This window comes from Nitrosomonas marina (genome assembly GCF_900110145.1).
Classification (GTDB): domain Bacteria; phylum Pseudomonadota; class Gammaproteobacteria; order Burkholderiales; family Nitrosomonadaceae; genus Nitrosomonas; species Nitrosomonas marina.
In genome coordinates this window covers 115343-173013 of record NZ_FOCP01000002.1, presented here as the reverse complement: position 1 = coordinate 173013, position 57671 = coordinate 115343, and the positions used below count along the sequence as shown (strand labels likewise).

The 57671-nt window shown below is 46.3% G+C and carries 56 protein-coding genes (1 of these 56 cut by a window edge); 38 read left to right on the top strand and 18 right to left on the bottom strand.

Annotation, left to right across the window (positions count from 1 at the left end; genetic code table 11):
* Window positions 1-85 precede the first annotated feature (85 nt).
* Entirely contained in the window at window positions 86-2686 is a 2601-nt protein-coding gene (leuS, locus tag BMX44_RS02180) for a leucine--tRNA ligase (RefSeq protein ID WP_090627513.1), read from the bottom strand.
* A gap of 570 nt (window positions 2687-3256) precedes the next feature.
* On the opposite strand from leuS, the gene BMX44_RS02170 reads away from it, so the two are divergent.
* The gene (locus BMX44_RS02170; RefSeq protein WP_090627510.1) at window positions 3257-4177 is read left to right on the top strand and encodes a hypothetical protein; all 921 of its coding nucleotides are present in this window, start codon (window positions 3257-3259) and stop codon (window positions 4175-4177) included.
* A 78-nt stretch (window positions 4178-4255) separates the two neighbouring features.
* Here BMX44_RS02170 and BMX44_RS02165 read toward each other — a convergent pair whose 3' ends face one another.
* Together BMX44_RS02165 and BMX44_RS02160 are read right to left on the bottom strand one after the other, a co-directional pair.
* A complete protein-coding gene (locus tag BMX44_RS02165) occupies window positions 4256-5482 on the bottom strand; it encodes a DUF5666 domain-containing protein (RefSeq protein WP_090627507.1) in 1227 nt (408 codons plus the stop codon).
* A complete protein-coding gene (locus BMX44_RS02160) occupies window positions 5482-6390 on the bottom strand; it encodes a DUF6502 family protein (RefSeq protein WP_218143906.1) in 909 nt (302 codons plus the stop codon). The genes BMX44_RS02165 and BMX44_RS02160 overlap by 1 nt, the downstream gene beginning before the upstream one ends.
* A 506-nt stretch (window positions 6391-6896) precedes the next feature.
* On the opposite strand from BMX44_RS02160, the gene BMX44_RS02155 reads away from it, so the two are divergent.
* From BMX44_RS02155 to BMX44_RS02140, 4 genes are all read left to right on the top strand, one after another.
* Window positions 6897-7859 (top strand): ornithine cyclodeaminase family protein, encoded by a 963-nt coding sequence (locus BMX44_RS02155; RefSeq protein WP_090627506.1) that lies wholly within the window; start codon window positions 6897-6899, stop codon window positions 7857-7859.
* Window positions 7860-8086: 227 nt separating this feature from the next.
* A complete protein-coding gene (locus BMX44_RS02150) occupies window positions 8087-9214 on the top strand; it encodes a Re/Si-specific NAD(P)(+) transhydrogenase subunit alpha (RefSeq protein ID WP_090627504.1) in 1128 nt (375 codons plus the stop codon).
* Window positions 9215-9259: 45 nt separating this feature from the next.
* A complete protein-coding gene (locus BMX44_RS02145) occupies window positions 9260-9568 on the top strand; it encodes an NAD(P) transhydrogenase subunit alpha part 2 (protein ID WP_090627502.1) in 309 nt (102 codons plus the stop codon).
* Window positions 9569-10948: an NAD(P)(+) transhydrogenase (Re/Si-specific) subunit beta gene (locus tag BMX44_RS02140; RefSeq protein ID WP_090627501.1), complete on the top strand. Its 1380-nt coding sequence runs from the start codon at window positions 9569-9571 to the stop codon at window positions 10946-10948. It begins immediately after the preceding gene.
* Between the two features lie 85 nt (window positions 10949-11033).
* Here the strand turns inward: BMX44_RS02140 and BMX44_RS02135 are convergent, their stop codons facing one another.
* Together BMX44_RS02135 and BMX44_RS02130 are read right to left on the bottom strand one after the other, a co-directional pair.
* Entirely contained in the window at window positions 11034-12551 is a 1518-nt protein-coding gene (locus tag BMX44_RS02135) for a sensor domain-containing phosphodiesterase (protein ID WP_090627499.1), read from the bottom strand.
* A gap of 53 nt (window positions 12552-12604) precedes the next feature.
* A complete protein-coding gene (locus tag BMX44_RS02130) occupies window positions 12605-13654 on the bottom strand; it encodes a phosphoglycerate mutase (protein ID WP_090627497.1) in 1050 nt (349 codons plus the stop codon).
* 133 nt (window positions 13655-13787) lie between these two features.
* On the opposite strand from BMX44_RS02130, the gene BMX44_RS02125 reads away from it, so the two are divergent.
* Window positions 13788-14267, top strand: a complete 480-nt coding sequence (locus BMX44_RS02125; protein ID WP_090627495.1) for a retropepsin-like aspartic protease family protein — start codon at window positions 13788-13790, stop codon at window positions 14265-14267.
* A 161-nt stretch (window positions 14268-14428) separates the two neighbouring features.
* Window positions 14429-15679 carry an NADP-dependent isocitrate dehydrogenase gene (gene icd, locus BMX44_RS02120; RefSeq protein WP_090627494.1) on the top strand — a complete coding sequence of 417 codons (1251 nt, stop codon included), beginning with the start codon at window positions 14429-14431 and terminating at the stop codon, window positions 15677-15679.
* Between the two features lie 183 nt (window positions 15680-15862).
* Here icd and BMX44_RS02115 read toward each other — a convergent pair whose 3' ends face one another.
* Entirely contained in the window at window positions 15863-16066 is a 204-nt protein-coding gene (locus tag BMX44_RS02115; protein WP_090330630.1) for a cold-shock protein, read from the bottom strand.
* 302 nt (window positions 16067-16368) lie between these two features.
* Between BMX44_RS02115 and clpS the strand changes: the two genes are divergently transcribed.
* The 8 genes from clpS to BMX44_RS16410 all read left to right on the top strand — a co-directional run bounded on the left by clpS (window position 16369) and on the right by BMX44_RS16410 (window position 23998).
* Entirely contained in the window at window positions 16369-16677 is a 309-nt protein-coding gene (gene clpS / locus BMX44_RS02110; protein WP_090627492.1) for an ATP-dependent Clp protease adapter ClpS, read from the top strand.
* A 1-nt stretch (window position 16678) separates the two neighbouring features.
* Window positions 16679-18949, top strand: coding sequence for an ATP-dependent Clp protease ATP-binding subunit ClpA (gene clpA / locus BMX44_RS02105; RefSeq protein WP_090627490.1), 2271 nt, complete (start codon window positions 16679-16681; stop codon window positions 18947-18949).
* 229 nt (window positions 18950-19178) lie between these two features.
* Window positions 19179-20138 (top strand): TRAP transporter substrate-binding protein, encoded by a 960-nt coding sequence (locus tag BMX44_RS02100; RefSeq protein WP_090627688.1) that lies wholly within the window; start codon window positions 19179-19181, stop codon window positions 20136-20138.
* A 165-nt stretch (window positions 20139-20303) separates the two neighbouring features.
* Entirely contained in the window at window positions 20304-21554 is a 1251-nt protein-coding gene (glyA, locus tag BMX44_RS02095; protein ID WP_090627488.1) for a serine hydroxymethyltransferase, read from the top strand.
* A gap of 69 nt (window positions 21555-21623) precedes the next feature.
* On the top strand, window positions 21624-22151 hold the full coding sequence (nrdR, locus tag BMX44_RS02090) for a transcriptional regulator NrdR (protein ID WP_245738790.1): 528 nt from the start codon (window positions 21624-21626) through the stop codon (window positions 22149-22151).
* Window positions 22152-22194: 43 nt separating this feature from the next.
* Window positions 22195-23283, top strand: coding sequence for a bifunctional diaminohydroxyphosphoribosylaminopyrimidine deaminase/5-amino-6-(5-phosphoribosylamino)uracil reductase RibD (gene ribD, locus BMX44_RS02085; RefSeq protein ID WP_090627487.1), 1089 nt, complete (start codon window positions 22195-22197; stop codon window positions 23281-23283).
* 46 nt (window positions 23284-23329) lie between these two features.
* Window positions 23330-23482, top strand: coding sequence for a hypothetical protein (locus BMX44_RS16700; RefSeq protein ID WP_177167635.1), 153 nt, complete (start codon window positions 23330-23332; stop codon window positions 23480-23482).
* A gap of 330 nt (window positions 23483-23812) precedes the next feature.
* A complete protein-coding gene (locus tag BMX44_RS16410) occupies window positions 23813-23998 on the top strand; it encodes a hypothetical protein (RefSeq protein ID WP_143056867.1) in 186 nt (61 codons plus the stop codon).
* Between the two features lie 139 nt (window positions 23999-24137).
* On the opposite strand, the gene BMX44_RS02075 is transcribed toward BMX44_RS16410, so the two are convergent.
* Window positions 24138-26069, bottom strand: a complete 1932-nt coding sequence (locus BMX44_RS02075) for an XrtA/PEP-CTERM system amidotransferase (RefSeq protein ID WP_090627483.1) — start codon at window positions 26067-26069, stop codon at window positions 24138-24140.
* A gap of 750 nt (window positions 26070-26819) precedes the next feature.
* Between BMX44_RS02075 and bfr the strand changes: the two genes are divergently transcribed.
* Window positions 26820-27287 carry a bacterioferritin gene (gene bfr / locus BMX44_RS02070; protein WP_090627481.1) on the top strand — a complete coding sequence of 156 codons (468 nt, stop codon included), beginning with the start codon at window positions 26820-26822 and terminating at the stop codon, window positions 27285-27287.
* An 87-nt stretch (window positions 27288-27374) separates the two neighbouring features.
* On the opposite strand, the gene BMX44_RS02065 is transcribed toward bfr, so the two are convergent.
* The 6 genes from BMX44_RS02065 to BMX44_RS02040 all read right to left on the bottom strand — a co-directional run bounded on the left by BMX44_RS02065 (window position 27375) and on the right by BMX44_RS02040 (window position 34142).
* The gene (locus BMX44_RS02065) at window positions 27375-28976 is read right to left on the bottom strand and encodes an ABC transporter permease (protein WP_245738798.1); all 1602 of its coding nucleotides are present in this window, start codon (window positions 28974-28976) and stop codon (window positions 27375-27377) included.
* Window positions 28977-29019: 43 nt separating this feature from the next.
* Entirely contained in the window at window positions 29020-30048 is a 1029-nt protein-coding gene (locus BMX44_RS02060) for an extracellular solute-binding protein (protein ID WP_090627479.1), read from the bottom strand.
* Window positions 30049-30126: 78 nt separating this feature from the next.
* A complete protein-coding gene (gene trmB / locus BMX44_RS02055; protein ID WP_090627477.1) occupies window positions 30127-30837 on the bottom strand; it encodes a tRNA (guanosine(46)-N7)-methyltransferase TrmB in 711 nt (236 codons plus the stop codon).
* Between the two features lie 23 nt (window positions 30838-30860).
* Window positions 30861-31655, bottom strand: coding sequence for a thiazole synthase (locus BMX44_RS02050; RefSeq protein ID WP_090627476.1), 795 nt, complete (start codon window positions 31653-31655; stop codon window positions 30861-30863).
* A gap of 137 nt (window positions 31656-31792) precedes the next feature.
* Window positions 31793-31996, bottom strand: a complete 204-nt coding sequence (thiS, locus tag BMX44_RS02045) for a sulfur carrier protein ThiS (RefSeq protein ID WP_090627474.1) — start codon at window positions 31994-31996, stop codon at window positions 31793-31795.
* Window positions 31997-32156: 160 nt separating this feature from the next.
* Complete coding sequence (locus tag BMX44_RS02040; protein WP_090627472.1) at window positions 32157-34142, bottom strand: GumC family protein; 1986 nt, start codon at window positions 34140-34142, stop codon at window positions 32157-32159.
* 341 nt (window positions 34143-34483) lie between these two features.
* Between BMX44_RS02040 and sdhC the strand changes: the two genes are divergently transcribed.
* The 4 genes from sdhC (at window position 34484) to BMX44_RS02020 (ending at window position 37752) form a co-directional block, all read left to right on the top strand.
* Window positions 34484-34876, top strand: coding sequence for a succinate dehydrogenase, cytochrome b556 subunit (gene sdhC, locus BMX44_RS02035; RefSeq protein ID WP_090627470.1), 393 nt, complete (start codon window positions 34484-34486; stop codon window positions 34874-34876).
* The gene (gene sdhD, locus BMX44_RS02030) at window positions 34870-35223 is read left to right on the top strand and encodes a succinate dehydrogenase, hydrophobic membrane anchor protein (RefSeq protein WP_090627469.1); all 354 of its coding nucleotides are present in this window, start codon (window positions 34870-34872) and stop codon (window positions 35221-35223) included. Before sdhC ends, sdhD begins: the two co-directional genes overlap by 7 nt.
* A 1-nt stretch (window position 35224) precedes the next feature.
* On the top strand, window positions 35225-36988 hold the full coding sequence (gene sdhA, locus BMX44_RS02025) for a succinate dehydrogenase flavoprotein subunit (RefSeq protein ID WP_090627467.1): 1764 nt from the start codon (window positions 35225-35227) through the stop codon (window positions 36986-36988).
* Window positions 36989-37068: 80 nt separating this feature from the next.
* Window positions 37069-37752, top strand: a complete 684-nt coding sequence (locus tag BMX44_RS02020; protein WP_143056866.1) for a TIGR04211 family SH3 domain-containing protein — start codon at window positions 37069-37071, stop codon at window positions 37750-37752.
* A gap of 27 nt (window positions 37753-37779) precedes the next feature.
* Here the strand turns inward: BMX44_RS02020 and BMX44_RS02015 are convergent, their stop codons facing one another.
* Window positions 37780-38625, bottom strand: a complete 846-nt coding sequence (locus tag BMX44_RS02015) for a thermonuclease family protein (RefSeq protein WP_090627464.1) — start codon at window positions 38623-38625, stop codon at window positions 37780-37782.
* Window positions 38626-39039: 414 nt separating this feature from the next.
* Between BMX44_RS02015 and BMX44_RS02010 the strand changes: the two genes are divergently transcribed.
* The 8 genes from BMX44_RS02010 to BMX44_RS01975 all read left to right on the top strand — a co-directional run bounded on the left by BMX44_RS02010 (window position 39040) and on the right by BMX44_RS01975 (window position 45433).
* Complete coding sequence (locus BMX44_RS02010; RefSeq protein ID WP_090627463.1) at window positions 39040-40476, top strand: alanine/glycine:cation symporter family protein; 1437 nt, start codon at window positions 39040-39042, stop codon at window positions 40474-40476.
* A 110-nt stretch (window positions 40477-40586) separates the two neighbouring features.
* Window positions 40587-41399, top strand: a complete 813-nt coding sequence (locus tag BMX44_RS02005) for an ABC transporter ATP-binding protein (RefSeq protein WP_090627684.1) — start codon at window positions 40587-40589, stop codon at window positions 41397-41399.
* Window positions 41392-42186, top strand: a complete 795-nt coding sequence (gene mlaE, locus BMX44_RS02000) for a lipid asymmetry maintenance ABC transporter permease subunit MlaE (RefSeq protein WP_090627461.1) — start codon at window positions 41392-41394, stop codon at window positions 42184-42186. Before BMX44_RS02005 ends, mlaE begins: the two co-directional genes overlap by 8 nt.
* Window positions 42187-42190: 4 nt before the next feature.
* Window positions 42191-42658 carry an outer membrane lipid asymmetry maintenance protein MlaD gene (mlaD, locus tag BMX44_RS01995; RefSeq protein WP_090627459.1) on the top strand — a complete coding sequence of 156 codons (468 nt, stop codon included), beginning with the start codon at window positions 42191-42193 and terminating at the stop codon, window positions 42656-42658.
* A 75-nt stretch (window positions 42659-42733) separates the two neighbouring features.
* Complete coding sequence (locus BMX44_RS01990) at window positions 42734-43345, top strand: MlaC/ttg2D family ABC transporter substrate-binding protein (protein ID WP_090627458.1); 612 nt, start codon at window positions 42734-42736, stop codon at window positions 43343-43345.
* 43 nt (window positions 43346-43388) lie between these two features.
* Entirely contained in the window at window positions 43389-43694 is a 306-nt protein-coding gene (locus BMX44_RS01985; protein ID WP_143056865.1) for an STAS domain-containing protein, read from the top strand.
* A gap of 69 nt (window positions 43695-43763) precedes the next feature.
* Window positions 43764-44681: an ABC transporter ATP-binding protein gene (locus tag BMX44_RS01980; protein ID WP_090627454.1), complete on the top strand. Its 918-nt coding sequence runs from the start codon at window positions 43764-43766 to the stop codon at window positions 44679-44681.
* Window positions 44678-45433, top strand: a complete 756-nt coding sequence (locus tag BMX44_RS01975) for an ABC transporter permease (protein ID WP_090627452.1) — start codon at window positions 44678-44680, stop codon at window positions 45431-45433. The genes BMX44_RS01980 and BMX44_RS01975 overlap by 4 nt, the downstream gene beginning before the upstream one ends.
* 73 nt (window positions 45434-45506) lie before the next feature.
* On the opposite strand, the gene BMX44_RS01970 is transcribed toward BMX44_RS01975, so the two are convergent.
* Window positions 45507-46982, bottom strand: coding sequence for an FMN-binding glutamate synthase family protein (locus tag BMX44_RS01970; RefSeq protein WP_090627450.1), 1476 nt, complete (start codon window positions 46980-46982; stop codon window positions 45507-45509).
* Window positions 46983-47135: 153 nt separating this feature from the next.
* On the opposite strand from BMX44_RS01970, the gene nadC reads away from it, so the two are divergent.
* From nadC to BMX44_RS01955, 3 genes are all read left to right on the top strand, one after another.
* Window positions 47136-47993: a carboxylating nicotinate-nucleotide diphosphorylase gene (nadC, locus tag BMX44_RS01965; protein ID WP_090627448.1), complete on the top strand. Its 858-nt coding sequence runs from the start codon at window positions 47136-47138 to the stop codon at window positions 47991-47993.
* Between the two features lie 159 nt (window positions 47994-48152).
* Entirely contained in the window at window positions 48153-48482 is a 330-nt protein-coding gene (locus BMX44_RS01960; protein ID WP_090627447.1) for a DMT family transporter, read from the top strand.
* A 189-nt stretch (window positions 48483-48671) separates the two neighbouring features.
* Entirely contained in the window at window positions 48672-49382 is a 711-nt protein-coding gene (locus BMX44_RS01955; RefSeq protein WP_090627445.1) for a hypothetical protein, read from the top strand.
* Here BMX44_RS01955 and BMX44_RS01950 read toward each other — a convergent pair.
* Window positions 49379-49951, bottom strand: coding sequence for an NUDIX hydrolase (locus BMX44_RS01950; RefSeq protein WP_090627444.1), 573 nt, complete (start codon window positions 49949-49951; stop codon window positions 49379-49381). The genes BMX44_RS01955 and BMX44_RS01950 overlap by 4 nt on opposite strands.
* 15 nt (window positions 49952-49966) lie before the next feature.
* Window positions 49967-50920, bottom strand: a complete 954-nt coding sequence (locus tag BMX44_RS01945) for a DUF2914 domain-containing protein (protein WP_090627442.1) — start codon at window positions 50918-50920, stop codon at window positions 49967-49969.
* Window positions 50921-51093: 173 nt separating this feature from the next.
* Between BMX44_RS01945 and ligA the strand changes: the two genes are divergently transcribed.
* The 7 genes from ligA (at window position 51094) to BMX44_RS01910 (ending at window position 57424) form a co-directional block, all read left to right on the top strand.
* On the top strand, window positions 51094-53118 hold the full coding sequence (ligA, locus tag BMX44_RS01940) for an NAD-dependent DNA ligase LigA (RefSeq protein ID WP_090627682.1): 2025 nt from the start codon (window positions 51094-51096) through the stop codon (window positions 53116-53118).
* A gap of 14 nt (window positions 53119-53132) precedes the next feature.
* The gene (locus BMX44_RS01935) at window positions 53133-53690 is read left to right on the top strand and encodes a hypoxanthine-guanine phosphoribosyltransferase (protein ID WP_090627440.1); all 558 of its coding nucleotides are present in this window, start codon (window positions 53133-53135) and stop codon (window positions 53688-53690) included.
* A gap of 3 nt (window positions 53691-53693) precedes the next feature.
* Window positions 53694-54440, top strand: coding sequence for an S-methyl-5'-thioinosine phosphorylase (locus BMX44_RS01930; RefSeq protein WP_090627438.1), 747 nt, complete (start codon window positions 53694-53696; stop codon window positions 54438-54440).
* Window positions 54430-54984, top strand: coding sequence for a peptide deformylase (def, locus tag BMX44_RS01925; RefSeq protein WP_090627436.1), 555 nt, complete (start codon window positions 54430-54432; stop codon window positions 54982-54984). Before BMX44_RS01930 ends, def begins: the two co-directional genes overlap by 11 nt.
* A gap of 513 nt (window positions 54985-55497) precedes the next feature.
* Complete coding sequence (locus BMX44_RS01920) at window positions 55498-56211, top strand: energy transducer TonB (protein WP_090627435.1); 714 nt, start codon at window positions 55498-55500, stop codon at window positions 56209-56211.
* Window positions 56212-56216: 5 nt separating this feature from the next.
* A complete protein-coding gene (locus BMX44_RS01915; protein WP_090627433.1) occupies window positions 56217-56999 on the top strand; it encodes a MotA/TolQ/ExbB proton channel family protein in 783 nt (260 codons plus the stop codon).
* Window positions 56999-57424 (top strand): ExbD/TolR family protein, encoded by a 426-nt coding sequence (locus BMX44_RS01910; protein ID WP_090627431.1) that lies wholly within the window; start codon window positions 56999-57001, stop codon window positions 57422-57424. The genes BMX44_RS01915 and BMX44_RS01910 overlap by 1 nt, the downstream gene beginning before the upstream one ends.
* Here BMX44_RS01910 and BMX44_RS01905 read toward each other — a convergent pair whose 3' ends face one another.
* Window positions 57425-57671: the 3' end of a dicarboxylate/amino acid:cation symporter gene (locus BMX44_RS01905; protein WP_090627430.1), read on the bottom strand. 1052 nt of this gene lie beyond the right edge of the window; the window shows 247 of its 1299 coding nt (coding positions 1053-1299); its start codon lies off the right edge, out of view; the stop codon is at window positions 57425-57427.

The window sequence follows — 57671 nt, the reverse complement described above, 5'->3', positions numbered from 1 at the left end:
TTCTGTTCAGTGTGGTTACAATAATTTGCTGCTGTGCTTGTATGTGAATGATAAGTAACGCTATTGTAGTAGATAATACAGTTTGTTAAATAACGATATTTACCAGTCTGCCCGGTACGACGATAATTTTTTTGATGGCAGCGCCTTCAATGAATTTAACGACTTGTTCATTGTCGAGAGCGGTTTTTTCAATGGTTGCCTGATCTGCCTGTTTTGAAACATGGATTTGTCCACGAAGTTTACCGTTAACCTGGACTATCAACTTAATTTCATCCTGAATCATTGCAGCCTGGTCGGCCTGGGGCCAGGGTTGGTCAAGCAGCTCTGTGCCAGGTTTGAGTTCACGCCAGAGAACATGACAGATATGGGGCACAATTGGAGATAACATCAAAACGATGTTTTCCAGTGATTCCTGCATTACGTTACGGGTTGCAGGGTCAGAATCCTGGGTTTTGGCAAGATTGTTCATCAGTTCCATTACGGCGGCGATTGCCGTATTGAAAGTGTGACGTCGTTCCAGATCGTCACTGACTTTAGTAATGGTATGGTGCAGTTGAAAACGCAACGCTTTGAGTTCGGTTGACGCATCAGCGTTCAAGTCCGGATCAACGGGAACAATACCTTGTTTGACATGATTGTATGTCTGTTTCCAGAGACGTTTAAGAAAGCGATATGCACCATCGACACCTGTGTCCGACCATTCAAGTGTTTGTGTTGGCGGGCTTGCAAACATCATAAACAGTCGTGCCGTATCTGCACCATATTCCTCGACCAGCTGTTGAGGATCGACACCATTGTTTTTGGATTTTGACATGGTGCCAATTCCGCCGGATTCAACGGGCTGCTGATCAGCATGCAGATGTGCACCGCTGCGCTTGCCGCTTTCGTCATATTGAATCTCTATTTCGGCGGGATTGAAATAGGATATGCGCCCATTATCATTTTTACGGTAAAAAATCTCGTTGAGAACCATGCCCTGTGTTAGAAGATTGGTAAAGGGTTCATCGATTTTAAGCAAACCCATGTCACGCATGACCTTGCTCCAGAAACGCGAATACAGCAAATGCAAAATCGCATGTTCGATGCCGCCGATATATTGATCGACAGGCAACCAGTAATTCGCGCGCTCATCGGTTATAGTTGAACTCTGATCGGGACAGGTATAACGGGCGTAGTACCAGGAAGAATCGACAAAAGTATCCATGGTATCCGTTTCCCGGCGGGCGGCTTTGCTACACTTGGGGCAGATACATTCATAAAAAGATGATGTTTTGCCGAGTGGATTGCCAGAGCCATCCGGCACCAGATCCCTTGGCAGAACGACCGGCAGTTGATCGTCCGGTACTGGAACGATACCGCAGGATTCACAGTGAATTAATGGAATAGGGCATCCCCAGTAGCGCTGACGTGAGATGCCCCAATCACGCAAACGATATTGTACGCGTTTGTTGCCTAGTCCTTTACCAGTTAATGCGGCAGCAATTGCATCAACAGCGGCCTGGAATTCAAGCCCGGAAAATTCATTTGAGTCGAATGTAATACCCTGACCGACGTAAGCTTCGGTCAACGGTAGTTGTAGATCCTCATTGGTCGGTTTAATAACGGCTTTGATCGGTAAAGCATACTGATTGGCAAATTCAAAGTCACGTTCATCATGTGCGGGAACTGCCATGACAGCACCCTCGCCATATCCCATCAGAACATAGTTTGCGATCCAGATTGGCAGTCGTTTGCCGTTGAGTGGATGGATGACGAACAGGCCGGTGTCCATCCCTTTTTTGTCTTGAGTTGCGAGATCTGCTTCCTTGGTCGCGCCAAGTTTGCATTCCTGAATAAAATTGTGCAGTGCCAGGTTGTCTTTGGCGGCATGTGTTGCAATGGGGTGTTCAGCAGCGATTGCAACGTAAGTAGCGCCCATCAACGTGTCCGCGCGGGTAGTGAATACTTTCAAATCCTGTGGCGTTCCGGATGCCGTATCGGCCGGAAAAGTAATGTCTACACCGTGACTCTTGCCTATCCAGTTCGCCTGCATGGTTTTTACACGTTCCGGCCAACCGGGCAGAGTATCCAGCGCTTCCAGCAGCTCATCGGCATAAGCGGTGATTTTCAGGTAGTACATCGGGATTTCTCGCTTTTCAACCGGCGCGCCTGTACGCCAGCCACAACCATCAATTACTTGTTCATTGGCAAGAACAGTTTGATCTACCGGATCCCAGTTGACTGTGCCTGTGGTCTGGTATGCAAGCCCTTTTTCCAGCATGCGTAAAAACAGCCACTGATTCCAGTGATAGTATCCGGGGTCGCAAGTCGCGAGTTCACGGTCCCAATCGATACCCAGTCCGAGGCTTTTGAGTTGCATGCGCATGTAGTCAATATTGTCGTAAGTCCACTGCGCTGGAGAAACCTTGTTTTGCATTGCAGCGTTTTCTGCCGGCAGTCCGAAAGCGTCCCATCCCATGGGTTGTAAAACATTGTAACCGCGCATGCGATGGTAACGAGATAACACATCCCCGATCGTATAGTTGCGTACATGACCCATATGCAGCTTCCCGGATGGGTAGGGAAACATTGACAGACAGTAATATTTTGGCTTTTCAGTAGTTTCTACAGCTTTGAATGCAGCAGACTTTTCCCAAAACTGCTGGGCATTTTTTTCAACTTCCTGAGGATGATATTTTTCTTGCATGACACGGATATTATTGCTTTTGAGAAAGTTTTCATTATACCGCGAACTGTCCGGGCAAGACTATGTGACGCGTAATAATCGTTTTGGTAGAAGTATGCTCTGATTTTTCGAGATTCAACTTTCCTTCCCGCGAAAATTGATTTTAAAGCAGAGATGATTTTATTCCTTTTTTTTATGACATTATTTACCGGCTTGTTGGCCTGTTGCCTGCGGTCTCAAACCAGCCTGAAACAAGACCTGTTGTATATTCATGTAAGATCAGACACCGGGAATAATGTTCTGAGCAAAAATACCGCCGCATTAAAAGCGGTTCTCGAGTATCTGGCATTTGATTAAACAAGCTTATGGTCTGATACATCCGATTGCATGCCAGCAGGTTTCTCCATTCTCATCAAGTGACACAGTTATGAAGAAGGTTGTGATTCGTCTGCTTTGTTACTGTAGTTAAATATAGCAGTTGATGGGCGGTAATTTTTACATATAATCATGTTATGGGTACCTTGGAAAGGGTTGGCGCCAACAGTTTATAGAAAATAATATATTTTAAAACAATAGGGTTATAGGTGAAATATGAAAACTGATTCAGACGACAGTTTAAAACAAACCCGGTTCGATCTAGTCGATGACAGAGTTGTGACATTATTTAAAACTGTGGGTGAAGCTGTTCATCAGGATTTGATTGAAGATCAGCATTCTTTCGAGATCAGCCGCAACCAGGTCGTGGATAGAAAAATCAAATCGAATGAAGCTGAAACAAAGATTTATATTGATGAATCTGGATACGGACAGCACATGTTATTTTCACAATCCGAGACCGATTCAGACACTTCCGGTGGTAGTGTTGACAGTTTGTCCAGTAATGATAATTTCAATAGTAACAGTGGGCGCAAATCATTTGAATTTGAAATCATCAATGGCGCAATAGTTCGCGTGTTTGAAGTCAAGGACGGACAATTGGGGCGCGTTCCGATTGAGGTAAATGAAATTTATTCACTTGATGACAATAGTATCATTCGCATTGAAAGAAAGTCGTTTGGCATAGAAATTCAGCGTTTTTCAGATAGCGACGAAGATGGGCGTTATCAACGTTTCTCTGAGCAGTGGATGCCTGATTCAGAAAACGTTGGAAATGCCGGACCCATTATAGAGCAACCCTTGGTGTATTATTTTACAGATGATAGCGACCTCATTGCTGTACGAGATGACGATCCGGTAAGCGGAGGTGGGGGTGCCGATTCCTTTGTATTCCGGTTTGAACCCGGTCAACCGAATCATTGGAAAATAGAAGATTTTCATTCAGCTGAAGATGACCGACTGGTTTTCGACACGGGTATAGGTTTGACGTCAAAAGAGCATTTGGCCGGTTTTGTCACTGAGCTGTCTTATGAAGGACAGAATTTCTTTGTAGGTTTTTCGTCCGAAATTACAATCACATTGACCGGTGTGACACCTGCATCAATAAGCTGGGATAATGTTGATGTATTAAGCTAGTGGAGATCCGTTTGGTATATAACCTGTGTATGTTTAAAATGACCTATTGGCTTCACAGTAAATACAAAATCGCTTTTTTTAATCAAAAGTATCGATGCGATTGTGCTGATGGTTTTCATATTTCAATACAGGGCCATGTTCACGAATTCCGTTACCGATTGAGATGTCGTTGATATCCTGAATGACCGGGGAAGGTTTTAATTCCAGCTTGTCCACGATTATCTTGTGTTCGGGCGTCAATTGACCGCTAATCTGTACACGCCGGTTTAATTCAAGTTTCTTTTCGTCGGTTCCGGTAATTTGTGCAGAAGGACTTAAATGCAGTGATTGATTATTCAATTCGAGTGAATGATCAGTAAAAGCCTGAACGTATCCTTCCATTACGATTTGTTGAACATCGCCTAAAATTTGCCGGGTTGGTTCCACATGGACTGTCTGTGCATGAATACTTGTACCGTCCCAAGTGCCGTCGACAGATATCTCCATTCCTTTGGACAAACCATGCGGCCATGATTCAGGGCTAAATTGTACGCGCGTGCCTTCAATGATGATTTCGCCGGGATTGATTTGAGTGATTCGGCCATTAATGATGGAATGTTTCATCGGCTGGATAGGCTGGATATGCGTTGCAATGATTTTTCCACTTGCAAGACGCGATCCGCTAACGCGTACCCATTTTTCACTCAACTGCTCCAGCCTATGGTGCGCCTGCAGCTGTATGGTCTGGTTTAGTACTCTGATTTCTCTGGATGTTGGGTCAATATGGCCTACAGGGCCAACTACTGCATGATATATAGCGATCAGTTGTGCCTTTGTTTTATCGTTTGAATTTTCGGCACGAATCACAACCATTTGACCGGTCTCCAATTTGCTGATGGAAAAAGCCAAACCGTCCATCGTTACTGGTGTATGTTTATTGTAATGAATTTCAATGTCGTTTACACATATACTGGCAAAACCGGTGATAACCCCGATTATGCCTGTACCGCCTATCATGCTGCCTTCAATGATTGTTTTTTCATCGCTGTCACCATAATCACTGATTTCGATACCGGTACCGCCAATACCACTGCCATCAATTCCCGTTCCGCCTATTCCGGATTGCGTCAACTCAATACCTGTGCCACCTAAACCCGATTTTGTTGTAGCGAGTGGATTAGCAGGGCTGCTGTCTGTTTTACAAACATTGGAACCGAATGAGTTGAGCGGATAAGCAAAGGAAAGAGCGATAGCTGAAACAATTAGAAGTCTTAATAGGAAGCCCGTATTCAACGGGAGATGCTGATCGTGCAATGTCATTTTCATTAGAGTGGCGAATGGTTGTTTCGCAGTTTTTCATCTGTGAACGGATCTGTGGGGGTCGTATATTTTTCTGACTCAACAGGTTCGCTGTAAAAATAGACACCCAAAGTAAAACGGTGAGCTTTTTCACTTTTGGATGCGTCTTCCTGCTCCAGTGACATGGCTTTTTTATTGATTGCCAGTAGTGCTTGCATGCCCAGTAGCTCTGACTGTTCCGCTAAAATCCTTATCGATTGATGACTTAAGGCATCATAATGTACGCTGCGCTCCAAGAATGGCTGGTGCTCTCCAATCAGGTTGGAAGCGGCAGCAGCGGAATGGTCATGAAGATTATGACCGAAATAGTATGCTTTTTCATCAAAACCTTTCGCGGGAACGAATGCTTCCACCTTCAGACATACTCGGCGCTGTTCGTCGAAATCGACAACACCCAGGCGAAGCCATTCATCCAGCACCACACGCGAGCGAATATCCTTGCTGATGCTGGCCACAAGTCCTTCAAATGATATTTTGCCGGCATCACGTATAAAGCGCGGCAAAGGTTTAGGATGACCATCTTCATCCAAGTAGGCCGGATCACTAGTCCATTGGCTGACGAGTCGTGCACCCATGGAGACGGTTTCCGGAACAATTTCGTTTTTTGTGTTGGTAGTGGTGCGCAGTCTTTTAATATCCTTGCGGTGTATACCGGTTAACAGACTCAAATGGCTGTCTGTAACAGGCTTGCCATTCATTCGAAAATCCTTATCACCAACTTCCACAAAAATTTTTTTCAATATATCCGTCAGATAAACATAGGTTATTCCTTTGGATAACATGAGTTTGACCAAAGGCCGCAATACTTTGCATAAGGCTGATACTAGTGCTGCGGAAACTGTTGTGACACTCGTATCTTTTTCTGAAGTAGGCATTCGCATTAATTGTTATTTCAACTTCTCTTGTGATTCAGAAAGTTTGATTTTAGTATGCGTGGGAATTTTTTACAAATTATTGGTGTTGTCGTCAATACATGCCCAAATGAATTGACCATTGTCTACGGAAACTACGCGATTTTAAGTATATCTTCGATTCAGCCTCTTTGCTGGAATATCAATCAACAACAAATACTATGCTGTCTGCTGTCAAGATTTGCATCTTTATTAACGGTTTTGATCCGGGCTCTCGGAAGATACTACAGGGAACATATTCGTGTTAGTCTCGCTCAGTATTAAAGTGGGAAAGTGTCAAGTAGCCGTTTGCTGGAGAGTTTTTTATAACTGCACGAGAATATTGATAATTATTTCAGACTGTTTGAGATGTTGATTAACATAGAAGTGCTAGTGTTTAAACTCAGGGTGAGTTTGCTGCCTGAACCTATGCGACCTATGCGCTTTTGTGCGTTGCTCATATAGTATTAAAATGTCGACAAGAGGTAGAAATGGCCCAATTTATTCGTTTTTTGTCACAAAACACTCTCGATCAGCTACCGCTTTCGACGCAGGATATTGTAGCAAGTATTGAACATTTGTTGTTGGGGCGGAATTGCTCGAAGGTGTGGAATGCGCCAAAATCGGTCATAACGCCATCGGACGGCAGATATATGATGGCAACGCTTGCGGCTGCAGACGGCCCACAAATCTTAGCTGTGAAATCTTTGTTACTGAATCCTAAAAATTCCAGTCGGGGCATGCAGAGTATTTACGCGTTGGTGACGCTGCTTGACAGTGATACCGGCATGCCTTTGTCTGTATTAAATGGTGGCTGGGTTACTGCAGTTCGAACAGCCGGGTTAAGTGCAGTAGCGGCGAAACGTCTGGCGAGAGTTGATTCATCGGTAGCAGCCTTTGTTGGTTGCGGCGTTCAGGCACACAGTCATTTAGAAACGTTTGCTGCATTGTTTCCGCTCACCGAAATACGTGCGTATGGCCGCGGTACTGAAAGCCGAGACAGATTCTGTTTACATGCTAAGGAATTGGGATTAAAAGTGATTGCATGTGAAACAGCTCGGGAAGCGGTGTCGAAAGCTGACATCATTGTCACATCGGTTACTATTTCACCGGAGTTGAAGCCTTTTATTGATGCACATTGGTTAAAGACAGGCGCGTTTGTTACCATGACCGATTTGGCGGCCCCCTGGCATGCCGAGAGCATGTCTGCTTTCGATTGTATTGTTATTGATGACCTTGAGCAGGAAGCAAATATGCCGAACCCTCTGGTGAATCCGGCGCTGGTTGCAGGAGATTTGACAGCACTGGTCAATGGAAAAATTACTGGTCGGGTGTGTAGCAAGTCACGGACTGCGTTCGTTTTTCGCGGCCTGGCATTGGGCGATTTGGCAGTTTCAGCTCTGGCGTACCAATGTGCATGCGACAATTCAAAAGGACAGCTGGTTGAAATTTGATATTTGGTTTATTTTCGGAAGTTGTTGTAAATGTGTGTCAATTTTATAATTTAATCCAGTAATCTATTACGTGAAGAGTAAATTCATTTATAATCCCGTGTTCAGTTCCAAAAAAGTAAAGAAAAATTTCCAAATATTGTTCAAAAGTTAAATAAATAAATTCGAAGAAAGTCAAAAAAATTTTGCTAGCATACTGGCAAAAATTAGGGAGATAGGGGAGATCGGCAATGCATATAGGCATACCCGCTGAGATTCGCGGGGGAGAGACGCGTGTAGCAGCTACACCAGAAACCATTAAAAAATATACCGCAGCAGGAGTTCATATCGTGTCTGTTCAAACAGGTGCAGGTGCGGGTGCGAGTATACCTGATTCAGAGTTTGAGGCGGCAGGCGCGAAAATTGTGGCAGATGCTGCAACCTTGTACAGTCAGTCGGACATGGTACTTAAGGTACGTGGTCCAGAAGCAGAAGAACTGGCAATGATGCGCAAAGATGCCGTACTGATTGGTTTGCTGGCGCCGAGTAAATCCGAAAACATAGACATACTCGCCCAGCATGGCATTACAGCATTTGCAATGGAAAAACTGCCGCGAATTACACGTGCACAGAATATGGACGTATTGTCCTCTCAAGCAAATATTGCTGGTTACAAGGCGGTAATTATGGCCGCCAATGTTTATCAGCGTTTTTTTCCGATGCTGATGACAGCTGCTGGAACGGTAAAGGCAGCCCGTGTGTTGATTCTGGGTGCAGGCGTGGCAGGGTTGCAGGCAATTGCCACCGCAAAAAGGCTTGGTGCAGTAGTGGAGGCATTTGATGTAAGGCCGGCAGCGAAAGAACAGGTTGAGAGCCTGGGTGCCAAATTTGTAGAAGTACCACTCAATGAAGAAGAAAAGGCAAATGCTGAAACTGCCGGTGGCTATGCGACTGAAATGTCAGAGGATTACAAACGTCGTCAGAGTGAATTGGTTCATGAAAGAGCTGTTGCCGCTGATATAGTAATTACTACGGCCTTGATTCCAGGTCGACCGGCACCGGTTTTAATAAAAGAAGAAACAGTAAAAGCAATGAAACCAGGTTCGGTCATTGTTGATATGGCTGTCGAAGCAGGTGGTAATTGCGTTTTGTCCGAGTTGGACCAAACCGTTGTCAAACACGACGTACACCTGATAGGCATCGCAAATATACCTGGACTAGTTGCAGCCGATTCAAGCACATTGTATGCGCGGAATCTGATGAACTTTTTGAATCTGATAGTAGATGCTGAAAGCGGTCAGCTTCGCATTGATCGTGATGATGAGATTGTCGCGGGTACCCTAGTTTGCAGTGATGGCAATGTTGTTCAGGCATCTTAATAAAACAGCATAGGCATACAATTAACGATTTTAAAAGGAGTGAATATGATAGGTGATATTGATCCACTTATTATTAATTTAACAATCTTTGTGCTGGCGATATTTGTTGGCTATCATGTGGTATGGAATGTTACGCCAGCCTTGCACACACCGTTGATGTCTGTAACCAATGCAATTTCAAGTATTATCATAGTCGGTGCCATGCTTGCGGCAGGGCCTGCTGATACAGACTGGGGGGTATGGCTTGGTGCGGTTGCCGTGACGCTTGCGGCCGTGAATGTATTTGGCGGGTTTCTGGTCAGCCAGCGTATGCTGGAAATGTTCAAGAAAAAAGATAAAAAAGGAAGCGCATAAATGTCAGCAAATATGGTAGCACTCGCATACCTGGTAGCTTCGGTATTTTTTATACTGGCGCTGAAAGGTTTAAGCTCACCGGAATCTGCGCGTCGTGGAAACGTATTCGGTATGCTCGGCATGCTCATAGCCGTTGCAACGACGATGACACTGACAGAAAACTGGTTGTTAATCATCGGTTGTATCGCTATCGGTGCCGTTATCGGTACTATCATCGCAAAACGTGTGCAAATGACAGCAATGCCTGAGCTGGTTGCATTTATGCATTCACTCGTGGGTCTTGCGGCTGTATTTATTGCAATTGCAGCAGTCAATAACCCTGTTTCTTTTGGCCTTCCGGCAGTATTGCCCGCTGGTAGTAAGTTGGAACTGTTTCTCGGTACATTTATCGGTGCGATGACGTGGTCTGGCTCGGTTATTGCTTTTCTGAAGTTATCTGGCCGCATGAGTGGAACACCTGTCGTTTTTACCGGTCAGCATCTGTTGAATTTGCTGCTGGCGATCGTAATGGTTGGTTTCGGCTTGTGGTTCTTTTTCAGTGACACAACCAACTGGACGGCGTTTATCGCAATGACGGCAATTGCCTTCCTGCTGGGTTTCCTGATTATCATTCCGATTGGTGGCGCCGACATGCCCGTTGTTATATCAATGCTCAATTCATATTCCGGTTGGGCTGCCGCAGGTATCGGTTTTTCTCTCGGAAATCCGATGCTCATTATAGCTGGCTCGCTGGTTGGCAGTTCCGGTGCGATTCTTTCGTACATTATGTGTAAAGCGATGAACCGACCATTTTTGTCGGTAATTTTAGGCGGGTTTGGTAGTGACGGCGGTACTTCGATTGCTGATGATGGAACGCAGAAAACCCACCGCAGCGGTAGTGCGGAAGACGCGGCATTCCTGATGGGGAATGCGGATAGCGTTGTTATTATTCCAGGCTACGGATTGGCTGTCGCGAGAGCGCAGCACGCTGTTAAGGAACTGGCTGAAATATTGCACGAAAAAGGTGTTAATGTGCGTTTTGCCATTCATCCTGTTGCCGGGCGTATGCCAGGTCATATGAATGTGCTTTTGGCGGAAGCGGAAATACCCTATGAGCAGGTTCTTGAAATGGAAGAAATCAACAGCGATTTTTCTAACACAGACGTGGTGTTAGTGCTTGGTGCAAACGACGTGGTAAATCCAGCTGCTAATGTGCCGGGTAGTCCGATTTATGGTATGCCGATTCTGGAAGCGCACAAAGCGCGTACAGTCATGGTAGTTAAGCGGAGTATGGGAGTCGGTTATGCGGGTTTAGATAATGACCTGTTTTATATGGATAAAACAATGATGATATTTGGGGATGCGAAGAAGGTTGTAGAAAATATGGTCAAAGCTATCTGATTTACATACAGTGCTTCGCGTAAATTGATTCAAGCGACAGTAATTCGGTAATTTCTGAATACTGTCGCTTTTGTTTTCCTTAAATTTATTTATTTCGAGTTAAGGGAGTTGTGACAACGCCTTTTTGTTTTACCGTTATCAGGTTATTCAGCGGACTCGGTTTCTCGATCCCCAGTCCTTGAGCATAATGAATGCCAATTTCGCGCAATCTGGATATCGTTTCCTCGTTCTCAACCAGTTCAGCGATCGTTCTTATGTTGAATTGATGCGCGATTTGTTTGATGTTTTGTACCTGTATCAGGTCATCATGTTCGTAAATCATATTGCATACAATGATGCCATCAATTTTCAGGAAGTCTATTTTAATTTTCTTCAATAAATCCACAGATTGAGTGTCTTGACTAAACCCGCATAGGGTAATCAGGCAACCTAGTTCGCGAATTTTCTCCGTAAAAAACATGGCGTCAATCAAATTTGCCTGTGCGTCTGTTTCCTCGATTTCAAAACACAATAAATTCGCCGGTATTTTCGATTTTTGTATTTTGTCTTGTATAAATTCGATAAACGTTTTGTCGCATAGCGTATCTCTGGCAACATTCAGGCTGAATATTGATTTAAATTCTTTTGCATTTGTTGCTAACCATTTGACGACATGATTTGCAACCCATCGATCTAGCTGGGGCATCAGTTTCAGCTGATCAACAAGTGGTAAAAAAGAGCCCGGCGGCATCAGATTATTCTCCTCTTCAGCCATGCGAATCAGGATTTCATATTGCGTTGGAGGCAGGGAGGCTGAATCGAGAGGAATGATTTTCTGACAGTAAAGATAAAACTCTCCACTTTTTATTGCTTGTATAATACGTTCCGCTGAAATTTCGGCTCGTTTGGGATTCTTGTTTGTCTGCTGTTCAGCCTTTTTGTTGCTGATTTCTGTCACTGATGTATCGGTCTGATCATTCTTTTTGACAGATATGCGTTTTTTATCCTGAGCACATGGCGTGTGGAGGGTATAAAAACCAATCGTATTGCCTTTGCTATCCTTATGGGGAATGTACTGTTCTGTAAAAATATACGGAAACCCTTTTATAGATTTTAAAACGCGTTCTTCGTGGATTGTCTTGCCGGACAGAATAGCATCGAAATGTCTCTTGATAGAGGATGAGAAATCATCATCAGCAAATTCCTTAAGTAATCTGCCATCGATTTGATCGGCTTTTAATCCGAACCATTTGCGAAAAATTCGATTATGGTATTTGCAGCGTTGGTCAATATTAAAGTAGGCGAGCAGTACAGGAATATTTTCATCAATAATTTGTGATTTTATCTTTGCCTCTGCAGTTGACTTTTCTGCCCATAGCCGATGTTTGATTTCATTGGCCAGTCTTTCTTTGTTGGCTGATAACTGAAAAGAGCAGTTATGAATTTCCTTTTCCGCATGAATGTATTGGACAAGCATGATTAAAATAGCGGAAAACAGTAAAACCCATAAGACTGCAAACCAGATTATTCCGATATCATCGAAATACAGATCTGTGATGACCAGCAGCGTCGCCATAAATAAAGCGATACCGGCTGATGCAAATGATTTGAATGTATTTAGCATAGAGTTTAGTAGTTAACGTGTTATATACAAATGCGGTGTAACCGATCACATCATCATGATTGTTTAACGGCATAAAACGACAATGGTTTTATAGTTTTCCAGAATTTCCATAGATTGTTGTGAGTGACCACGAATTCAAAGGAAGTGTTTTCATTTGTCGTTGAAATCGTTAGTGTATTGATCTGAGTATTTTTGAGTGCTGTATATAACGGCGTGAACCAGACTTTCTCCAGTTTTTTTAAGTTTTCTCGCCAGGCCAGGGCATTGTTGTATTTGTCTTGATATAACAAGGAATCCAGAATGACAATTTGTTGGTTTTCTGATTTATTTTGTTGCAGCCAGTGTGGAACATTGTCGGGTAATCGCGCAAAAGGCGTATCACAGAAATCAGCCAGGGCTTGTGAGAATTGGTCATTACTCCATACACCTGAATAAGGTGAACAAACAGACTGCGGCACGTGACCTCCACCCCAAAACCAGATGCTGTTAATTGCAATTTGGTTGCGTGCTGTACGTTCCTGATTTAAGGGGTGATCATGTAACAGCATTTGTATTTCATTAAATATCCTGTGCCATTTAACACTGTCTTTTCCTGTTGGTAAAAGGTTGTTTATATTGCGACAGGTAACTTCGTCCAGTGTGCGTGTCTGCATTTCAGGCATATCTGCTAGCCGGACGTACCACCGGTGCGGGTGCAGCGGTATCAGAGAAAATGTTTCATCATTCAGATTCTCATTGATAAAGGATGTGTACTGTTTGGCCTCTTCATGAGAAAGCTCGAAAATATGACTGTTGGCCAGCATAATATGATTTTGTTCGATACGTAAATGAACCGGATCGGCACGTAACCAATAATTATTATCAATAGTATCGGCCTGGTTCGGATAATCGGTTTTTAGAGTGATGGGTGCAACAGGCCAGTCAAGTTGTTTTTGTACATTGAATGATTGACAAAGCCATGCACAAAAGTCCGACTCTTGTGCTTGAACAATGCTGCTTTTTGATAAAAGCTTTTCAAGTGAGGGAAGTTGAAGATCTTGATAGATTTCGGGAGTGGTCATGTCAGACCAGAACAGCGATGGAATATAAAGGTGTAAATTCATAATATATTCAAAAAGAAAATGAAAGGATTGTCGCTACAGTAATGTTTTATAATTGTATAGGATGAGAGGTTTATACGACCATCAAACATTTTATGAGTGTTTTGAAATAATTCAAAAGTAATGATCTTTATATATGGTGAAAGGATTTATCAGTGTACTGATAATTTGGATAATTATTTTTTCGGCGGCTTATCTGTACTTTGATACAAGACTCGAACCCAGAGTTTCAGCGGCTAGAGAATATCTGGAAAATGGATCGGTTATTATTCCCAGATCATGGGATGGCCATTACTATGTGCAGGGCTCCGTTAATGGGTTCCCGGTTAAATTCATGATTGATACCGGTGCAAGCGTTGTTTCTGTCGGTAAACAGTTTGCCCGGTCGGCTAACCTGCCAGCAGGTAGACCTGCCAGTTTTGCGACGGCTGGTGGTGTGGTGCAGGGAGAAATGGTGTTTAATCAGACTATTGAAGCTGGTGGTATAGTAATGAGTGGTCTGGAGGTTTCTGTTGGGTTGCACGGTGACGTGGCTTTGCTTGGGCAAAATTTTTTGCGCAATATAGATGTCATTCAGTCTAACGACACTATGATATTGAGGTTCAGGACTCGGTGAATGCTGGATATTGGGCGTATAAAAAGATCTAAAAGAAAAAAAGCAAAGCAGCGAACACAGGATAATGTTAACGATTGTAAATAAAATTGTTAGAGTCAACTGTTATTTTGTTTGTGCCAGTTAGTTGACTATTATTAATAAATGGCTATTTTGGAGATAGGATGTATCAACATATCAAAACGCCTGAGAATGGCGATAAAATTCAAGTAAATAGTGATCTGACACTGAGTGTTCCCGATAATCCCATTATCCCTTTCATTGAAGGTGATGGAATTGGAGTGGATATCACACCTGTGATGCAGAAGGTAGTCGAAGCAGCCGTTGCAAAAGCGTACAGTGATCGGCGCAAAATAGCCTGGATGGAAATTTACGCTGGAGAAAAATCAACGCGGATATATGGTCAGGATGCCTGGTTACCTGACGAAACACTGGCTGCTGCTAAAGAATTTGTGGTCTCAATCAAGGGTCCGTTAACTACACCGGTCGGAGGTGGTATCCGTTCAATAAATGTTGCATTGCGGCAGGAATTGGATTTGTATATCTGTTTAAGGCCCGTCAGGTATTTTAAGGGCGTTCCTAGTCCGCTTAAAAATCCCGAAAAGACGGATATGATAATTTTCAGGGAGAACTCGGAAGATATTTATGCAGGCGTCGAGTGGGAGGCCGAATCCGCAGAAGCCAGGAAAGTCATCAATTTTCTGATCCAGGAAATGGGAGTTCAAAAGATACGTTTTCCGAACACATCAGGTATTGGTATTAAGCCGGTCTCAAGAGAGGGCACGGAACGGATTGTAAGAAAGGCTATTCAATATGCTATAGATAATCAAAAAAAATCGGTGACTCTGGTGCATAAGGGCAATATTATGAAGTTCACCGAAGGAGCATTTAAAAACTGGGGTTACGCGCTTGCCAGCAGGGAATTCGGTGCGGAGTTATTGGATGGCGGGCCCTGGATGAAATTGCCACAGGACAAAGGCGGTATTATTATAAAAGATGTGATTGCTGATGCTTTTTTACAGCAGATTTTGTTACGTCCTGAAGAGTATGATGTCGTAACGACTATGAATCTGAACGGTGATTATATTTCCGATGCGCTGGCGGCTCAGGTCGGCGGTATTGGAATTGCACCCGGCGCCAATTTAAGTGATTCCATTGCTATTTTTGAAGCGACACATGGTACAGCTCCGAAATATGCAGGCAAGGATCAGGTTAATCCCGGTTCCATTATTTTATCAGCAGAAATGATGTTAAGACATTTGGGCTGGACGGAAGCGGCTGAATTGATCATTCGAGGTATGGAAAGTACAATCCAGGACAAAATTGTGACCTATGATTTTGCAAGGTTGTTGCCTGGTGCGAACAAAGTATCCTGTTCACAATTTGGTGATGCGTTGATAGAACGTTTGCGCTAAAACAGAATGGTGAGTGAGGAGGTGAATGGAATGGATAATAAAAAGAATTAATGCATCAAAAAACCCCTTGCTGGATGAATCAGTCAAGGGGTAATCATGCTACATTAATTTTGTATTTTGATTGTGTTTATTGTCTGGTCAGTGATGCTGTGCCAGAAACTTATACAAAAGAACAGTTATAGTTTATGTGGATTGAATGTTTGCAGCCTGCTTTCCTTTTGGTCCCTGAGTAACGTCAAAACTTACTTTCTGACCTTCCTTTAGGGTTTTGAAACCAGACATGTTTATGGCTGAAAAGTGGGCGAACAAATCTTCACTGCCATCGTCGGGTGTAATAAAACCAAAACCTTTAGAGTCATTAAACCATTTTACTGTACCTGTTGCCATTTCTACTTCCTATAATACGTTTAAGAAACCGGGCCGGAAACCCTAATACTATTTGAATTTCAAGGCCGCAAACGGCTATTTCTGGGTACCGCAGTGAACTTGAAGCCAAACACCACATAGAGTTTTACGCAAAACGAATGCTAAAGTCAAGCGGTTAAACAATTTTTATAATTTAATGCAGGATTAATGGTCTTTGCCACTTGAAAAAAGTGTCGTAATCGTCAACCATTATGTGAGTCAGATTTTGTTACGGTTTTTTTACTGTTTCACGATTACTGATTAAAATTGTTAGGAAGTTTGTCATGACGGAAAAAGATTTGGAAACCGTTATAAATACCAAGGAAGAGAATGAAATTAAAATTCCTCCGATGTATAAGATTTTGTTGTTGAATGATGACTTTACACCCATGGATTTTGTAGTTGAGGTATTAAGATTGTTTTTTTCGATGGATCGAGAGCAGGCAACACAAGTTATGTTAAAGGTTCATACAGAAGGTGCTGCTGTATGTGGAGTCTATCCAAGTGACATTGCCAGCACTAAGGTTAACCAGGTTATTGAATTTGCACGCAGTAATCAACATCCGCTGAGATGTGTGATGGAGGAAAATTAAGATGATTGCTCCGGATTTGGAAGTGAGCTTACATATGGCTTTTGTCGAATCGAGGCAGAAGCGACATGAATTTATTACAGTGGAGCATTTGTTGCTGGCGATGCTGGACAACGCCAGTGCAGCAGAAGTTTTAAATGCCTGTTTGATTGATCTTGAAGATTTACGTGCGATCCTGTTAGACCACATTGCGCGGCATACTCCAATAATCAGCAGTGATTCTGAGGTGGATACTCAGCCGACTCTGGGCTTCCAGCGAGTCATACAGCGAGCTATTCTGCATGTCCAGTCGTCAGGCAAAAAGGAAGTAACGGGCGCGAATGTTCTTGTCGCAATTTTTGGCGAAAAAGATTCACATGCGGTTTATTACCTGCAACAGCGGGGGGTTACCCGGCTTGATGTGGTAAATTATATCTCTCACAATATACGTAAAACACCACAGGAAAGTGAAAACAAGTCGACAGGTGAAAATGAACAGGAGCAGGTGCAGCAGGAACAGGGGCCGGCCAGCAATAACATGCTGGAAAACTATACGGTGAATCTGAATGTGCTGGCTTTGACCAATAAAATCGATCCTTTGATAGGCCGCGATCAGGAAATTGAACGTGTCATACAGACATTGTGTCGCAGGCGCAAAAATAACCCGTTACTGGTTGGTGAAGCAGGTGTCGGCAAAACAGCTATTGCGGAAGGATTGGCCAAACGGATTGTTGACGGTGATGTTCCTGAACTCCTGGTCAATCATCAAATTTATGCATTGGATATGGGTTCATTACTTGCAGGTACAAAATATCGTGGTGATTTCGAACAACGATTAAAGGCTGTGCTGAAACAGTTAACCGACAATAACGATACGATCCTTTTTGTCGATGAAATACACACTCTGATAGGTGCCGGCGCTGCATCCGGCGGGGTTCTGGATGCATCAAATCTGTTGAAGCCTGTTCTAAGTTCCGGACAGTTGCGCTGCATCGGAGCGACGACATATACTGAATTTCGCGGTATCTTTGAGAAAGACCATGCATTGTCGCGTCGTTTTCAGCCAATTGATGTCAATGAGCCAAGTGTCAATGAAACCGTTGCCATTTTGCGCGGCCTGAAATCCAGATACGAATTGCACCATGATGTTAAATATACCAACAGTGCACTAAGCCTGGCGGCTGAGTTGTCGGAACGCTATATTAATGATAGGCATCTGCCGGACAAGGCAATTGATGTGATTGATGAGGCAGGCGCTGTTCAGCGGATTATGCCAAAATCGAAAAAAAGAAAAATTATCGGAAAGACCGAGATTGAAAACGTTGTTGCCAAGATTGCACGAATTCCGCCTCAAAACATTTCCGCTAGTGACCGTAACCGTTTGAAAACACTGGAACGTGATATGAAAGCGGTAGTGTTCGGTCAGGATAAGGCGATCAACTCTTTGTGTGCTGCAATCAAGATGTCCAGAAGCGGTTTGGGCAATCCGCGCAAGCCTGTTGGCTCGTTCCTGTTTTCAGGTCCGACCGGCGTCGGCAAAACAGAAGTTGCGCGGCAGCTCGCCTATACACTCGGTATTCAATTGCACCGTTTTGATATGTCAGAATACATGGAACGACATGCTGTATCCCGTCTGATTGGTGCACCTCCCGGTTATGTGGGCTTTGATCAAGGTGGCCTTTTGACCGAGACAGTTGTCAAGCATCCTTATTCTGTTTTGTTACTCGATGAAATTGAAAAGGCGCATTCGGATATATTTAATATTCTGTTACAGGTTCTGGATTATGGTACCTTGACCGACAACAATGGCCGCAAGGCGGATTTCCGCAATGTCATCATAATCATGACAACAAATGCAGGCGCTGAATCACTCACCAAATCGACGATCGGCTTCACCAAGCCGAAGCAGGCCGGTGATGAAATGGCCGAAATCAAACGTTTGTTCACCCCGGAATTCAGAAATCGCATCGACGCTATCATTTCATTCTCGGCACTGAATGAAGATGTGATACTGCAGGTTACCGATAAATTCCTGATGCAACTCGAAGAACAGTTGCAGGAGAAAAAAGTGGAAGCAACATTTACTGAACGCTTGCGACGATTCCTTGCGAAAAATGGCTTTGATCCACTGATGGGCGCACGACCAATGGAGCGTCTTATTCAGGACACTATACGCAGGGCGCTGGCCGATGAACTTTTGTTCGGGCGACTGGTAAATGGGGGTAAAGTAACCGTGGATATCGAACGTGACGATAAAGTACAACTGATTTTCGAAGAAGAAATTGTAGAAGCATAAATTTTTTCACGAATTACGAGTATGCAAAATATCTGACTCCACGTTGGAACGGACATGGATTTCCACCATTGGATCTGTTAATGTGAATCCGGTAAATCATCATTTAATTATTCAAAAATCTGTTGTCATATGGCAGGTTTTGCTTTTCGGCGTTTTCATTGTGCTGTGTTTAGGAACAGGTCCGCAATCTGCCCATGCACAATCAGGAACTTATCAATGGCGTTTGGCCATGTCGTGGCCGGAAGGAACGCCAATGCTGCATCATGCGGCAGCACGCTTTGCCAGAAATGTTGAAGCCATGTCCGGTGGCCGTTTCAGCATCACTGTAGATGCGCCTGGCAGACATAAGGCTCCCCTTGAAGTTCTGGGTATGGTACGTTCAGGTGCGTATGAAATGGGGCACAGCGCATCGTATTATTACAAAGGAAAAGATCCGGCAACGACATTTTTTACCACTACACCATTTGGCATGACGCCAACGGAAATGAATGCCTGGTATTACTATGGTGGTGGACTGGAATTACTGGAAAAAGTGTATGCGCGGCATAATGTCGTTGCGTTTCCGGCTGGTAATACACATATCCAGATGGGCGGCTGGTTCAGAAAAGAAATTAAATCAGTACAGGATTTGAAAGGGTTAAAAATCCGTATGCCGGGTCATGCCGGTGAAGTTGTCGGCAGGGTTGGTATGAAACCGGTCAGCGTACCTCCTGGTGAGCTCTATACCGCATTGGAGCGAGGTACTATTGATGCAGTCGAGTGGGTAGGGCCGGCCAACGACATCAAAATGGGTTTTCATAAAATTGCGCCTTTTTATTATACGGGCTGGCATGAGCCGGGAGCGGAGCTGCATGTGTTTGTCAACAAACAGAAATTCGATGCATTACCGGATGATTTAAAGGTGATTATTGCAGTTGCAGCGAAGGAAGTATCGATCGATATACTTTCGGAATCGTTTTATCGTAATGTGTTGGCCTGGGAGGAAATGAAGCAACACAGCGACATCGTGATTCGAACGCTGCCGGATGATGTGCTGGAATTGTTCAAGCAGGCAAATGATGATTTGCTTGATGAAGTCGCAAGAAAATCGCAGCTGGCTAAAGAAATCATTACCAGTCAACGTGAGTTTCTCAACAAAGCAAAAAACTGGACCACGATAACCGATGCCGATTATTTGCGTCTAAGATAAACATTTCTGTCATCTTGATTACAGCTTCTCAATCGTTTAAATCGTCAGAATAATCGCTAATGCAGACACTGCTGCGGCCTGAAATCTTATATTCTGCGTGCGACATTAATAATGGTAATATATGCGGTTTAACGGTTTTTATAATTTAAAAGGTCTGATAACACCATGTTTTCGCAGAATCATACGATAGCACACACTGATCCAGAATTATGGCAAGCCATGCAAGGCGAGGTGCAGCGGCAGGAAGAATACATTGAATTAATTGCATCAGAAAATTATGCCAGCCCCGCGGTTATGCAGGCGCAGGGGTCGGTGCTGACAAACAAGTATGCTGAAGGTTATCCTGGCAAGCGTTATTACGGCGGTTGTAATTATGTAGATGTTGTTGAACAACTGGCGATAGACCGGGTTAAAGCATTGTTCGGCGCTGAGTATGTCAACGTTCAACCGCATTCCGGTTCCCAGGCAAATGCGGCGGTATACCTGTGTGCGCTTAAACCGGGCGATACACTGCTGGGCATGTCACTTGCGCATGGTGGTCATCTGACGCATGGTGCGACGGTCAACATGAGCGGAAAAATTTTCCATTCCGTCTCCTATGGCTTGCACTCCGAGACCGAGGAACTCGATTACGATCAGGTCGAAAAACTGGCACAAGAACATAAACCCAAAATGATTGTGGCCGGCGCATCCTCGTACGCGCGAGTTATCGACTGGAAACGCTTTCGTAAAATAGCGGATTCCATTGATGCCTATCTGTTTGTGGATATGGCTCATTACGCCGGTCTGGTAGCCGCCGGTTTTTATCCGAATCCGGTTGGTATTGCCGATTTTGTGACCAGCACGACGCATAAAACGCTACGCGGTCCTCGTGGCGGAATTATCATGGCAAAACCCGAGCACGAGAAAGCACTGAACTCTGCGATTTTCCCACAAACGCAAGGTGGACCGCTGATGCATGTAATTGCAGCCAAGGCAATTGCTTTTAAAGAAGCGGCGAGTAAAGAGTTCAAGAAATATCAGGAACAGGTTATTGAAAATGCACGCGTCATGGCGAAAGTATTGAAGCAGCGTGGATTGCGCATTGTATCCGGTAAAACTGATTGTCATATGTTTCTTGTTGATTTGCAGGCGATTCAGCTCACCGGTAAGGAAGCGGAAGCGGCGCTCGAACATGCGCATATCACCGTTAATAAAAATGCAATTCCCAATGATCCGCAAAAACCCTTTGTCACCAGCGGTATCCGTATTGGCACACCTGCAATGACCACTCGTGGATTCAGGGAAATCGAATCGGAGCAACTTGCAAACATGATTGCCGACGTGCTCGAAGCACCTAACGATTCGGCGGTCATCACACGCGTTGCCAAAGAAGCAAAAGCGCTGTGTGAAAAATTTCCGGTATATGGAGAATAATGGGGTGCTGTCTGACTGAATATCGTTGATAATTTTCGATTGTTCACCCGGTAGCTCGCATAATCGGTTATGAAATGTCCTTTCTGTAATGCTGAAGATACCAGTGTTATCGATTCGCGGGTGAGTGAGGAAGGCAGCCGTATTCGTCGCAGACGGCGCTGCCCTGCTTGTGATAAACGTTTTACCACGTATGAAACAGTCGAGCTACGTTTGCCTCAGGTTGTCAAACACGATGGTACTCGGGCAGAATTTGATCGCAACAAGCTGCTGACAGGGTTCAAGCGCGCCCTGCACAAACGTCCGGTACCCACCAGCTATGTCGATGCGGCAATTGATCGCATCGTGCACAAATACCTGAGCCAGGGCGATCGTGAAGTGTCTTCCCGAAGCATTGGTGAAAGCGTCATGCAGGAACTGTACAAGCTCGACAAAGTGGCTTATATCCGGTTTGCGTCGGTATATAAAAGCTTTCAGGATGTTGACGATTTCCGCGATGCGATCCGCGAGGTCAACAAGGTCAGTACAATCAAAACAGACAAGTGCGCCAAAAATGCCGGACAGGATCAACAGACTTCTTCATCATCTGAAGATGAATAGCGAAAAACAATAATTCGAAGTACAGCCGAGCCAAAAATACGCCATGTTTTCTTCCGAAGATTATAAGCATATGGCGCATGCTTTACAGCTTGCGGAAAAGGGGTTGGATACGACAACGCCGAATCCGCGCGTCGGATGCGTAATCACCCGTAACAATCAGGTTGTCGGCAGCGGCTGGCATGAACAGGCCGGCGCGGCACATGCGGAAATCAACGCCCTGGCAATGGCCGGAGAAAAAGCACGCGGCGCAACTGTTTATGTGACACTTGAGCCTTGTTGTCATCAAGGTCGAACACCGCCATGCGTCGAAGCGTTAATCCGTGCCGCAGTCGCCCGTGTCGTGATAGCCATGGAAGACCCCAATCCGCTGATGTCGGGTAGCGGCATTGGAACATTGAAGCAGGTTGGCATTGCGGTTCAATCAGGTTTGTTGCAGGAGCAGGCACGGGCGCTGAATCCCGGTTTTGTGAAACGCATGCTGCATGGCAAGCCGTGGGTACGGCTGAAAACCGCTGTCAGTCTTGACGGTAAAACCGCGCTGAACAACGGGCAGAGTCAGTGGATAAGCTGTGAGGCGGCACGTATCGACGGTCACCGCTGGCGAGCGCGTTCCTGCGCCATTCTGACCGGCATCGGCACCATACTTGCTGACGATCCGCAACTGACCGTGCGACACATTCCTGCATCGCGTCAACCCAAAAAAATCATTGTCGATAGCCGTCTCGACATACCGTCGGATGCGAGCGTACTGCAGGGTGAAGATGTTTTTATATTTACTGCATCGACTGAAGAAACCAGTAAGACAAACATTCTAGAAAAAATGGGCACTACCCAGGTCATCGTTTTCGAAGGATCGGGTACCCGGGTTAATCTGGACCGGATGATGACAACGCTGGCAAAACTGGGTATGAACGAGATTCTGGTCGAGGCCGGCAGCAGACTCAGCGGCGCTTTGATACAGAATGGCCTCGTCGATGAACTGATTATCTATATGGCGCCCAGTATACTCGGCAGCAATGCAAAAGGCATGTTTCAACTGCCGGAACTGGCCAGCCTGCAGCATAAAACTGCGTTAAACATTGAAGACGTGCGCATCATTGGAAGCGATATCAGGATAATAGCGCGACTGTAATGTACTTTCATGTGGCGGCTTCTGGCTTTTAAGCATGGACCGGGTCATGCATAATACAGCCTGGCAAAATGAAAAGGGCTGTCACGAGCTGGAAGCAGCAATTAATCGATGTCGTATTTTTCAGCGGTCTGGGATCGTGCTGGCCAAATCGTTGCTGCTGCACTGTCAACGCCTCTCTGGATCAGCCAATAATCTGTAGCTTTGAACAACGCTTGCGGCTATTTCCGGCTGACCGGTGCAAAAATTTCCTGCCATGTTTGTCCAGATTGTACAAACAAATTGCCCACGATAGATCAGGGCGCTAACCGTTCGCTTGCCCAGCTGTTGTTTGCCGCGTATGCGGAAATACTCAAAAACCATGATCAATATCACGAGAATGGACAACTTTTGCTGTTGTCATGCCAAGCGCTGCGCGTTAGCTTTCTGAGGGAATACTGACATTATCTTGAACGTTGGCGTTGAATAAAATGAACGTCGTTCGGATGGTCAAAGCGGATACAGATGCGATCAAAAGGAAGTATTAGAAACTTTGCTGCGCAACGATCAAACTACAAAATCGAATCCTGCAACCAGCGAGGAAATAGTGCTGGTCGAATTCAAAGCAGTTCGTCCGTCTTGCTGGCCGCTACAGGTGCATGTTCTTCTAAGTGGCACCAGACGCGCCCATGACGACCGTAGCAATGGTCTTGGTCCACGTTCTGGCCTAAGTCATTGAACCCGTCAGGACAGGCAGGACCTGCCGGCAGCCACCATTTGGCTGTCGCGCGATGGCGTGCGCGAGGGACAAATGGAGGGTGATGGCGCGGTGCAATCAGCGGGCTTGTTGCCGCTTCGACGTTGATATCCTGCTTTTTTTATGCAGCCTGTTTTTTCTCGTACACGAACCGGCCTGCGCCCTTGACGATGTTGCGTACAAACGATTCGAACATCAGCAGCGTCCACAGTGGCGCGCTGTAGTCGCGTCTGCCGGACTGGTGGTGCTCGACCAGTTCTTCAAGATAGGTCCGGTTGAAGATGCCGGTTTCGGCAAGTACCGGGCCCAGAACGGCGTCGCGCACGCGCTGGCGCAAGGGGCCGCGGAACCAGTCGGCGAGCGGTACCGAAAATCCCATTTTATTACGGTAGAGAATGTTGTCGGACAGGTACGGCTCCAGCGCTTTTTTGAACACATACTTGCCTTTGCCGTCCTTGAGCTTGATTGAAGCGGGCAGGGTGGAGATCCACTCGACCAGTTCATGGTCGAGTAGCGGCACTCGGACTTCAAGTGCGTGTGCCATGCTTGCGCGGTCGACTTTGGTGAGGATATCGCCGACCAGATAAGTTTTCATGTCGATATACTGTACGCGCGACAGCGCATCGTCGGTCGGGCATTGTTCGGCATAAGACCGTAAAACATTGACCGCCTGATACGCCTGCAGATCGTTTTTGAACGTGGGCGCGAACAAGCGTTGACGCATGGCGTCGCTCATGATTGAAACGCTGTGGAAATAGCCCTCGACGGCATCACGTGCGAGTGCTTCAAATGTGGCCTTGGCGCGAAACATGCGCGGCGCCCAGTCTGCCTTGGGATAGACATGGCCAAGAAAACCGAACAGCGGTTTGCGGATCGTCAACGGCAATGTGGCGCGCATTTTTTCTTCGAGCATATGCCAGCGGTAACGGCGGTAGCCGGCAAAATTTTCATCGCCGCCGTCGCCGGACAATACCACGGTGACACGTTCGCGCGCCAGCTCGCAGACGCGGTAGGTGGGCAGCGCGGAACTGTCGGCATACGGTTCGTCATACAGCAGCGCCAGCTTGTCGATCAGGTCGAAATCGTCGTGTTCGACCTGTTTGACATGGTGATTGGTACGGTAGCGGTCGGCGACTTCCTGCGCGTAGCGTGATTCGTTGAATGCGGGGTCACCGAACGATATCGAGCAGGTGTTGACAGGCTCGTTCATGATACCGCTCATCATCGCCACTACTGCGCTCGAATCGACACCGCCTGATAAAAACGCGCCAAGCGGTACTTCCGTCATCAGGTGAATGTCGACCGATTCGCGCAGTTTGGCAATCAGTGATTCCTGTACCTCGGATTCGTCGATGGTGTCCTGCCGGTTAAACGGCACGTCCCAGTATTGCTTCGGCTGCAGCTGTGTTTGTCCGCGCTGTACGGTGAGCATGAATCCCGGCGACAGTTTTCGCGCCTGCTTGAATATGGTTTTCGGTTCCGGAATATAGCCATAGGCGAAATAGTCTTCAACCGCGCAGGGATCCATATCCCGACTCAGCGCGGGGTGTGCGACCAGTGCCTTGAGTTCGGACGAGAAAATGAGTTGTCCGTTATCCAGCAGCGCGTAATAAAGCGGTTTGATGCCGAGACGGTCGCGCGCCAGAAACAGGGTCTGGCGATTTCTGTCCCAAAGCCCGAAAGCGAACATACCGCGGAAATGGTTGACGCACTGTTCGCCCCATTCCTCCCAGGCATGCACGATAACTTCAGTGTCGCAATGGGTCTTGAACTGATGCCCGGCCTCGATTAGTTGTTTGGCAAGCTTCTGGTAGTTGTAGATTTCACCGTTGAAGACGACAACGACACTGCCATCTTCATTAAACAGCGGTTGTTGCCCGCTGGCGACATCCATGATAGACAGGCGGCGATGCCCCAGTCCGAGTCCGGGCTCGATATATACCTCGCCTTCGTCCGGACCCCGGTGTACCTGGGTCTGGTTCATTTGAACAAGCTGCTGCCGGTCGATTGTGCTGTTGCCGTGCGTATCAAACAGACCTACTATTCCACACATGTCGTTAACTCGCTTAAAATCATTTTCGTAAAGGGTTTCAGTCGCAAATCCAGAATAGTCATGTGTTAATCCTGGAATTGTTGTAAGCCGCGTATTCTACGCAAGATTTTATCTGCTCTCCAGATCATTTTTGTCCGGCGGCAGCTGAAATGATAGCCGCTGGCAGATAACTTTAAGAAATAAATAATGATGGTTTTTGTGGTTATATCCTTCTTTCGGATGATTCTAATCTGCTTTGCGATGTACTGTAAGTGGTGCACCACTTGTGTTGTCTATCGCACGCCGAGGAATAATTATGAGAATTCATATGGTTAATTTATTTAAATAATTCGCTAATACACTTTGTAGCTAAAGCACGAGCCAGTTTAGCTGGTCCCTGCTACGCGAGCATATCATTTTCACTTACTTGGCAGGCAATTGATTATTCACACAGGGCAGTATTGTGTTTAGTCAATGGCACGGCTCTATGACTTTAATGGTTGGAACAATTAAGTATATAATAATATCGATAATAATTATTATTTGTAATCAATAAGTTAATTTTGTATTTATAGTAATAGGTGATTATAATGTGACTTGTTTCCGGTTTTAACCTGCTTATTTCGCGATGTTGCGGTTCTTGTTTGTTGAACCTACTAAACGGTTTTTGCAAAAAACAGGGGGAGGGTGCACGGGTCAGGCAGTTGTACTGCCTTAAATCGCAAACAGAAAGCTTATTGCAGTCAAATTGTTTTTTAGAAGGAGAGTCGCATGAAAGGAAACGCTAGAATTATCGATACGCTAAATACGTTACTGGCAGCTGAGTTGACAGCCATGGACCAATATTTTACGCATTCGCGCATGTATGAAGACTGGGGATTCAGTAAGCTTTATGAACGCATCGATCATGAAATGGACGATGAGAAACAGCACGCGGACCAGTTGATCAAACGAATTCTTTTTCTTGAGGGAGTGCCTGCGGTAGGCAACCGCAGTCCGTTAAGAATAGGCAGCGACGTGCCGGCAATGCTGAAAAACGACCTGGAACTTGAACGCGAGGTTATTGTTGCGCTGCGCGATGCTATTGCTGCCTGCGAGCAGGAACAGGATTACCAGACCAGGGAAATTCTGGAAACGCTACTGGCGGAGACTGAAGAGGATCATGCCTATTGGCTGGAGAAACAACTCGGTCTGATTGAAAAAATCGGGCTGCACAATTATTTACAATCGCAAATATAGTCGCCTGTATGTGAACTGACAATTGGTGTCGGCCGGATTTTGCGCAGCGTCGGCACTTATGAGTTTGGTCACAGTATACCGTTTTCTTCAGTGTTCGGTTTGGCGCATGAAAAAAAGAATGGGAATCAGCCCTGCGAGTACCAGTGTCAGTGCGGGTAAGGCGGCCTGTTCCCATTCCCCCTCGGAAGTCATTTCAAAGATACGTACTGCCAGCGTATCCCAGCCAAAAGGGCGAGTCATCAGCGTTATTGGCATTTCCTTCATTACGTCAACGAATACCAGCGACGCGCCGGTGAAAATACCAGATTTGAGCATGGGTATATGAATTTTTCGAATCATAACCCAGCCATGCAGACCCATGCACATGGCGGCTTCTTCTATACTGGGCGTAACCCGCTGCATGGCACCGTTAATCGGATAGTGACTGACGGCCATAAAGCGGATCAGATACGCCAGCAGCATGATGAGGAATGTACCCTGAATCAAGAGGCCCGTTTCCACCTCGAACAATGCAGAAGCCAGATCACTGAGACGGGCATCGAGCCAGCTCAGCGGTATGAAAATTCCAATAGCGAGTACAGCGCCGGGTAACGCATAGCCGATGGTAGCGGTACGTACGGCCAGTTGCATGGCGTATCCAGGAAAACGGCGCGCAGCGTAGACAATCATGATAACGGTGCAACAGGTAATCAGGGCTGCCATGCCCGAAAGTGATACCGAATGCCAGAGAAACTCAAGATATCGATTCAGGTCAAAGTCTGTTGCGAACGATTGCATTGTCCAGTGTAACAGCTGCCCGACTGGCAGTACAAAAGCAAGAAACCAGACCGCCGCAATAACACCGGTAATGCACCAGCGGTAGCATTTGGCAGGATAAATGCGGTTAGCCCGTTCGCTTTTTCTGGTTTCTGCATAGCGCATGCGTGAACGAAACTGCTGCTCGAGAACGACAATGACAAAAACGATTAGTATCAGTAAAGAAGCCAATTGAGAGGCCGCTGTCAATGAAAACAGGCTGAACCACGCCTTATAGATAGCAGTGGTGAAAGTATCGTAATTGAATACCGCAACGGTACCGAAATCGGCCAGCGTCTCCATTAGGACCAGCATCAGCCCGCCGGCAATCCACGGACGTGCCATAGGTAGTGCGACTTTATAAAAACCGGCGCGCTGTGTATGCCCCAATGATTGCGCTACTTCCAGCGACCGCTTTCCCTGACTGATGAATGCATTGCGTGCCAGCAGATACACATAGGGATAAAACGCAAGCGACATGATTATTATAACGCCGCCGGTGCTGCGAATGTCCGGAAACCATAGCAGGTCGGAGTCCAGCCAGGCGCGCAGCAGGGTCTGAATGGGGCCAGTAAAATCAAACAATCCCAGCGCAACAAAGGCAGTGACATAGGCCGGAATCGCCAACGGCAGCAGCAGCGCCCAAGTGAAAAAACTACGACCGGGAAACTCATAAACTGCCGTAAACCAGGCCAGGCTGACGCCCAGTAAGCCCGTTCCAGTCAGAACACCCAGTGCCAGCCAGAAAGTATTTTTCAACAGTAGCGGCAGAGTATTCTCTACCAGATGTTCCCAGATATCACCAGTTGGTGCGAGCAGGGACGACATGACCACACCAACTGGAATTATGACCAGCAGTGCGGCCAGAAACGGAATCAGTCGCCAGCCAGCAATCACATGTCCATCAGATTAAACATTTTAAAATGATGTGCTACGCTTATCGGTAACCTGCACGATCCATCAGTTTAACTGCCGCGGCCTGCAGTTCACCGGCCTTGACCAGGTTAATGCTGCTTTGTACAAAGCGTCCCCAGGATGCGACAATGGGATCGGGTGCAATATTTGGGTTGACCGGATATTCCATGTTGACTTCGGCAAACAGTTTTTGTGCCTGAATGGAGGATAAAAACTCAAGCAATTGCTCCGCTGCTTGCGGATTTTTTCCGTATCGCGTAAGCCCTGCGCCTGAAATATTGACGTGAACACCGCCGCTATATTCACTCTTCTGGTTAGGCCAGAAAATAGCCAGCGGCAAATCCGGATTTTTTTGCAGCAGACGTCCGAGATAATACGAATTGACAATCGTCAAGTCACACCGGCCTGCCGCGACAAATTCCATCGCACGCGTATCATCGGATAGCGGGTCTGTTGCCAGATTGGATACCCAGCCTTTCACAACTTTCTCGGCTTCAGCTTCACCAAGTTCGGCGATCATCATCGCAACCAGCGATTGATTATAGACTTTTTTTGATGTGCGCAGACAAAGACGGTTTTTCCATTTGGGATCGGCGAGGTCCTCATAAGTGGACAACTCTTCGGGATCGACTTTATCGGTATTGTAAACAATCGTACGCGCACGTATGGATAACCCGAACCACTCGTTATCTGGATCGCGCAAATGCAGAGGGATATTGGATTTGAGTATTTGCGAATCAAATGGCCTGAGTACACCTGCCTGTGCTGCAGCCCACAAGTTTCCGGCATCTGCCGTGATCAACATGTCAGCGGGTGTGTTCTTGCCTTCCGCTTGAAGACGGGCGAGCAAAGCGCCTTCTTTGTCTGTGGTAAATTTGACCTTGATACCGGTTTTTTCGGTAAACACGTCAAACATGGGTTTGATAAGTTGCTCTATTCTGGCCGAATAAACGACGACTTGCTCGGCTTGGACCGGGCTGGTTATAAAAAAAGAGAGCGCTGCAAATACAGATAGTAAAATATATTGAAATTTAAGATTTGGAATTTGCATGAGGATTCAAAATGAACAAAATGAAGTTGTTTAGCTGATTATCAATGGGTGTAACTATATTACGGATAGGAGCAATTATCAATCAGCCTTGTTTAACGCTATCACAGGGGGTGACGCGGGGGTTGAATTTCGCCGAAAAATCACGTCCCATACCGCATGTCCCAGTTTGATGCCACGTTTCTCGAATTTGGTTACAGGCCTGTACGCCGGCCGGTTTGCATATTGGCTGGCAGTATTGTACAACAGACGCTCGTTATTCAGTACTTCGATCATATGCTGGGCGTATTCTTCCCAGTCAGTAGCCAGATGCACGTACGCCTCTTGCTTTAGCAGTTTGCACAGAAGGTTGACAAATGCCGGTTGGATTAATCGGCGCTTGTGATGTTTTGCCTTGGGCCATGGATCGGGAAAAAAAATATGCACGCCGTCAAGACACATGGGTGGCAGCATATGTTGCATGACTTCTACGGCATCGTGTTGAATAATGCGCAGATTGGTAAGTCCGCGTATTTCGATCTGGTTTAGCAGGCTGCCAACGCCGGGGGCATGTACCTCAACTGCCAGATAATCCTGGTCGGGGTGGGTATAGGCAATGTCAGCCGTTGTTTCACCCATACCGAAACCGATTTCGAGTATTTTGGGCGCTTGCCTGCCAAACACGGTCTCCAGTTTGATTAGTTCGCGTTTGAAAGGAATGCCGTACTTGGGCAGCAGCGTTTCACAGGCGCGGCGCTGTGCGTTAGAAATCCTACCCTGGCGCAGAACAAAACTGCGAATGGTGTGAGTCATGAGCAGATGCGGTTTTACTCTGGCTACTGTGATCGTGCGCTGGCAATCACGCCTTCAACCGGAGAGCTCGGGCTGGCGGTATACATTTTTTTTGCCATGCGACCGGCCAGATAGGCCTCACGACCTGCTTCGACGGCTTTTCGCATTGCTGACGCCATCAATACCGGATTATGTGCAGCGGCAATGGCTGTATTCATCAGCACGCCGTCGCAGCCAAGTTCCAGCGCTATGGCAGCATCGGATGCGGTGCCGACACCGGCATCTACGAGCACCGGTACGCTGGCGTTGTCAATTATGATTTGCAGATTCCACGGATTCAGAATTCCCATACCGGATCCGATTAATGAAGCCAGCGGCATAATGGCTACGCAGCCGATTTCTTCCAGTTGTCTGGCTGCAATCGGGTCGTCGGATGTATAAACCATTACATCAAAGCCTTCCTTGACCAGTATTTCAGCTGCTTTGATCGTTTCTACGATGTTTGGATATAGCGTCCTAGGGTCTCCTAGCACTTCCAGTTTGACCAGTGTGTGGCCGTCGAGCAGCTCCCTGGCCAGGCGTAAGGTGCGGACTGCGTCATCGACCGTGTAACAACCCGCCGTGTTGGGTAGCAGGCTATATTTAGACGGGGGAACGCTGTCGAGCAGGTTGGGTTCGTCGGCATGTTGGCCGATGTTGGTGCGGCGGATCGCAACGGTGATGATTTCCGCGCCGCTGGCTTCAATGGCCGCACGTGTTTCTGAAAAATCTTTATATTTGCCTGTGCCGACCAGGAGTCTCGAAGAATAGGTTTTTCCGGCAATGATAAGGTTATCCATGAAATACTGTATTGAGTTGAATCATAATTGAGTGAACTAACAGTTATTTGCGCGATACGAAAATTTTCAGATTTTCAACGATCAACCAGTACGGGAAAAGGTGCATGCAGACAGGTATCACGGTGAATTATTCGGTGCTAGCCGCCACCGACAGCAACGACAACTTCAAGGCAGTCACCGTCAGCCAGAAACTGTTCGGCAAACTGGCTGCGTGGCACAATTTCACCGTTTCGTTCAATGGCGATTCGTTTGCCTATTAAATTGTTTTCGTCAACAAACTGTTCAATATTTATCGGCTGGTTGAACTGGCGGGTTTCACCATTGATTGTGATATGTATCATTTCAAAAAAATTACAGAATCAATCGACTGAATGTAGAGTTCACGTACAGGATGTATTTTATCATGAGGGATAAATAGGGTGAAAGTTCAGTGTATGGTTTGTCGTTTATGTCGTTGCTGGGACGGGAGTCAGTATTAAATTCTGTGGAAATAAACAATGATTATGTCATGATTTGTTGTAATTGCGGATAAATCCAGTCAATATCCTGACTGGACCGTCTGGGGCCGGCAGGCTGAAAGCTACTGTAGCTGGACAGTTCTTTCGGTGGAATGTAACCCGCAACTGCTTCAAGTTCGGCAAGACGGATGCCCTGTCTGGCCAGATAAACCAGGTAAGTATGTCGCAGTGCACCGGCGCTGATTTCACCGTTATCAGACAAGTCTGCATCAGCAATTGCACAAGTAAGTAAAGCAGTCAGGTCTTCTGCCGACAACGGCTCTCCGGATGAGTGAACCAATTTACAGGCGGTGTTTTCAAAAAGCGATTTTAAGGCAGGGCTCAACGGTATTGTTCTGGGTGTCATGCCATGGATTGTCAGTCTTTTCTTGTCAAAATCGATATCCTCCTGTTTAATCGCTGCAATTTCATCCAAAGTTGCGCCGCTGAGCAGCAGTGCAATCAACAGTTTTTCCCTGTAACCAGCACTGTGAAGTAACATTTTGATTTGCTGCGCGGAAATTTCCTGTGGCAGCGGGGTGTTCAGGGCAGGGTTCTGCTGCGGCAGGGCATCAACAGGCTGTCGCTGCATTTCCAGGGAATCCGGATTGATACGACGGTCGTACAAATGTACGCCTGACAGATTGACGATCGGTTTCGGCTCGGTTTTTCGAGTAAGAAATTCGGCGATCCAGACACAGAACAGACCGAAAATAATCGAGATGATTAAGGCGATTCCTGCATCGCGCAAATAATCAGGGCGGATGGGTGTGCCGGGTAAAAAAGCGCGTTCGATGACATCAACCTGGGGATATTTGCCTGCGTATTTGGCTTCAATCTGAGCCAGTCGTTCCTGCGTTTCACGAAAAAGTGCTTCCAGCGCTTCGAGATCACCTTTTAATGCTTCATGTTCTGTGAAACGGCTCGAAAAAGCGGTCGCTTTTCTTTTATGTACATTGAGTTGCTGACGTATTTCATCGGCAGTCTGCTTGGCCGCTGCATATTCCTGCTGCGCGTCGGATTGAACTACCGTCTGGCCGTGCTGACGCATGCGCTTGATTTCTGCTTCAAGCGCACTGAGTTGCTCGGGTATGACTTTGAGCGCAGGCGATAAGTTAAGATATTCCTGTGTGTAGCGGAGATTCAATTCCGCCAGTTGCTGTCGTAATTCCTGTGCCCGGTCTTCAAGCAGGCTCAGAGTGCGCGTGTCTTCCTGCGGTACCACGGCTTGTCCGCGTTCAATTGCTTTATTGATTGCATCCAGCTTCGCTTTGGCCTTGACTTCATCTTCACTGGCATCGTTTAACGCTTCGTTCAGTCCTTTCAAACGTGCCAGTGCCTCGTTTTCTTCACGCTCAATGGAAGCAATATCATGTTCATGTCTGAATTGGTCAAGTTCGACGCGTTTGATCTGGATTTTTTTGGTCAACCCGTCAAGTTCGTCCTGAATAATTTGAGTGGTGTCACCCAGCAGACGGGAGACCTCTGCTGCTCTGGCATCCAGATATACATCTATCCATGTATTAATCAGTAGGGGTAATGTCTTCGCGTCGGTTCCCTCGGCCACCATTTCTATCAGGTTGGTTTCGGCGACTGGCCTGACATCGAGCATCTGCCGAATATCACCTGTATTTAGATGGATATGATTGCCTGGATTATTGACAGTCTGCAAACGTCTTGACGTTTCAGCCAGCAATTCGGAGCCCAGCAATATCTGTTTCTGGATGGCAACATGTTGAATATCGGCATCGCTGCTGGGTGAATCTATTGCAGTTTTGGCAACCGTCAAGAGTGTCGCATAACTTTGATAAACAGGTGAGCGTAAAAATACATAACCTAGCGATAACCCGATACTGATCACAAAGGCAATGGTAAAAATGATAAATCGACGTGATTTATGCCACGGTCTTGTGTCAAGCCGGGGTGATTGCCAGTATTCGCTGGCATCATTGGCGGAAAATACTGTTTCCTGAGGTAAGCGGTTAGACATGTTCTGCTAGGTAATACGCTTTTTCTGGATTGTTTATATTCTAACAGGGTTTAATAGTTTCACGTTTGTTTGGTAAGCGAAAGATTTTCATCATTTACTGGAACAAAAATAGTAAAACGAACACCGCTCGCTGTTTGTTGCGACCAAAAGTCAAAGGGTTAGTCATTTACTCCGGTAAATCAAAATCAGCGAAATTCGGCTTTTTCACACGTGCATATTTAATCCAGTCAACCTTCACAGTATAAATATTATGACTTGTATCATGAAGTATAACAGACTAAACTTGTTAGCAGTGAAGCGCATCTGGATTGCTTTACATCAATCACAATAGGGTTTCATGCATGGAAGCGAAACTTTTAAAAAAACAACGCCCCAAGCATCTCAATCTGTTCAAAATCAGTCAACCATTACCGGCCATCGTTTCGATCATGCATCGTATCAGTGGTGTTTTGCTTTTTTTTCCGGGTATACCGCTGTTGCTCTATGGTCTGCAGATGTTGCTTGAGTCAGCAGATAGTTTTGAGGCATTACACACGCTTATACAGAACCCGCTCGTAAAAGGTCTGATTCTTATGTTTGTCTGGTTTGGCTTGCATCATTTGTGTGCGGGTATACGCTATCTTGCGTTAGATTTGCATTATGGCATCGCACTTGCCCATGCGCGAGCAAGCAGCAAATGGGTGCTGGCTGTGAGTGTTACGTTGACGCTGGCTGTAGGAATTACCTTATGGTAAAACAGAATGGCCGTATTGTTACGGGTGCGCACTACGGCTTAAAAGACTGGCTGGTGCAGCGTGTGACAGCCGTGTTGATGACAGCCTATATCATTTTGTTTGCTGTGGTTGTCTGGATTTCATCACCGCTGGATCAGGCAAAGTGGGTGGCTATTTTCGGTCATCAATGGATGCGAATTGCTTCATTTCTCTTTCTGGTCTCATTAATGTGGCATGCCTGGGTGGGTGTTCGCAATGTGCTGATGGATTATATCAAGCCAGTGTCAGTCCGTCTGGCGCTGCAGATTCTGGTAATTGTCTCCCTGCTGGTATACCTGGTGTGGGCTGTTGAAATTTTATGGAGCTGATGTGGCGGTTGTAACAAGAAAATTCGATGTTGTCATTGTTGGCGCAGGCGGAGCGGGTATGCGTGCAGCATTGCAATTATCCGAGGCCGGGCTCAAGGTTGCCGTGTTATCCAAGGTTTTTCCAACCCGGTCGCATACCGTATCAGCACAGGGTGGTATAGCGGCTTCACTGGGTAATGTGACAGATGATCACTGGCACTGGCATATGTATGATACTGTCAAGGGCTCCGATTATCTCGGGGATCAGGACGCGATTGAATTCATGTGTCGTCAGGCCAGTGAAGTGGTGTATGAGCTGGAGCATTATGGCATGCCGTTTGATCGTCTGGAGAACGGAAAAATTTACCAACGCCCATTTGGAGGTCAGTCCCAGCATTTTGGTGGTGCGCAGGCCACGCGCTCCTGCGCGGCCGCGGATCGTACCGGTCACGCGCTTCTCCATACACTCTATCAGCGCAATGTTAGTGCCAATACCCAGTTTTTTGTCGAATGGATGTGTCTGGATCTGGTTCGTGACCTTATTGGCGATGTGTTGGGTGTCGTAGCGATGGAAATGGAAACCGGTGAGGTGATGGTTTTGCAGGCAAAAGCCACTTTATTCGCCACCGGTGGTGGCGGGCGCATTTTTCAGGCGAATACCAATGCGCTGACGAATACCGGTGACGGGCTGGGTATTGCGGCACGTGCGGGCATTCCGCTTGAGGATATGGAATTCTGGCAATTTCATCCGACCGGCATTCATGGTGTTGGTGTATTGATCAGCGAAGCGGTAAGAGGAGAAGGCGGTTATCTGATTAACCGGGATGGCGAGCGTTTTATGGAGCGTTACGCTCCCAATGCCAAGGACCTTGCCAGTCGAGATGTAGTTGCACGGGCAATGACGATTGAGATCAAGGAAGGGCGCGGCTGTGGCAATGAAAACGATCATCTGCTGCTGAAGCTTGATCATTTGGGTGCAAATATCATCAAGACCCGATTGCCCGGAATTCGAGAACTTGCAATGAAATTCGCACATGCCGATCCGATTCATGATCCCATTCCCGTGGTACCGACAGCACATTATATGATGGGTGGCATTCCGACAAATTTTTTTGGGCAGGTAGTTGCCCCTTATAAAACAGGACCGGAAGAAATCGTGACAGGTTTCTATGCGGTAGGTGAGTGTGCTTGTGTCTCGGTGCACGGCGCCAATCGACTTGGCACGAATTCTCTTTTGGATATTATCGTTTTTGGTCGCGCAGCGGCCAATCAGATTATTGAGGATTTAAAAAGAAATACGCACCACAAGCCTCTGCCTGGCGACGCCACCGAAATGACGATGGCAAGACTTGAACGCCTGGAAACCCAAACGAATGGTGAAAACGTTGCGCAGGTAACTGATGCCTTATGCAAGACAATGCAGACTTATTGTGGCGTATTTCGTTTTGAGGATACATTGAAACAGGGCGTACAAAAAATCAGGGAAGTGGCGGATCGTGTAAATTGTACTGAGATCAGGGATAAGAGCAAAATATTCAATACGGCCCGTTTCGAGGCATTGGAACTCGATAATATGAAAGAGGTTGCCATAGCAACAATGGTATCTGCCGAAGCGCGGCGTGAAAGCCGAGGTGCGCATGCGCGCGACGATTATCCGGATCGAGATGATGACAAATGGCTGAAACATTCGCTGTTTTTTAGTGAAGATAGCCGTCTTGATTACAAGCCTGTTCGTCTTAAACCGCTGACAGTGGATTCGTTTCCCCCCCAAAAAAGAACTTACTAGCGTTGTATAATCGCGAATATCCGCCCCCCGACTCTGCCGGGTCCGAATATCAACTCTTCAATGTTTTATATCAATCAACGATGAAAATAAGTTATCTCGTCATACTGTTTGCTTTTTTTACTGGCAATGTGATTTTTTCTGTACCGGTTGCGGCCGAGCAGCGTTATGTCACTGATCGTTTTGAAATTACACTGCGAAGTGGCCCAAGCGGAAAACACGCTATTCAACGCATGGTGAAAAGCGGCACATCACTTGAACTGCTGGAACAGGATATGGAAAATGGATACTCAAAAGTCAGGACACATGGCGGTGCAGAAGGCTGGGTGCTGAGCCGCTATCTCATGCGCGAACCGGCAGCCAGGATTCAACTGGAGCATCTGGTCAAGCATATAACCAAGACGAAGCCTCAAAACAGCAGTATTCATAGCCAGGCAAATCTGATTAAAACTGAGTATGAGAAGATTAATAAGCGGGTTACTCATCTGGAACAGGAAAAAGATCAGCTGGAGCAGCAGTTGCACGATATCAAAAGTACTGCGGCAAATGTGTTGGCGATTGACGCGGAAAATAAGCAATTGCATCAGAAATTTGTTGAAACGAAATCACAGCTGGAAACACTGCAGGCGGAATACAGTGCGCTTAGCAGCAATAACGATAAAGACTGGTTTATCACCGGAGCGCTGGTGATGCTAGGCGGTTTGCTACTGGGGATGATTATTCCCAAAATCAGTTGGAGCAAACGCTCACGTTACGGCAGTTTCTGACTGCCAGCTAACGGGTACATTCGGATTTTAAAGTCGTATCAGTGCACTTGGGTGACGAATCTGAATTGAATATTTTTCACTTCTCCTGGAAACCCAGCCGCGGATTTCCACCGTTTCTCCCAGATATTCTGTTAAATCATGAAAATGATCAATATGATTATTGTCTATACGAATACTGAACTCGTCGGAAAAAAACAGATAAGTAAATTTTTTTTTCTGATGAATGGCTCGAGGTACCCCAGTGTAGCGCCGCCAGCCGCGGTTGTCAGTTGCAATTGTTGACAGTGTCCGAGCGCGATACCGCGCCATACCCCAAATTCCCAGATTATGTTGTTCTGCGAGATACTGGGCGCGCTCAAATTGGGCGGCATGTCTTAAATTCGGAGGCATAATATTCACAAAAGCCAGGCCATTTTTGATCAATTCAAGGTTGATATGCGTACCGTCGGACATAAACAAATGGGCAAGCAGCCGTTTGTATTTGTCCTGTTTCTCCAGATCGTATTCCAGATATACTTTCTGTCCCTGAAGACGTTCCTGCAACCATACTTTGGCCATTTTTCCACCAGGTTCGCCTGCGCGATAACGACTTTCAATTTCGGGTGTATTGATGCCCAATAACCTGACACGTTTGCCGTTCTCAAGAATAATGGTGTCGCCGTCATAGACTTTTTTTACCCGGTGAAGGTGCCGGTAAGTACGCTCTGATAGCTGAACTGGCTTTGCGCCATTAGTTGCTTTATCAGAATAGGTGACTTTTCCGGAGGCGTCTTCACTGCGAAAGATTTCAGCGCCGAGGGCCGTCGGGGTTTTCAGGCAGAGTAAGATCAGCAGTGCGCATGAAAAAAATAGAGCGCGTTTAAAGTTCATCATAAGCTTGAATCATTCTTTTAGTTAGTTGTAACCGGTAAATACAGTGTTGAAGATTGTTGTGTAACTGTAGGCAGCAAATATGCTTAAACATAAAAATATGGCACAATAGTAAAATTTTGTATCGGCTGAGTGCATGCGTTTTGGTATGCCTGGTGACTACTGTAGCAATTGTTTTTATCGAGTCCGGGCGTTACCAGTATTGAAGCATTTTAGCTGGTGGATTTAAACAACAATTACCCGGTAATGTTATATACGGTTTTCTGTTTTACTTTTTAATGATCACAAAAATAATAATGTCTGAGAACTCGGATCGATTGATGCACTGCAGCCACCGTGGATCGCTCGGCAATATATTTCGATCAGCAACACACAGGGCAGCGTGATCGGCGCCAGGCCACAGGAGTAAATATCTACATGGAAATCGATAAAATCATCGATGCGGCTGTTGAACCGATTTCAAATTCCGTTGCTGCGGTTATTTTCTATAGCATTCCGTTTCTTGATTCTGAAATCAAGCTGGTTCTGGTGTGGCTGGTTGCAGCTGCACTTTTTTTTACAGTGTATTTTGGTTTTATTAATATTCGCTGTTTTCGTCACGGTATCGATGTGCTGCGTGGCAAATACGATCGGCACGATGTGGATGGCCAAATCAATCGATTCCAGGCTTTGATGACCTCGCTCTCAGGAACAGTTGGTTTGGGCAATATTGCTGGTGTGGCCGTAGCTATTTCAGTGGGTGGTCCAGGTGCGGCATTATGGATGTCGGTCATGGGCGTCTTCGGTATGTCTACCAAATTCATAGAAGTCACACTGGGTGTCAAATACCGGCAGCACGGGTCTAAGCGACATCCAGAAGCGATCTCGGGCGGTCCCATGTACTACCTCAGAGCGGCCTTTGATCAGTTTCACAAACCCCGATTGGGCAGATTTATGGCTGGTTTCTTTGCGCTGTGTTGTGTTGGCGGCACTATTGGAGCCGGTGGATTGTTTCAAGCAAATCAGGCATACCAGCAGGCTTTGGTTGTCAGCGGCGGTGAATCTGGTTTTCTGGCCGAACGTGGCTGGCTATTTGGAATTTTTATGGCATTACTGGTCGGCCTGGTGATTCTGGGTGGTATTAAATGGATTGCGGCGGTGGCAAGTAGTGTCGTGCCGGTAATGGCGATGATCTACATTGTAGCGGGTCTAGTGGTGATTGGAGTACATTATGAAACGATACCGGATGCGTTGCAGACTATCGTAGAAATGGCATTATATCCGGAGGCGGGGGTTGGAGCATTGATGGGTGCCTTGCTGATGGGAGTGCAACGCGCCACTTTTTCTAATGAGGCCGGCCTGGGGTCGTCCGCAATTGCGCACAGCGCTGTGAAGACGGATGTGCCCGTCAGTCAGGGTATGGTGGGTATGCTGGGACCTTTTATAGATACAGTGGTTATCTGTATGATCACAGCACTTGTTATCGTAATTTCTGGGGCTTATATCGAAGGCAGCGGCATTGAAGGTGTAGAACTGACATCCCGCGCTTTTGCAGCAGGAATTTCGTGGTTTCCCTACGTGTTATCGGTGACGGTTTTCTTGTTTGCTTACTCTACCATGATCTCATGGTCCTATTATGGCTTGAAATGTACGACTTATCTGTTCGGTGAGTATGACATTGTCGAAAATATTTATAAGGTTTTATATTGCGTGTTCATCGTGATTGGGTCAGCAACACAGTTGTCAAACATCATTTTATTTACCGATTCCATGGTTTTTGCCATGGCGGTACCGAACATTATCGGTTTGTACCTGTTAGCGCCAGAGATCAAGAAAGACCTGCAGGCATATCTGAAAAATTTACGAATGCAGTAAACAGGATGACGAAATCCGCAACGAATGATCCTGGTGCAACAGCTCCTAGCGCCTGCTAAAATCTCGCCGATACAATAATCATCTCAATACGTATCTTAGCCACTTTAATGATGACAGCCGAAACACTTGTAGAAATCAGCGATTTGAATTTTTCATACGATACACGTGCCATTCTGAATGGCGTTAACATGACCATGAAGCGCGGTCAGGTGATTGCTATTATGGGTGGAAGTGGGTCAGGAAAAACAACGCTGCTGAAATTAATCGGTGGAGAGGTGACCCCGTCATCCGGTTACGTGAAGGTTTCGGGGCAGGTCATACATGAACTCAATCGCGACGCCTTGTTTGCCATGCGTCGTAAAATGGGTATGCTGTTTCAGTTTGGTGCATTGTTTACCGATTTATCCGTATTTGACAATGTGGCATTTCAGATGCGCGAGCATAGTGATTTGCCAGAATCCATGATACGTGATCTGGTACTGATGAAACTGCATGCAGTCGGTTTGCGTGGGGCGCATCGTCTAATGCCGGCTCAATTATCGGGGGGTATGTCACGACGTGTTGCTTTGGCACGGTCGATTGCACTTGATCCTATGCTGATGATGTTTGACGAGCCTTTTACCGGTCTTGACCCGATTTCACTGAGTGTGATTGGAAGTCTGATTCGTCGTTTGACAGATGCTTTGGAAATGACGTCGATTATTGTTACGCATGATGTGCAGGAATCTTTGAGTATCGTTGATTATGTGTATTTTATTGCGGATGGTGTGATTGCCGCTCATGGCACGCCGGAAGAAGTGAAAGTTTCCAAAGCCCCATTTGTACACCAGTTTGTTCATGGCGAGACTGACGGGCCAGTGCCTTTCCATTATCCGGCGCAAACATACCTTAAAGATTTGCAACTGGAGAAAACTGTTGCCTAAACGTATCATTGCAGGCATTCAAAAGGTCGGCCACCGTACCATAGAAGGTATTCGCAGACTCGGGCATGCCACACTTTTTTTTCTGCTAGTGTTGTTAAAATCCGGCACCAGTTTGCGGCGCTTCAATCTGGTAGTGCGGGAATTATATTACGTCGGTGTTCTGTCGCTGATTATTATTGTTGTTTCCGGTCTATTCGTGGGCATGGTACTTGGTCTGCAGGGATATGAGACGTTACAGAAGTATGGTTCGGAATCGGCAGTCGGCACGTTGGTAGCATTATCACTGGTGCGCGAGCTTGGACCGGTGGTGGCTGCATTGCTGTTCGCCAGTAGAGCCGGGTCGGCAATAACCGCCGAAATCGGCTTGATGAAAGCGACTGAACAGTTATCCGCAATGGGCATGATGGCGGTAGATCCTGTCGCCAGAGTCGTAGCGCCGCGTTTCTGGGCGGGTGTGATATCCATGCCACTGCTGGCAGCCATATTTTCGGTTATGGGTATATTTGGCGGTTATCTGGTTGCAGTTGTGTTTATCGGTGTAGATGCAGGCTCGTTCTGGTCACAAATGCAGAGCAACGTTGATTTCCGCATTGATATCTTGAATGGATTTATTAAAAGCTGTTTTTTTGGCGTCGCGGTAACGGCGATTGCCGTGTTTGAAGGTTATGATTCCCCTCCTACGGCCGAAGGTGTTTCAGGCGCGACAACGCGTACAGTTGTCACTTCATCACTGGTCATACTGGGGCTTGATTTTATACTGACAGCTTTCATGTTTAGAGGATTGTAAGTAAATGCAACGAGCAACGCTGGATTTATGGGTTGGGCTGTTTGTTTTGGCCGGAATTGGTGCGCTTATGATTTTGAGTCTTAAAGTGGGAAATCTGGATACCTACAACGGATCGGGCACTTACGTTATTAAAGGCAATTTTGAAAATATCGGAGGATTGAAGATCAGAGCCCCCGTTAAAAGCTCTGGTGTTGTGGTTGGACGTGTAGCGGATATTCAGTTCAGCACGAAAACATACGATGCAATTGTGACAATGAATATTGAGCAGCGTTATCAGTTTCCCAAGGATACATTTGCAAGTATTCTGACATCCGGTTTGCTGGGTGAACAGTATATCGGGCTGGATGCAGGTGGCGATGAAGCGATGCTCAAGGAAGGTGATACAATCATGAAAACAAATTCAGCCATGGTCCTCGAGGAAATGATCGGACGTTTTTTGTTTGATAAGGCTTCAGAAGATGATGCATTCTAAACAGACAGTATAGAATTTTTGTTACATGAATTTTGTATAGATTAATCGAATATTGAATCAAATTGTGAGAGAACAATGAAAAAACTGCTTGGCGTAATGATATTTTTGCTTTCATATCTGTTCGTGTTCCCGGCGTGGTCAATGATGGAACCGGACCGGCTTGTCGATAAAACCGTTCAGGAGGTTCTCGATATTATCGGTAAAGACGATAAAATTGGTGAAGACAAGGAGAGAATGCTGGATTTGATTGAAAATAAAATCCTGCCGCATTTTAATTTTACGCGCATGACAAGCCTGGCGATGGGCAAACACTGGTCATCTGCAGCGCCAGAACAGAAAAATGTGTTGGTGGAGGAATTCAAAACGCTACTGGTCAGAACCTATTCCAATGCATTGACGACTTATCGCGACGAAACGGTAAAAGTCAATCCTATCAGGGATCTGGGCAATAAGGCCGATGCCACGGTCAGAACAATCGTCCATCAGGGCGGCGGTAAGCAGCCTGTTCCGATCGATTACAGTATGGAAAAAGGGTCAGATGGCTGGAAAGTCTATGATGTGACAGTAGCGGGCGTCAGTTTGGTCACCAATTACCGAGGATCATTTAACAGCCAGATTCGTAAGGGTGGAATTGATGGACTGATCAAAGTCTTATCCGACAAGAATCGATCGCTGGAAGGAAAATGATAACCGATGATTGATAAATTCAGTCAAAGAAAGCCGTTTTGTAATGGTACATCGTGAAGGCAATACAATTGTAGTCAAAGGTGCTGTCACCATTCGCAATGTCGTTGAATTGATGCGGCAAGGTGTTGCATACATTGAAGATAATGCTGTCGGAAGTCATCTGCAGATTGATTTGCATCAGATTTCCGAAGTAGATTCAACTGCGATCAGCATGCTGTTTGAATGGTATCGGGCAGCAAATAACAATGGCTGCGAACTCGAAGTAACGCATATGCCAGCAAGTCTTGAGAGTCTGGTGCAACTGTATGATGTGAGCGATATTGTTACACCGGGCGCCGGCAGACAGTAGCCGGCGTTTTTTTACATTCAGATTTTCGATTTAGTATTTACACAACGATTCAGCCGAAAGATCAAATCAATGACTGCAGCGATAGTCGTACAAAACGTATGTAAGTATTTTGGTGCGTTTTGTGCGCTTGATCACGTGCATTTGGAAATTCAGCCAGGTGAATTTTTTGCGTTACTTGGACCCAATGGTGCCGGTAAAACTACGTTGATTCATACCATAGCCGGGCTGTCTGTTGTCGATAGTGGCTCGATTCATGTGATGGGTAATCATGTGACCAGGCAATATCGTCAAGCCCGCATGAGACTGGGAATAGTGCCGCAGGAGCTTGTGTTCGATCCTTTTTTTACCGTGCGCGAAACACTGAAAATTCAGTCGGGCTATTATGGTATCTCAGATAATGGTGCGTGGATCGATGAGATTATTGCCCGGCTGGGTCTTGCTGATAAAGCGGATACCAATATGCGTGCGCTTTCCGGTGGCATGAAGAGACGAGTCATGGTAGCGCAGGCGCTGGTGCACAAACCGCCAGTAATTATTCTGGACGAGCCAACCGCAGGTGTTGATGTAGAATTGCGCCAGTCACTCTGGGATTTTATCCGTGAACTTAACGTGGCAGGACATACTATTGTTCTGACAACACATTATCTTGAAGAGGCAGAGGCATTATGTAACCGGATTGCCATGTTGAAACAGGGTAAGGTCATTGCTTTGAATAGCATGCAAAATTTCATCAGTACGATGTCTGTAGGTTATACCTTGCGCTTGAAACTATTGCCGGACACTTTGCCTTCGATGCTGCGGGAAATACAGACCGGTTATCGGAACGGATACATTGAATTGAAGCTGGACAACTATACGCAGATTGAACCGATACTTGCCCAGTTGAGGCTGTCTGATATCCAGATACTGGAAATGCAGTTGCTGCAACCTGATCTGGAGGATGTGTTCGTCAGTTTAATGAACAATCCATTGGCACAAATTCAATGACAGGATTTTTTACATTATTATACAAAGAGCTGCTTAGGTTCTGGAAGGTTGGGTTTCAGACCATACTGGCGCCCATTGTGTCGACGTTGCTGTATCTGTTGATTTTCTTACACGTGCTGGAATCACATGTGGAAGTGTATCAGGGTGTTTCATATACGGTCTTTTTGATACCGGGCCTGGTGATGATGGCAGTAATGCAGAATGCGTTTGCCAATGCATCGTCAAGTATGATCCAGTCCAAAATCAGCGGTAATATTGTCTTTGTGTTACTGTCGCCATTAACTTATCGCGACATTTTCTTTGCTTATATACTGGCTTCGGTTGTACGAGGGTTATTGGTAGGGGCAGGGGTGTATCTGGTAACCGCATTGTTTTTTGATACGCCCACGTACTGGCCATTGTGGATATGGATTTTTGCAATACTGGGCAGTGGATTGCTTGGCGCACTTGGTGTTATCGCCGGAATCTGGGCGGACAAGTTCGACCAGTTGGCTGCTTTTCAGAATTTTATCATTATTCCATTGACTTTTCTTTCCGGGGTGTTTTATTCAATTCACTCGCTGCCGCCTGTCTGGCAGTTCTTGTCACATCTCAACCCCTTCTTTTATATGATAGATGGGTTTCGGTACGGCTTTTTTGGTGCTTCGGATTCGTCGCCATATTTAAGTCTTTGTATCGTCACTGCGTGTTTTGCAGCAATCTCCCTGCTAGCGATACAAATGCTAAGAAGCGGTTATAAATTACGGCATTAATTGGAAATTGGTAATGTTATGCCCAGCTTTGTAAAATGAGTAAAGGAATCTTATTTTCAATATTCGTATATTTTTATTCTGTTTCAGGATAGGGGTACAGCATATTCATGGCAATGCTCTTGCCGGCCGTTTCTACAATGCGAACATGCTCCCGTCTGAATTCACGCGCGTGTCTCAGTCCGCAAGAGTGTGCAATCATAGCGACTTCTTTATTGTAATTTCTGGCGTAATTGGCAACACGTACACATTTTTCTTCAACGACCAGGCCGCTTTGCAGTCGCGGGTTGTGCGTAGTGACGCCAGTCGGGCATGTGTTCTTGTGGCAGCGCATTGCCTGAATACAACCCAGTGAGAACATAAATCCACGTGCGGTATTGACGAAATCAGCGCCAGCGCAGAGGGCCCAAGCACCTTGATTTGAAGTGACGAGCTTTCCTGCTGCAACTACGCGAATACGGTCTTTCAACCTGGATTCGATTAATGAATCGACGACACGTGGCAGTGCTTCCATAATGGGAAGGCTAACGCTGTCCATGAGTGTCTGCGGCGCAGCACCACTGCCGCCTTCACCGCCGTCGATGGTGATAAAATCGGGCGCGTAGTGCAGGCCTTTGCGGACAATACAGTCGCACAGTTCATTAATAAAATGCCAGCCGCCAATGGCGGTTTTTATGCCGACGGGACGACCTGTAACTTCCCTGATGTAATTGATTTTTTCAAGTAGTTCGTCAATATTGTTAATATCTTTGTGTCGGTTTGGGCTGATTGAATCCCTAAATGCAGGTATACCTCTAATAATTGAGATTTCTTCTGTGATTTTACCGCCGGGAAGCAACCCACCCTTGCCGGGTTTTGCGCCTTGAGAAAGCTTGATCTCGAATGCTTTGACAAGTTCCCCCAGTTCCTCGGCACGCTCCGCTGAAAAATTACCATGTTCATCACGAATACCGTATTTGGCGGTACCTATCTGCATGATAACGTCACATTTGCCTTCAAGATGGTAGGGTGCGAGACCGCCTTCGCCGGTATTAAGCCAGCAACCGGCTTGAACGGCGCCCAGAGACAGTGCGCGGACAGCAGGTTTGGAAATTGCACCGTAACTCATGCCACTGATGTTGATAATGGACTTGGCCACGAAAGGATGTTTGGCATAGCCCTCACCGATCAGTAATGGCGGTGTAGGTAGCTGGTTTTCTTCCAGAATCGGGAAAGCGGCATTAACAAAAATGATTGCTCCCGGGTCCCGCAGATCAATGGTTGAACCAAAGCCGATCAGACCGCCTTTGTCTTTGGAATGACGATATACCCAGTTGCGGGTAGCACGGTTAAAAGGCATTTCCTCCCTGTCGTTGGAAAAAAAATATTGCCGGAAATATTTTCCCTGCTCTTCAAAGAAAAAGCGTAACCGACCGATAATCGGGTAGTTGCGTAGTATAGAGTGTTTTTTCTGGCTGATATCTTGAATGAACCAGAATACAATTAGACCGATCACGACAAGACCGAACATCGTAGAAAAGATATAAGTGAGCAGATCCATCGCGTTTGACATAAATTCTCCTGTTACTCAAGGGTTATATCTTATCTGTTTAATCTGAGTTTTTCATGTAGATGACGCATATTATTCGGCAACGCTGAGTTTGCAATCGTGCTGTTGAAAATCGGTATACTACGGTTTTAACCAACATCTAAACAAATCGCAGGAATGCCGTACAATTTGATCGAAGAAATAGCAAACAATGTTACCCGAGCACTGGCTGAAGATATCGGAACGGGAGACCTGACAGCGCTGCTGGTTTCCGAACACCAGCAGTCTGCTGCTGTTGTAGTGGGCAGGGAACCGGCCGTGTTGTGCGGTACACAATGGTTTGACTCTTGTTTCAGCAGGTTGACATCGGACGTTCGAATACGGTGGTTTGCAAAGGACGGTGATGCCATAGCAGCACAGCAAAAACTATGTGAAATTGCCGGCAATTCACGTGCATTATTGTCAGCAGAACGCGCAGCACTGAATTTTTTGCAGATGCTGTCGGCCGTTGCTACACAAACCAGGCGTTACGTCGATGCAATTGCCGGCACAGATACGACCATCGTCGATACGCGCAAGACGCTGCCCGGTTTGCGGCTGGCACAGAAATATGCCGTTACTTGCGGCGGTGGTGTTAATCATCGTACCGGTCTGTATGACGGTATTCTTATCAAAGAGAATCATATCGCCGCGGCAGGCGGTATTTCGCACGCGCTGGAACAGGCCCGATCGATTGCTGTAGATGGTGTATTTGTTCAGATTGAAGTCGAGTCCCTGGGGCAGTTGCGAGCCGCACTGAACGCCGGAGCCTCCATGGTTCTGCTGGATAATTTCACTGTTGCTCAACTGGAAGAGGCCGTCGACGTCAGCCGCAACTACAGCCGGAGTTCCGGTCTAACTGTGCTGCTGGAAGCTTCGGGCAATATTGGCTTGCATAATGTTCGGCGTATCGCCGAGACAGGTGTTGACAGGATTTCAATCGGTGGGCTGACCAAAAACATTCAAGCTGTGGATTTGTCGATGCGTTTCGTGTGATATAAATGAGATTAAAAAATGATTTGCCTGATTTTCCGGTGCGTTATAGTTTGCTGACATAGTAGTACCGAAGTTATTACAGATACTTTAAAAGATCTGTATCCAACGTATCGTGTTGCCAATGCAAATATTAACCTCAAAAAATTAACAGGGATTAGAATGGGTTACTGGTATCTTGCTATTGCAATCGTCGCCGAAGTGATCGCGACAAACGCCTTGAAGGCTTCGAATGAGTTTACACGATTGATGCCGAGCTTGATTGTTGTCGTCGGTTATGGCGTGGCCTTTTATTTTCTAACGCTTGCACTCAGAACGATTCCCATTGGTGTTGCGTATGCGATCTGGGCGGGTGTCGGCATTGTTCTGGTGGCGCTGGTTGCTGCAGCAGTATTCAAACAAATACCCGATATGCCTGCAATTATCGGCATGATTCTAATTGTGTGTGGCGTCGTGGTAATTCATGTTTTTTCCAGAACAGCCGTCCATTGATCGGTTATTTCGGTTGATTTTACTGCAAATTGACTCTTTGAAACCTTATGCGTGCATAAGATAATGATTTCTCTCTGTTTCCAATTGATTTCTTTTTCTATTAGCGGGATGAATACTGCTTTAATCTGTTTATGACAGATCTTGAGATTTTAGTATTCTGCCACTTGGAAAAATCAAAGGAGGCAGCGAATGATCAATCGAATACATACCGGGTTTTTTATTGTAGGTCTGGTAATGTTTGCGTCAGTGTCGGCCAAACCGGTTAGCTGGAGTACAGACTCGGACTCGGCAGTATGCACCAGCGGAGTAGGCAACAGCTGTATTTTTACTGAAAGCGGTTATACGCTTACGGCACGCGCCTATTCCACAACCAATAACAGCGGTTCGGGTGTTTTTCAAAAAGCCACGCTGATTTCGTGGGGCAGCGGTTTGGGTGTTCGGAACCCCGATCAGATCAATGAAATCCTGAGTCCGAATCATGCACTTGATGACAGTGGCAGGGATGAATTAATTATATTTGAAAGTAATTATCCCGGTAATGTTTTTACCGGATTTGAAATCGGCTGGCGTCGAAATGATTCGGATATCAGCGCATGGGTCGGGTCACTCTTTGCGGGTTTTGATTTCACAGGACTCAGATTTTCCGGTTTGGGAGGTTCAGGGTTTATCAAAAATAATTTCAGCAATGTACCTGTTGGTACGCAGCGTTTATTGAGACCAGGGAAGTTCGATGGAAACTATCTGATTCTTGCTCCGAAACATGATTCAAATTCTGAATATATCAAGATCAGCCGTATTAATGGAAATATTCCCAACCAGATTCCCCAGCCGGGCATACTGGCGTTGTTCGTTGCATCGGGGCTTGGCCTGTGGGTAAGCAGAAGGAGAAATATCTGTTAACAACAATCTGGTCGTGCGTTGCTTACGATTTTCTTTGGGGTGCGTTCTATAATACCGGTGTGGAAAGCCGGTTCCCCCAGTTTGCGTTCGCACATATAGCGTTTTAACGGATCATGAATAACCCGAAATGCCATTTCATCCCAGGGTATTTCCGATTCGGACAATAATTTGACTTCGCTGCTTTCTATGCCCGGACTGTAATCCAAGTCAAGCAGGCTTGCACGAAACAATACATAGACCTGACTGATATGCGGCAGGCTGTAGATTGCGTATAGATCACCGATTTCTACTCGGGCATTGGCTTCTTCCAGTGTTTCCCGGGCCGCGGCTTCGGCAAGAGTTTCGTTATTTTCCATAAATCCTGCCGGTAGCGTCCACCAGCCACAGCGTGGCTCGATAGCTCGGCGGCAAAGTAGGATCTTATCTTCCCATTCGGGTATACAGCCTACAACAACTTTGGGGTTCTGATAGTGGATTTCGTGGCATTGGGTACAGATATATCTGGGCAGTGTATCTCCTTCCGGTATTCGGAATTCAACAACCGCGCTACAACTGCTGCAAAAATTCATAAAAAGCCTATGGATTTACATGCTGTTACTAACAATAAAATGCCTCTCTACAAGTTGCTCGCCAGCTTCGTCAGTCAAAGTGACTCGCCAGGTTCCGATACTTTTTTTATTTAACAGCTTGTTGGCATAGGTTCGCCAGTTCCGGCCATTGACCTCAAGCGTCGTTTCAGCCATATGCTGCTCATTAAAATACCAGTTGACGGTAACCTGCTGCCCTGCCAGATCGTGCAACTCAACAAAAAAATAAATATTCCGGGGAATATTTTGTTCAAGCTGGATTTTATCGATTTCGTCGACAGGTTCACGCTTATTGACAGCTCGTGTCAATTGCGCCCGAATAATCTGATCGTGATCGATTGTGTCCGGTGAAGTCGCCGAGACAGGTGTACCGGAATCGTGTGGCATCGGTGGTTGCTGCTGGTCTGTCAGCGCATAATCAGGTTTTGGGCTCGGTCTGAGTGAGGCCGTTTTTTTGTCGTGACCCGGTTTGGAGCCGGGTATAATAGTCAAGTCTGTACCAGATTCGGTAAGAGCACTGTCGTCAGCCGGTGACAGTTGATCGGGTAAGTCTTTTTTGTTTGTTTTTGTTTCTTCGTTTGCTGCTGTATTTTCCAATACTGGTGTGTCGGATAGGTTCTCAGGTGAGGTATCTGCGGTGTTGCTTGAAAAATTGTTATATAAAGCTGACGAGTCACTGAAATGAACTGCTTCTGAATCTGCATTGACTGGTTGCGTATCGGTGATGTCCTGTTTGAATATCAGGTAAGCCAGATAACCGATAACTGCAATTACTATCATGAACAATACGGCCGCCAAAGCAATTTTATTCCAATCAAGCGGCGGTTTGTCCAGAATGGACTGCGCATCAAAATCCGGAGCGGCTGCTTCAAATGATTCAATTTCGTCCGATTGTTGTGAAGCGTTGGGCTGCTGGATGTGTATGCGGATTTTCAGTTTGTTATCAGACATATTAGGCTTAACCCCGGTTTTGCAAAATAAATCGTAGGGTAAAATTATACAGGAGAATGTATAGACTTACGGTTGACATGGATAACTATATCTACAGTACACGCTATATATTTTACAATATGGTAAACGTCACAAAAAACAGTTTGGCAGAAGAAACCGGTAACGTCAGTCAGATGGGTCAGTCTTTAGAAAATATTCAGCAACAACTCGATAAGCTGCGCCAGCAGGTTGAAGAATACAATTATCAGTACTACGTGCTGGACGCGCCGACAATTCCTGATGCGGAATATGATCGTCTGTTTAGGCAATTACAGCGCATTGAGGAGAAGTATCCGACGTTGATAACAGAGGAATCCCCGACTCAGCGCGTTGGTGCAGCTCCTGTAAAATCATTTTCGCAGGTAACGCACAATTCGCCAATGTTGTCGCTGGCAAACGCCTTTGAGCCGACTGAGGTAGAAGCGTTTGACCGACGGGTTCGTGAAGGATTGAGCGTCTCTGAAGTCGATTACGCCGTGGAACCCAAATTTGATGGCCTGGCTGTCAGTCTGCGCTATGAAAAAGGGGTGCTCAAAACAGGATCGACACGTGGAGACGGATATACAGGTGAGGATATCACGCTTAATTTACGCACAATCAAAACCATACCGTTAACATTATCAGTAGGCAAAGTGCCGGATTTGTTGGAAGTACGTGGTGAAGTGTTGATGCTCAGAGCTGATTTTATCCGGCTTAATAAACATAACCTGGAAAAAGGCGAAAAAATCTTTGCCAATCCCCGTAATGCTGCGGCCGGATCGTTGCGTCAGTTGGATTCTGCCGTTACGGCCGAGCGAAACCTTGTGTTTTTTGCTTATGGTATTGTATCGAATGAAGATCCGTGTGTGCCACAGGATACTCATAGCGCTATTATCCAATATCTCCGCGATCTTCACTTTCCAGTTGCGCGTGAATGCACTGTGGTCAGGGGCAGCGCAGGGTTGCTGACATATTATCGCGAAATCAGTACGCAGCGCGAGCAGCTTCCATATGATATCGACGGCGTTGTATACAAGGTAAATTCATTGGTTCAACAGGTACGTCTAGGCTACGTAGCTCGTGCACCACGTTTTGCGCTCGCGCACAAATTTCCTGCGCAGGAAGCGGTTACCCGGTTGCTGGATATTCATGTTCAAGTCGGACGGACAGGGGCATTGACGCCGGTTGCCAGACTTGATCCTGTTTTTGTTGGTGGCGTCACTGTGACCAATGCCACATTGCACAATGCTGATGAAATTAATCGCAAGGATGTGCGCATTGGTGATACTGTAATTGTTCGTCGGGCCGGCGATGTTATTCCAGAGATCGTGTCAGTTATTCTGGCGCAGAGACCTGAAAATACAGAGCCTTTTGTCATGCCAAGACACTGTCCTGTGTGCGGTGCAAAAGCGGTACGGGTAACAGGAGAAGCGGTTTCCCGGTGTACGGGCGGGCTTTTTTGTCCGGCGCAGCGAAAGCAGGCCATTTTGCATTTTGCGTCACGCCGCGCAATGGATATTCAAGGTCTGGGAGAAAAGCTGGTTGATCAGTTAGTTGATAATGCCATAGTCAGAAATCCGGCCGATCTGTATCAACTGGGTATTCTCGCACTTGCTAATCTGGATCGGATGGCAGAAAAATCGGCCGGTAATATTCTTGCAGCAATTGAAAAAAGTAAACAGACTACACTGGCGCGATTTATCTATGCACTGGGAATCCGTAACGTCGGTGAAGCGACCGCCAAGGATCTCGCTCATCATTTTGGCAGCCTGGACAGTCTCATGGACACTGATATGGAAGGGCTGGTGAACGTGCCTGATGTGGGTCCTGTAGTCGCGCAAAGTATCCTGGATTTTTTTGCAGAGAATCATAATCGGGAGGTTATTGAACGGTTGCGGGCCAGCGGCGTATCCTGGAAAGAAAATGTAACGTCAATGAAAAGTTCAGTTAAGGGCCACGCTGTTAGTGGAAAGACTTTTGTGTTGACCGGGACACTATCTGACATGTCGCGGGATGAGGCCAAGGAAAAAATTGAACTGCATGGTGGTAAAGTGACCGGCAGTGTTTCCAAAAATACCGATTATGTTGTCGTTGGTGAAGATCCCGGCAGCAAGTATCAGAAAGCAGTTAATCTGGGGATTGTGCTGCTCGATGAAAAACAGTTTAAAGAACTTCTTTAGTTTGTCTGAAATTTATGTTGACCCGTGAAAAAACTGAGCAGATCCTGGAAAATGCCGAGTTGATCTATTCTGCAGAGGAGATTGCTGAAACAATACAGCGTCTGGCCGATGAAATTGCGGCACAATTATCTAATCAATACCCGCTGGTGCTGTGTGTTATGAAAGGCGCTGTTGTATTTGCCGGCCACTTGCTGCCGAAATTGGCGTTCCCATTGAATTTTGAGTATTTGCAGGTTACGCGCTACCATAACGCCACGCGCGGTGGAACGCTGGATTGGCTGGTGTTTCCTCAAAATGCTGTAAAAGACAGGGCCGTGCTGGTGATTGACGATATTTTGGATGAAGGTGTAACGTTGGCGGAAATACGAACAAAAATTTTTGATTGCGGTGCGCGCTCGTTTCATAGTGTGGTGCTCGCAGACAAAGATATCGGCAAGAACAAACCTTTTCATGCGGATTTTGTCGGATTTGTACTGCCGGACCGGTATGTATTTGGCTTTGGCATGGATGTTCACAGCGCATGGCGAAATCTGCCGGCAATATACGCATTGCAATCTGGGGCGGAAGAGTAAATTATGCTGGCTATCATAGGCGGCAGTGGCATGACACAGCTCTCATGCCTTAAAATATCGCACCGACAGATCATACGAACGCCTTTTGGCGAACCGTCCGGTCCGTTTACGTTTGGTACAGTCAACGGACATGATATTGTTTTTCTGGCGCGCCACGGTCACGGGCACACGATACCGCCGCACCGTATTAATTATCGCGCTAATATCTGGGCCTTGCACTCGCTTAATCCAGTACATATCGTGGCGGTTGCCGCTGTTGGCGGTATTCGTGAGAACCTTATACCTGGCGCGCTGATAATACCGGATCAGATCATCGATTATACCTATGAACGTGATTTCACTTATTTCGATAGTTCGGAAGAACCGGTAACCCATGTCGATTTTACTCACCCATACAGTTCTGTGACTCGAGCACAGCTTTTGAAGGCGGCGCATCTGGCCGCCGAATCTGTATTTGACGGTGGCGTTTATGCTGCCGTTCAGGGGCCGCGCCTTGAGACAGCTGCAGAGATAAACCGTCTGGAGCGTGATGGTTGTGACATGGTTGGCATGACAGGTATGCCTGAAGCTGGACTGGCCAGGGAACTTGGAATGAATTATGCAACCCTGGCCGTGGTGGCGAATTATGCTGCTGGACGTGGGTCGAATATTACAGCTATTCCGCTAAAGGAAATCTATGCCGTTCTGGATAAATCAATGGTTCGTGTACGAAAAATCATAGAACATTTGGTGCAGTGCAATGACAATTAAACAAGTGCTTAAAATGGGCGACCCGAAGTTGCTGGAGGTGGCGAATGCGGTGGAGCAATTCAATACCTCGGCACTCGATAAACTGATTCAGGATATGAAGGACACTATGAATTCGCTTGATGGTGCAGGTCTCGCAGCGCCACAGATCGGCGTTGGACTGCAGGTGGTCATTTTCGGTTTTAAAGAAAACCAGCGATATCCTGATTCAGATGAAATTCCATTTACCGTGTTAGTCAATCCGCATCTAACGCCATTGTCAGATGAAATGGAGGAGGGATGGGAAGGGTGCTTGAGCGTTCCTGGCCTGCGTGGCAAAGTACCGCGCTACACGCATTTGCGTTACCAGGGATTTGATCAGTATGGCCAGGTGATTGATAGACAGGTAGAAAGTTTTCATGCGCGCGTGGTACAGCATGAGTGTGATCATCTACAAGGCATACTTTATCCCATGCGCATCAGGGATTTTCGCACGTTTGGTTATACAGAGGTTCTGTTTCCCGAGTTGGTGGCTGCGGACAGAGCTTCAGGTGGTAATATGGAGTAAAATCGTTTTACAGGCAGCACGAATCTGGATCAACGGCAACGAAACCGGCATTAGCCGGGGAGATCAGTTCAAAAACATCCTGCGCTGCATACACGTTATCAGGGTTGGCTTGTCATCGGCCCTACAAAATTACAATATCGTATTGATATCCGTTTAAGGTTGAAATTAAGGTTTAGTTAGGGTTTTTTCACGATAACCTGCAAGCTATAAACTACCCATATTAGTAACGTACTTATTGATAATTATTATCGTTTGTTTTATTATTTGTCGCTTGATCAGAATTATCTTTTTGGATGTGTGCCGGATCTGGTACTCGTCATTGAATAGAGTGTGTCACTGTCCAGTTTCGGTACAGAAAACGATACAGATCTCAATTGTGCAAGCGTGTTAAGGGTGGTTATTATCCCAAGTCTTCACATAGAGCACATTATCAGATAGATCAATAGTTATCTTTTTTACTCTGTTATAACAATCGAAAGAAAGGTTAATAATATCGCTATAGTTTATCCTGCAATGCAGTCACTGACACGAAGAAATGTTGATTACCTCGGATCGAAACAAAATTTTATTTCGTTGCCGGGATTGTTGTTTGTACTTGTTGCACATGGGGCGTTGGCATATATTTTATGGAATCAACGTCTTGTTCCACAGCCAGAACAAATGGTGACTCTGTTTGCCGAGATCATTTCACAGCCTGCACCTGAAGCTGCTCCTGAACCTAAACAGCAGGAGCCAGTGCCTGTAAAATTAAAGCCTGTCAAAAAACCTGAGACCAAACCGAAAATCAAACGGCTGGCAACCAAGGCCCCTGAACTGCCAGAACCAGTACCCGTTGTGCAACCGGATCCTGAACCAGTACCAGAACCCGTCATAGAACAGGAAGTTTTTTCGGAGCCGGTCACCGAGGTGCCGCCGCGTCAGATGGAAACAGGCCCGGTCACGTTGTCTTCCGAGCTGTCCGTTTCGTGCCCGAAACTGACGGCGCCGACGTATCCTGCAATTTCTCGCCGAATGGGCGAAGAGGGCAAGCTGGTATTGCGGGTCGAGCTGGATGAGAGCGGTCATATTGACGAAGCACAGGTTGTCGACAGCAGCGGATATACGCGCCTTGATAACGCTGCCCTGGAGGCGGTTAGAAACTGGCAATGCAGGCCGTCAATGCGTAATGGCCAACCGGTTCGCGCGATTGCGTTGCAACCTTTCAATTTTGTACTGCAAGGAAATTAATTTAAATGGAACAAGGACTTGGTTTTTCTCATTTTCTCGCCCAGATCGATGGCGTCGGTATCAGCGTATTGGTATTGCTGGTTTCGCTTTCGATTGCCAGCTGGTATCTGATTATTACAAAAAGTATTGCCAATTTTATAGCAAAAAAGCGCGCTACTGTTTTCCTGAATCATTTCTGGAACGTTGAATCACTGGATGAAGTAAAAAGTTCGTTCAACGGCACAACACCTCCGAACAATGCGTTTGCTGAATTGGCAAAATTGGGTATAGAAGCTGCTGCAGACTCCAAAATGCACGATTCACACAAACTGGTTGCGGCCGGTGGCACCAGTGAGTTTCTGACGCGCGCTTTACGTAATGGAATTGATCAGGAAGCTGCGCGAGTAGAGAACGGTTTGACATTGATTGCATCGGCAGGATCGGCTGCGCCTTACATCGGTTTGCTAGGAACGGTCTGGGGTATCTATCATGCTCTGATCCAGATCGGTTTGTCCGGACAGGGAACACTCGATAAGGTTGCTGGCCCGGTCGGTGAAGCATTGATAATGACAGCGCTGGGGCTGGCGGTTGCGATTCCGGCAGTATTAGCCTATAACGCATTTGTTCGACGTAACCGGATTTGGTTAGCCCGGTTGGATGCATTTGCGCACGACCTTTTCGTTTTAATTACGATAGGTAATGGTGTTGCCAATGGTAATGATGCCTCCATACAGCGTTCTCAATCACCTGTACCACAAACTATTGCACCCGCAACCACGTACTCCAATCTTGAAGAAAGAGGCCAGTGATGGGATTTGGCAGTATGAATAGTGGAAAACAGCAGGCACCCATGTCTGAGATCAATGTCGTGCCATTGGTTGATGTTATGCTGGTGTTGTTGATTATTTTTATTATTACCGCGCCATTATTGACACATTCTGTCAAAATTGATTTGCCCAAGGCCGAAAGCACCCCCAATTTTACGCAACCTGAGCATATCGAGCTGGCGATTCGGGCTGATGGCGATTTTTTCTGGAATGGTGAACCCGTACAGTTCGATCAGTTGTCTGAACGATTTGCGTCGGCAGTGTTACAGGATCCCAAGACAGAGCTGCATATTCGCGCAGATAAAACTACACAATATGAGCATGTTGCGCGAGCGATGAGTATCGCCGCGAATGCAGGGATGGCGAGAATCGGTTTTATCACTGATCCGACATTGGTGCAGCAATAGTCATTTTTTCCCAGGATCGTGATGAGGAAGGTGCACTGTTTCAAGCATGCCCGCTGAAGGGTCATTGAAAACGATCATTGATAGGCTGTTTTCACTGTGTGCCACAATCATAGTGACAACGGCATCTCCTGTTACATTGACAGCTGTTCGAATCATATCGAGCAGACGGTCGACGCCCATAATCAGGGCAATACCTTCAACGGGAAGCCCGACTTGATTAAACACCATTGCAAGCATGATCAGACCT

Coding starts and splice junctions, on each gene's coding strand:
- BMX44_RS02155 (WP_090627506.1), top strand. CDS start 6,897: ATGGCCCAATTTATTCGTTTTTTGTCACAAAACACTCTCGATCAGCTA.
- BMX44_RS02125 (WP_090627495.1), top strand. CDS start 13,788: ATGGTGAAAGGATTTATCAGTGTACTGATAATTTGGATAATTATTTTT.
- BMX44_RS02040 (WP_090627472.1), bottom strand. CDS start 34,142: ATGTCTAACCGCTTACCTCAGGAAACAGTATTTTCCGCCAATGATGCC.
- BMX44_RS01990 (WP_090627458.1), top strand. CDS start 42,734: ATGAAAAAACTGCTTGGCGTAATGATATTTTTGCTTTCATATCTGTTC.
- BMX44_RS02060 (WP_090627479.1), bottom strand. CDS start 30,048: ATGCAAATTCCAAATCTTAAATTTCAATATATTTTACTATCTGTATTT.
- BMX44_RS01950 (WP_090627444.1), bottom strand. CDS start 49,951: ATGAATTTTTGCAGCAGTTGTAGCGCGGTTGTTGAATTCCGAATACCG.
- BMX44_RS02160 (WP_218143906.1), bottom strand. CDS start 6,390: ATGCCTACTTCAGAAAAAGATACGAGTGTCACAACAGTTTCCGCAGCA.
- leuS (WP_090627513.1), bottom strand. CDS start 2,686: ATGCAAGAAAAATATCATCCTCAGGAAGTTGAAAAAAATGCCCAGCAG.
- clpA (WP_090627490.1), top strand. CDS start 16,679: ATGATTGCTCCGGATTTGGAAGTGAGCTTACATATGGCTTTTGTCGAA.
- BMX44_RS02115 (WP_090330630.1), bottom strand. CDS start 16,066: ATGGCAACAGGTACAGTAAAATGGTTTAATGACTCTAAAGGTTTTGGT.
- sdhC (WP_090627470.1), top strand. CDS start 34,484: ATGGAAGCGAAACTTTTAAAAAAACAACGCCCCAAGCATCTCAATCTG.
- BMX44_RS01920 (WP_090627435.1), top strand. CDS start 55,498: ATGCAGTCACTGACACGAAGAAATGTTGATTACCTCGGATCGAAACAA.
- def (WP_090627436.1), top strand. CDS start 54,430: ATGACAATTAAACAAGTGCTTAAAATGGGCGACCCGAAGTTGCTGGAG.
- BMX44_RS16700 (WP_177167635.1), top strand. CDS start 23,330: ATGCATAATACAGCCTGGCAAAATGAAAAGGGCTGTCACGAGCTGGAA.
- nrdR (WP_245738790.1), top strand. CDS start 21,624: ATGAAATGTCCTTTCTGTAATGCTGAAGATACCAGTGTTATCGATTCG.
- BMX44_RS02135 (WP_090627499.1), bottom strand. CDS start 12,551: ATGCTAAATACATTCAAATCATTTGCATCAGCCGGTATCGCTTTATTT.
- clpS (WP_090627492.1), top strand. CDS start 16,369: ATGACGGAAAAAGATTTGGAAACCGTTATAAATACCAAGGAAGAGAAT.
- BMX44_RS01985 (WP_143056865.1), top strand. CDS start 43,389: ATGGTACATCGTGAAGGCAATACAATTGTAGTCAAAGGTGCTGTCACC.
- BMX44_RS02050 (WP_090627476.1), bottom strand. CDS start 31,655: ATGGATAACCTTATCATTGCCGGAAAAACCTATTCTTCGAGACTCCTG.
- bfr (WP_090627481.1), top strand. CDS start 26,820: ATGAAAGGAAACGCTAGAATTATCGATACGCTAAATACGTTACTGGCA.
- BMX44_RS02150 (WP_090627504.1), top strand. CDS start 8,087: ATGCATATAGGCATACCCGCTGAGATTCGCGGGGGAGAGACGCGTGTA.
- BMX44_RS02130 (WP_090627497.1), bottom strand. CDS start 13,654: ATGAATTTACACCTTTATATTCCATCGCTGTTCTGGTCTGACATGACC.
- BMX44_RS02170 (WP_090627510.1), top strand. CDS start 3,257: ATGAAAACTGATTCAGACGACAGTTTAAAACAAACCCGGTTCGATCTA.
- BMX44_RS01915 (WP_090627433.1), top strand. CDS start 56,217: ATGGAACAAGGACTTGGTTTTTCTCATTTTCTCGCCCAGATCGATGGC.
- BMX44_RS02015 (WP_090627464.1), bottom strand. CDS start 38,625: ATGATGAACTTTAAACGCGCTCTATTTTTTTCATGCGCACTGCTGATC.
- BMX44_RS02140 (WP_090627501.1), top strand. CDS start 9,569: ATGTCAGCAAATATGGTAGCACTCGCATACCTGGTAGCTTCGGTATTT.
- BMX44_RS01935 (WP_090627440.1), top strand. CDS start 53,133: ATGTTGACCCGTGAAAAAACTGAGCAGATCCTGGAAAATGCCGAGTTG.
- icd (WP_090627494.1), top strand. CDS start 14,429: ATGTATCAACATATCAAAACGCCTGAGAATGGCGATAAAATTCAAGTA.
- nadC (WP_090627448.1), top strand. CDS start 47,136: ATGCCGTACAATTTGATCGAAGAAATAGCAAACAATGTTACCCGAGCA.
- BMX44_RS02020 (WP_143056866.1), top strand. CDS start 37,069: ATGAAAATAAGTTATCTCGTCATACTGTTTGCTTTTTTTACTGGCAAT.
- BMX44_RS02165 (WP_090627507.1), bottom strand. CDS start 5,482: ATGAAAATGACATTGCACGATCAGCATCTCCCGTTGAATACGGGCTTC.
- BMX44_RS02005 (WP_090627684.1), top strand. CDS start 40,587: ATGACAGCCGAAACACTTGTAGAAATCAGCGATTTGAATTTTTCATAC.
- thiS (WP_090627474.1), bottom strand. CDS start 31,996: ATGATACATATCACAATCAATGGTGAAACCCGCCAGTTCAACCAGCCG.
- BMX44_RS01930 (WP_090627438.1), top strand. CDS start 53,694: ATGCTGGCTATCATAGGCGGCAGTGGCATGACACAGCTCTCATGCCTT.
- BMX44_RS02100 (WP_090627688.1), top strand. CDS start 19,179: ATGTCGTGGCCGGAAGGAACGCCAATGCTGCATCATGCGGCAGCACGC.
- glyA (WP_090627488.1), top strand. CDS start 20,304: ATGTTTTCGCAGAATCATACGATAGCACACACTGATCCAGAATTATGG.
- BMX44_RS01955 (WP_090627445.1), top strand. CDS start 48,672: ATGATCAATCGAATACATACCGGGTTTTTTATTGTAGGTCTGGTAATG.
- BMX44_RS01975 (WP_090627452.1), top strand. CDS start 44,678: ATGACAGGATTTTTTACATTATTATACAAAGAGCTGCTTAGGTTCTGG.
- sdhD (WP_090627469.1), top strand. CDS start 34,870: ATGGTAAAACAGAATGGCCGTATTGTTACGGGTGCGCACTACGGCTTA.
- mlaD (WP_090627459.1), top strand. CDS start 42,191: ATGCAACGAGCAACGCTGGATTTATGGGTTGGGCTGTTTGTTTTGGCC.
- BMX44_RS01970 (WP_090627450.1), bottom strand. CDS start 46,982: ATGTCAAACGCGATGGATCTGCTCACTTATATCTTTTCTACGATGTTC.
- BMX44_RS02075 (WP_090627483.1), bottom strand. CDS start 26,069: ATGTGTGGAATAGTAGGTCTGTTTGATACGCACGGCAACAGCACAATC.
- BMX44_RS02010 (WP_090627463.1), top strand. CDS start 39,040: ATGGAAATCGATAAAATCATCGATGCGGCTGTTGAACCGATTTCAAAT.
- BMX44_RS02145 (WP_090627502.1), top strand. CDS start 9,260: ATGATAGGTGATATTGATCCACTTATTATTAATTTAACAATCTTTGTG.
- ribD (WP_090627487.1), top strand. CDS start 22,195: ATGTTTTCTTCCGAAGATTATAAGCATATGGCGCATGCTTTACAGCTT.
- BMX44_RS01945 (WP_090627442.1), bottom strand. CDS start 50,920: ATGTCTGATAACAAACTGAAAATCCGCATACACATCCAGCAGCCCAAC.
- trmB (WP_090627477.1), bottom strand. CDS start 30,837: ATGACTCACACCATTCGCAGTTTTGTTCTGCGCCAGGGTAGGATTTCT.
- ligA (WP_090627682.1), top strand. CDS start 51,094: ATGGGTCAGTCTTTAGAAAATATTCAGCAACAACTCGATAAGCTGCGC.
- BMX44_RS01980 (WP_090627454.1), top strand. CDS start 43,764: ATGACTGCAGCGATAGTCGTACAAAACGTATGTAAGTATTTTGGTGCG.
- BMX44_RS01960 (WP_090627447.1), top strand. CDS start 48,153: ATGGGTTACTGGTATCTTGCTATTGCAATCGTCGCCGAAGTGATCGCG.
- BMX44_RS01910 (WP_090627431.1), top strand. CDS start 56,999: ATGGGATTTGGCAGTATGAATAGTGGAAAACAGCAGGCACCCATGTCT.